Raw genomic sequence first — 57671 nt, 5'->3', positions numbered from 1 at the left:
AACGGACAAACGCAAGGTACATGCCCATCTGACAAATGAGGCAATCGAAATATTGAAGAATGCGCCCATTCCTTTGCAGGACCATTTCACCCGTCAGTTCGAAACCTTGCAGGATTGGGAAAAAACCATGATTATTTCCGCCCTGCAACGGCTGGCGCAAATGATGGACGCCCAGGATATCGATGCCTCCCCGGTATTGGATGTCGGCATGCTGGACAGACAAAGCAGTTCTGCGGACGATAACGGACCGCTCAGCAAAGAAAGCTGACTATTCGTTCGACATCCTACCGTGAAGTATTTTTTCACTTTTATCAACAGCATTTGACGATCCGCAAGCAACGTGCCTAACAACAGTTTCTTATTCAAGCAAGAGCCATGCTGGAAGCCAAACCACCCTGGTCTGCGCCACGCCCTGCCCCAAGCCGTCGGCTCCTGGGTTTACGAAGCCGGCTCGCTGACCAAACGATTACGCGGTTTTTACGGCGACAGTTTCGCAGTAAAAATTTTGTTCCACCAGTGGCGCCCCGCTTTTTTAAGCGAGTGCAAACAATTACACCTGCCCCATCAGCAATATGGGCTGGTTCGTGAAGTTCTGCTGCATGCCGACGGCAAGCCGCTGATCCTGGCCCGCACCATTCTGCCGACAAACACCATCAAAATCGCCAAGCGTAACTTGTCCCACTTAGGCACACGCCCGCTGGGCGAGGTTATTTTTTCCTATCCCGACCTGGAACGACGGCAACTCGATATCTGCAGCATCAAACCGAATGATTGGAGTAGCGACATTCGCCAACTGGTGAAGATCGAAGAAACGATTTGGGGACGCCGGACGATTTATGCCATTAAAAAGCAACCGTTGGTGGTCAGCGAATTTTTTCTGCGGGGCGCGTTGGAGGCTATGTGAGGTAGTCGAACGGGATTAAGCGAAATGCCCTTGCCAACCGGCGCCGGAAAAACAATCGATCCACCCCCACAACTCAAGCATTCACACGAAAAATATTGTTCCGGCTAAGGCTTATAAAGTATAAGTAGCTGGGGCAGGCTCATCTTTTTTGAGCAGTAACGGCATTATCCCAGAATGGCAGGTTTCCATGATCAAGCTGTATCAATTCCGGTTTTCACATTATTGCGAGAAAGTTCGCTGGGCGCTTGACTACAAAAACATACCTTACACGCCGGTCAACCTATTGCCTGGACTTCATGCCAGGGTGACGCGCAAACTTGCCGCACAGACCTCATTACCGATCATCACGGACGGAACCACTGTCGTTCAAGACTCGAGCAAGATCATCACCTACCTGGACCAAAAATATCCGGCTCATGCACTAACGCCAGAAGAAGCCAAGGAAGCCGAAACCGCCTTGGCCTGGGAAAAGTATTTTGACCAGGAAATCGGCGTCCCACTTAGGTTATGGTTTTATTACCACACACTCCCCGACCGCGACCGCACCTTGCGATTCATGCTGAATGGCGCGCCGTGGATCGGTCGCCTGCTATTCCCGTTTATCTTTCCCAGGGTTCGAACCGCAATGAAAAAGCTGATGGGTATCAATGCCAAATCGGCCAAACAGGCCGAAACGCGCTTCCTGGCTGCATTGGACGAGCTTGACCACGCGTTGCAAGCACGTCGTTTTCTGGTCGGGGATCAATTCTCGAGGGCCGACCTAACGGCCTGCGCTTTATTGTCACCCTACTGCGCGCCCGGCCTGTCAACCGAGGACGCTTCCGTAACATTTTCTAGCAAAGTATTTAAACTCAGGGAACAACATAGCTCCAGGATCTTCTTCGAGTGGGTACAGGAAAACTATAAAACATATCGTCACCCACAACGAAAGGGTAATTAAAAGCATAGTCTTTCGCCTAGTATTATAAAATTGCTAATTGGAATTAGCTTGATGACTGCTCTCAATCTTGAAAACATGCCACTTGAACAATCACCCATCGACTCCATGGATAAAGCATTCGATTTACTGAAAATGCAGTATGAGTCGCTCCGCGAGGAAATCATGGAGAAGATGAAACTGTCGCATCAATTGGGTTATTACAAGCTGATTGCGCTTGGCGCAATGCTTGGCGTGGTCATCGCGAAAGGCGTGAACGCGCAATACCTAGACACCTTATTCCTCGCGGTCATGCTTTTACCCGTCGTATTCGACGCGGCCCTTTACTTTAATGGCAAAGCCATCATAAGGGTTGGCGCATACATTAGAACCCATATCGAGCCCGGTTTTAGGAAATGCGTAACACTCCCCGCGGACTTCATGCTTTGGGAGGAATATATCCACGCCGGCACTTCTTGCCCGAATAAACTTCATCGACTGTGGTGGAATTTATTCGAAGCCGTTCAACCCACTATCACGATTGCACTGCAGACCATTGTTCTCAGCCACTTGCTGGCCGGTGGATCGATAGCCATTATCGCACTGGGCTGTTTAGCGATCGCCTTTGAGATATTTCTGTTAATTCAAGCGATTGTGAGGAAATGATCGACGATCTCCAGGTTCAACATACTGGAGACTGGCCGCTTAAACGATCTTAAATCTCCCTACCAACTCCTTCAATTGCACCGCTATCGCCGATAGTGAAGACGCCGTTTCCATCGTTTGCTCGGACTGAGCGATATTGTCCAGGTTCAGGTCGTTGATATTGACGATATTGCGATTAATGTCCTCGGCTACCGCCGATTGCTGCTCGGCCGCAGTCGATATTTGCAGATTCATGTCTTTCATGACCGAAATAGCCGCATGAATGGCGTCGAGCGCATTGCTGGCCATTTCCGAACCTATCACGCTTTCTTGCGCCTGTTCCTGGCCCTGCTCCATTGCCGACACGGCGCTGAGCGCGGTATTTTGCAGGCGATCCACGATCTCTTGGATTTCCTGGGTGGATTCCTGCGAACGTTGCGCCAGCTTTCTCACCTCATCGGCAACGACGGCAAAGCCGCGCCCCTGTTCTCCGGCGCGGGCTGCCTCGATAGCCGCATTCAGAGCCAACAGATTGGTCTGTTCGGCAATCTCGCGAATAACCCCCAAAACCATGCCAATGTTTTCGCTTTCCTTATTCAAATCGCCGATAATGTTTGCCGTCTCCGTTACTTCGCCGGCCAGCACTTCAATACCTACTTTATTCTTCTTTACGGATTCCCAGCCCTTTTGCACCTCCTGATCCGCCGAGGCGGATGCCGAGGCGGCAGAGGCCGCATAACGAGCAACTTCTTGCGCCGTCGCCGTCATTTCGGTCATGGCCGAGGCGACTTGCTCGGTTTCAGAACGTTGATTATTCACCCCACTATTGGCGGTTTCTACCGCTTGGCTCAGCTGCTCCGATGCGCTGCCTAGCTCCCTTGCGGAATCCTCGATCTGGGCGACCATCTGCTGCAGCATCGCCATCATCCGGTTAAAGGCTAGGGCCATGGCGGCGATTTCCTTTGGGGCGGATTCATCGGCCCTTACCGTGACATCCCGCTCCCTACTGGCCTGCGCCATAAGGTCCGCAAGCCGCTGGATCGGCTTTAGGATGCCCGGCATGATAAAGAGGATTAAACCGAGCAAGGCGCACATTAATACCAAACCGAACAGTAACGCACTGATGCCAAAGCGGGTGATGTTCGAGGCGATTTGTTGGCTGGCCGTCTCACGCAATTGCTCGAGCAATTGTTCGCTCCGATGAATGGTTTGGCGCATATCGCCCAGCACACCGGCATCCCTATGCAGGCCCATGTCGACATGCGCATTTACCAATGCCTTAAAATCATTTTCATAGCGCTGCATTGCCTGGGTAATGCCCTGTTTTTCTCTCTGCTCCAGGGATGCCAAGGCCAGGTCCTGGCGGAAAGCCGCCATGTCTTTATTGAATTTATCGAGATAAGACAGATCGTACCGAAGCATGAAATCTTTTTCCCGCCGGCGCAGCATCAGCATATCCACGGCCAGTTTTAGCTGATTCAGATGATTGATACGCTCCTCCGCCTGGTGCACAGCATCGCGTAATTTCCCATACAACCCGGAATGATGGTCCTTACCGATGCGCAGTTGCAACTCCACTAAAGCCAGGAAGCTGCGCCGATAAGCTTCCAATACACTTTCCAACTCGTGAACGGATGCCGCATCGATAGCGTTTCGTTTCAGTATGCTACCGAGCTTGTCTGTGTTGTCGCGGGTTTCTTGATAGTTCTTTTTGAATTTAGTGACATAACTTGGATCTTTGCGGACAATGAAATCCTTTTCATTGCGGCGCAACATCAGCATGCCCGACTTAATATCGCTAACCAAAATCTGAGAATCCTTCAATTGCTCCAGATGGCGAAACGCATATTGTTGCAATCCGATTTGGCTGAGCATTCCAATCGCGGCTAATCCAACGACTAACCCCACTCTCCATTTAATGGACACATTCCTCATTAATTTATTACTCCTTAGATTCAAGATTGTCGACTTGTGCTTCAAATGACACAAAACACTTCGTTCGACTCTCCCCTGCCAAGCCAGATTATGCGACGCGGCCCATAAGCCGAAATAATGGTCATATCGCTTGCAGCGGCATCGACTCATTATTCGAGCGGTCGCTGAAAATCCTTACCCTTCCCTGAAATGAAACCGGGAGACAAACAATGACCAAGGCATATTAATGCTTATTTGCCAGGAACAGTATCTGTGAAATTTTAGACACCGGTGCAACTCGTTGCGTGAGTACCGGCCTCTATGGAATGCCGCCGAGACGGCTTAATTCGTTCGCTGACGGACCAGTTCAGGAAGCGTGGACCACCGAGGATCACCCGCCACATGATAAGTGCAACCATTCGCCTTGCCGACTTCAATGAGTACGCTTGCCCCAAAATGCCGGCTAACGCACGCCGTTAATGACCGACAAGCGTCGAATACCAAGTATAGTGGACTTATCCGTAACTACTAGTGGCAATATTCACTCGACGGCGCCACGCACCGCCTCGTAGACACAGGAATAGTCCTCCCGCTCATGTTTGGCCTGCGCCCTGCCGTATAATTGCCGCAACACATCGAGCAACCGGGTATCGAGTTCCTTCGCCTGGTCCTTGAACAGATCGATATCCTTGATCAGATGTTCGGTGGGAAAATTGGGGTTCTGGTAGTTGCGTTCCAGCATTTTCGCCAATTTCTTGTCGAAAGTCGGCGCATAAAGCGCACTCTCGCGCAAGATCGCCATGAAGGCCTCGACATCGACACCGTATTCCTCGGCGAACGCCAGACTGGTGGAGAACGCCACCGTCAACGACGCAATCAATTGGTTCAACGCCAGCTTCATCGCCGACGCCTGCCCCACCTCGCCGACCCGGCGCGGTTCGTTTCCCAAACAACATAAAATCGGTCGAACCCTGGCGAACAACGCTTCGGAGCCGCCGGCCATGATGATCAAACGACCCGACTTGGCCTCAGGAATGCTACCCAACACCGGCGCTTCCAGATAAGCGCCGCCGGCTTTATCAATCCGTTCCGCCAAGCGCATATTTTCGCCCGGACCGATGGTCGCCATTTGCACCAGGGTCTTGCCGGCCATGTCGACTCCCTCCACCACCGTCTCGGTCGCCCGGCCGTCGCTCAGCATGGTTATGACGAAATCGGCCCCCGTCACCGCCTCGGCTGCCGTCGCCGCGATATGGACGCCTTGCTCTGCAAGCGTGGCTACTTTGCTTTGCGTCCGGTTCCATACGCGCAGCGGATAACCTGCCTCCAACAACCGGGCCGCCATCGGCGCACCCATCAAGCCTGCGCCCAACCAGGCAATCGTCGCTTTTGTCTGTGTCATCTTTCTTTCCTATGCTATCGATAGATTGTAAGGTTTTTGTTGGGCACGCTATCGCTTTGCCCAACCTACTTTCGTCTCTTCATTTCCCGGCCAAAAACGTGCGCTTGGCAACCAGTATTGCCAACATCGGCATGGCGAAACTGATCAGCATGACGCAAAACAACAAGCTTCCCAACTCGCTATAGTCGGCCGGCACCTGCACCGCCCCTGTTGCCGAATCTTTGACCTCTCTGGCAACCAAAAAGACCTGGTTGAGCCCCTTGGTAATCAATTGCGACAACGACAAGGCCAAATTGACGAAAGCCGCCATCACGGCGAAATAGGTCGCCTTGAGTTTTTCCGGCGCCGAATTGGCGATCCAGGCCAGCATCGGAATCATCGAGACTTGCCCCAGTGGGGATTCCAGCGCGGTATCGAACAAGGCGATAAAGCGCGCGTCGACCACGCCGCCGGTATGCGCCGCGGTCCATTCATGCAAACCGTAGTACAAGCCCACGTTCGGCAGGTACAGCACGGTCAGGGCGACGGTCAATGCCGCGATGATGTAAGTAATCGGCCGTTCGGCCATGAAGCGGCGAAACAGAAACATGCCAAGCAGGGTAAACGTGCTGGTCAGCAAGGAAAGTTTGGAGATGAATTGCTGGTCGAAGCCCAGCTCGTCGATCATCCACCACGTTTCGCCGGCGCCGGTAGTCGGCGCGGCCCGGAACGCGAAGATGACGAAAGCGATGCCGTACAATTGCAGCCTGGCCGGCCGCTCCAAGTCGCGGGTCAACAGCCAGATCAGGAACACGACGATACCCAAGGAGCCGGCAAAGACGATTTCTTCGTTGTTGGGTACGTCGCTCAAGCCCATGACGGCGGCGAACAGCGCGAAAGCGATACCGCCGCCTAAAATCCACCAATTGACTTCCGTCCGCTCCTGCTCCGGGCGCCTTTGAATGCGTTGGATATCCTCGAACTCGTAACCTTGGGCGGCAAGTCGGCAGGCTTCCTGATGCCTTAAATAAACCGACAACAGCACGCCGGCGACCGAAATCAGCGGAATCAGCAAGGCCCAGTGATAAATGGACAAATAAATCCGCGCTTTTTGCGCGGCATCCATCTCCGCCACGCCGCTAAAGAATTGAACATTGGCCGCCGCCACCAGCATGGAACCGCCGATGATCGCCACCCGCCCCAAGGTCTGCATGGTCGTGTGCGCCAGCAGGATTTTTTCCTTGGCGAGCGCGTTGCCGTGCTCGTCGTAGCGCGGCACCGCTTCCACGGTCATCGCGTCGGCCACGGTATCCTGGATGACATAACCGACCGGCGCCAACAGCGTCGCCAGGACATACCAGTTTTCCGCCGACATGATAGTGGCCATATAATCGGGGTCGTCCAGCAAGTTGATCATGATCAACAAACTGGCGGCGATCAGCGCGGCGCCCAGATAAACCAAACGGTTTTTATAGTCCCACAATAAATCGACCAAATGGCCGACCGGCATTTTCAGCGTCCAGGGCAACATGGCCCAGAAACCCAGCGCCGCTAGAAACTGCGCCGACAAGCCCAGATATTCCTTAACGAAAAATGTGCCGACGATGCCGGTCAATCCGGAGATACCGGCCGCCAGATAAACCATCAGCGGCGGCAAATAACTCAAGCGCACCTGCCGGCCCAGATCGTAAACGTTGCGGTCCAGCCACTCTCGCCATTGCCGCGCCAGGCTGGGAACGGTTGTTTTATGAATTTCGCCTGCGTCTTTTTGTCCGGACACCATCGACCTCCGTTAATCCTGATTTCGGTTCGGGAAAGATCAAGTAAGATTGCACAGATAATAACGCAATCAGGTTAAATTGCATGAGCAAAATCGGAGAGCGTTTTGTTGCCACGCTGTCGCTACAGTTACGTATGCACAGATTGGTTCGCTTAACAAGCCTTTCGCGCCGGAAGAGCCGCCAGTTTTTCCTACGGCGGAATCCGGTTAACCGCTTCCACCTTACTCAGGTCCGCCATCGATTGACATTATTTGCCCGAAGCGCGAGCGGCGCTCGGGTGTTGAATGAATCGGTTAACCACCGATTTTTGGCCGGCGCGGATATTTCAGCCAACACCTGTGAAGAGAAATAATGGGAGCAAAATCGAGGCGACCAATGGCTTTAAAAACATGCTTTTTTCAGCAGAGATTGTTTTACTTATTGACACCGGCGGGCTAATGGGTGAAACCTTAACCAATAAAAATTTTAACGACGACTCAAGATCTTTATGAACAGCCCAACTCGACCCAATCTGAACCCCCTGGCCAATCTGCACAAAGACTTGCCTGCCGGCCTGGCCGTTTTTCTGGTCGCCTTGCCGCTTTGCCTGGGCATCGCCCTCGCTTCAGGCGCTCCCTTGATCTCCGGCGTCATCGCCGGCATCGTCGGCGGTATCGTGGTCGGTTTTATCAGCAACTCTTCATTAGGCGTCAGCGGTCCAGCAGCGGGTTTAACGGTCTTGGTGTTAACCGGCATCGAACAACTGGGACTTTCAACCTTTTTGCTCGCCGTCATTTTTGCCGGCTTAGTGCAAATCATGCTGAGTTTCCTGCGCGCCGGCATCATCGCCTACTACTTTCCCTCCGCCGTGATCAGCGGCATGCTGTTCGGCATCGGCTTGATTATCATTCTAAAACAAATTCCGCACGCCCTGGGCTACGACAAAGACTATGAAGGCGACATCGGTTTTGCCCAGAGCGATGGTTTCAACACGCTTAGCGAACTGAGCCATATACTTAACATGATTTCGCCCACCGCCATCGCCATCTCGCTGGGCGCGCTGGCCATTTTGCTGTTGTGGGAAACGGATTGGGTCAAACAAACGCGGCTGGGGAAACTCGTGCCCGGCTCTCTGATTGCCGTGATCGGCGGTGCCGTCGCCAATCAGATCCTTCTTATTGCGGCGCCCGATCTGGCATTGCTAAGCAACCATTTGGTCACGATCCCGGTCATGGAAAGCCACCTCGATCTTTTTTCCCAGCTGACATTTCCGGATTTTTCGCAATTTGCCAATCCATCCATCTATTCCACCGGTTTCATCATAGCGATCGTCGCTAGCTTGGAAACCCTGCTCTGTACCGAAGCCACCGACAAGCTCGATCCCCACAAGCGTTCGACCAATACCAACCGGGAATTGTTAGCGCAAGGCATCGGCAATGCGGCTTCCGGACTGTTGGGCGGCATGCCGATCACCCAGGTGATCGTACGAAGTTCCGCCAATGTCCAAGCCAACGGCCAAACCAAAACCTCCACCATCTTCCACGGACTTTTATTGTTGATCTCGATATTGGCGATTCCGGCACTGCTTAACACGATCCCCCTGGCGACCCTGGCCGCCATTCTGCTGGTTGTCGGTTTCAAACTCGCCCACCCGACAAGGGTGAAAAAGATGTATACGAGCGGCATCTTTCATTTTATTCCGTTTATCGCCACGGCCGCCGGGCTGGTATTGACCGACTTGCTGACCGGTATCGCCATCGGTAACGGCATCGCGGTCTTCTCCATCCTGATGGAGAACTATCGCATGGGCATGTATTTCCAGCGCACGCAAAAAGGCAATACCAGCATTCTGCACCTGGCCGAGCATGTCTCTTTCTTAAACAAGGCCAACTTATTGCAGGTATTGCATCGTCAGCCCTCCAACACGGAACTGATCATCAACGCGCTGGGGGCCAAGTTTATCGATTATGACGTGCGCGAAATCATCAATAATTTCAAAATCGAAGCAAAAGACCGCAATATCGATTTCAAATTCATCGAAATGCCGACCGCCTTCCCCATCCGTTCCAAGAACATTCAGGAAACGATGACGCCGGCCGAGGCGCTCGAAATTTTGAAAGAAGGAAACAAACGTTTCGTCAATAATCTGCACTCCCATCATGATCTGTTAGCACAGGTTAACGTTACCAGCTCAGGCCAATATCCGTTTGCGATCGTGCTGTCCTGTATCGATTCGCGAACGTCGGCGGAATTGATTTTCGATCAGGGCTTGGGCGACATTTTCAGCGTACGCGTCGCCGGCAACGTCATCAATGAGGATATTCTCGGTTGCATGGAATACGCTTGCAGCGTCACCGGTTCCAAGCTCATCATCGTGCTAGGCCATACCCATTGCGGCGCCGTGCGCGGGGCCTGCTCCGGCATCGAGTTGGAGAACTTGACCGGCCTATTGGCGAAGATCAAACCGGCCGTCAACCATGTCCACCAACATCATGCCGAGCTGTCGGATGATTCCTTTATCGACAAGGTGGCCAGGCAAAATGTACAACTGTCCATGCAACAAATTCTCGATAAAAGCCAGACTCTTAAAACACTGTTACAGCAAAACAAAATCGACATCGTCGGCGGCATGTACGATATAGAAAGCGGCGAGGTTGAGTTCTGTTCGACGGAAACCAATTTCAATGGCGAACATGTCGACCGTATGGTCGTGGAAGGGCCGTAGCATGTACCGAACAACGTTAAGCGCATCTATCGCGAACGATGCGCCTCCTAACGTCGGCGGTACATCCTACGGTCCTCAATGAAGGCCAACATCATCAGAACCATTAAAGCTTTCACCATTCCATTCATGCGATGGTTTCCAGAGCACTCTCATATAGGTATCATGACTATTAGAACGCAACCACCCAAATTGAATGAACCCAAAAAACAAGCGGACGCTCTTCCAATCGCCTGATTTTATTTTAACGAGGTTATCTAGCAATTGCCTGGACGCCGTTTGCGGACATGCAATGTAGATCGAGATTATTTTGTTATTGGTATTTGACAGCCAAATTTTACGAGACACATACTCCTTTATCTGAGGCAACAATCGCAGGTGCCAACCGTCGTTCCATTTTACTTCACCTACAACACATTCTATCTGATTGAACCCCAAATAATCCGGCGCGTTTCCCACCCTGCCAGTATAAACCCAGGTCGTATTTGCAGTTTGAAAAAAGTAGTCGGGATTGAGCGAAACAATCGGATGTATATCGTCTACTTCTCGCAATTTGCAAAGATCAGCTAGCTTTTGAGTGCCACCGACATCTGTAATGCCCTCCCCATATCCTTTAAATACTGATTTATGCCAAAAAATATTAGAAGGAAATACAGAAATTGGTATGAACTTTACAGGGTTTCGAAGTTGTATTCTCCACATGTGCCTATTCTGATTTATTTGAACACCGATTCTGACCAAGTTGAACAGTCCCGTAGATGTGCTGAACAGCGTGAAGCGCATCTATCGCGAACTATGCGCCTTCTTACGTCGGCACATTTTACGGCCCTAATCAATTTAACAATCACTCCATAATTCTGGATAATAAACAGGAGAAATACACCTGTTATTTTCCATTGGAGGTTCAACAATATAGTCTTGAACTTTTTTAAGAAGGTCATCTAAAAATTTACCATTTGAAAAATCCTTTTCTGTAGCTACATAGCCATCTATAACCATTAATCTTAAGTATAAAAATTTATCCTTTGTAATGGTTAATTCTATAGGTGCGTAGCAATTGGGCTCATCATTAGCATATGCAGATATCTTAGACCAAGTATCTGCTGGGATTTTTCCGTCCATCCACTTAGGTGGTATTTTAGCTGTTGCCCATTCTGGAATGTCCTTTTTTACTTTTTGATACCCTAAATCATAAATACCTGAATCAGTGACTTCAATTATTGGTTGGGAAATTAATTCTTGAGTTTTCCAAAATTCGGAGATTTTATAACGCTATCAATAAAGTCGAGTTTAACTGAGGATTATTGAAACTTTTTTTCGTAGGTTTTGAGAAAATAATAGGGGTATGGCGTTTTTTGGGCAAAGAGAGATTAAACGCGGTGTTGCCACGCTGATGGTTTGAAGCTGAAAACGTTGAAGGGTTAACCGGCGGCGAGTTTTGTGTAGGTCGATTCAAACGCGATAAAGCCGGGGCAAGCGTTGGAAAAGCGCAGTTTTAACCGGCGACCGGTACGGATCAAACGGGCGGCCAGATACATGAGTTCTTGAATGACGGTTCTGATGCGGCGTCGTTTGGCCGGATGCCGAATGGGGCTTTGTTGCCCCAGTAAGCCGATCAGGCCGATCCAGCGCAAGATATTGTAGCTGTAGGCGCTCAGGGTCATGATGACATCGTTGGTGGCGAATTTGCCCGAAGGCAAGCGTTCGATGTCCAGATCCGTTTTAAACTCGCTGTGAAATTGCTCGGCGGTGGCATGATCACGATACAGTTGAACGATCAATGTGTCGTCATATTCGGTAGAAGCTAGGCTTGTCCACCAGCCTTCCATCTCGATCTCAGGGAACAGCAGGAGTTGTCCCTTAGCCGTTGTTGTTCGTTCGGTGATTTGCACTTGTGCCCTGTGGGTATGACGCGACGACAGGAATAGGTTTGGCCGTTTCGGGTGTGTTCCTCCGTGACACTAAATAAGGCCACCCGTTTGCCTTCACGTGGTGTGTCCCATTGTCCGTGTTGCTCGGCGTAGGCTAGCCAAGCATCGGCATTCTGTTTACGGGGATTCCATTTGATGATGAACTCGGCTTGCTCGTCTTCCTGTAAGACAATTCGGTTGTCGAGAGCGTCATGCCCGCTATCCAGGCGAACAAGTAACGGCAAGGGTGTCAGACGCTTGGCTGCAGTCAGTCCGCGCTCCAAGGAATAGAGGAATTCGTATTGGCAATGTTGCTTGCCTTCGCGCAGTTCGTTGCCAAGACACCAGCCTTCTTGGCCCAAATAAAGCGCGATGGGGGCATAGCCGTCGAATCCTTTATAGGTCCGGGAGACGCCTTCCTTGCGCGTTTTTTCGTTGTTCATCGGATAAACATCGATATCCAGCGCCACATGACCAGTGGCTAACGGCGTTACCGGGACTTGCGCGTGGGCCAGAAAATCGATGTTGCTCTGATAAACGAGCGGCAATAGTGCCTCGGCGTGTTCGTCCAACCGTTGTCTAAGGCGAGCGCTGGAGGGGACTTGTTGAATCGACAGCGCGGTTTTGAAATAGTCGTCGTCGCGGTAATTCTCAATCGCTTCGAAATCGCTCTTGCCCAGGCAAAGCGACCCGATCATGCTTTTGATAATATCGGCATGAGCGATACCGTGGCGCAATGGAATACCCTTATCCAGCACTTGATTGAGTTGGCCATACTGATTCAAACATAAGCCCACTAAGGCTAATCCGGAATGGCTGGTATAAAATTCAGTTTCTGACTGCTCCAGGATAAATCGTTTCATGATTCACTGAGTGGGTGAATGAAGAAATAACGACATTATCCCAGATTAAGCTTGTTAAATCATTAGGATAGAAGAGATTATCACTTCTTAAGTCACGGATTCAGGAAATACTAAGACTTATTGTTTTAACTCTTTCATAGTTATGGATTTTTTTTGGAGTTGAATTATTAATATTTAATGTATTTAATATCCAATTTAACTCATCTTCGTTTGAAAATTTAAATTTAACTTTATAACTATCACCTTCATTTGCATGACCAGACCTTGCTCCTAAGCATAATCGAATATGTTTGAGGTTTTTAGCCCATCTAGCTACATCTTTTTTTGAACAACATCCAACTAAACAACCACCCGCTCAAGCGGGTGGGTTCCAATAACGGACTGAAAGTCCGGATACGCGTCGACTAAACGACGCGTCTTAGTCGGGCTCCATCTTGAAATTATCGTTTGGATTAGGTTCAAAGTGATGCTCCAAATATTGCTTTATCATCTCATCAGTCATTTGCCCCACTGTGGCGCAAAAATAACCGCGGGCTCAAAAATGTCGACCCCAATATCGCTTTTTCAAGTGCGGGAACTCTTCGAACAGATAGCTCGAAGTTCGTCCCTTGATTCGCCTCATGATTTCGCTTGGGGCCATAGTCGGCGGCGCACTCACCAAAATGTGCACATGATCTTTGCTCACGACACCTTTGATAATCCGTATCTCAAAGGCTTCGCATGTCTGCCGCACCAAGTCTCTCACTCGTTCGGCTATTTCATCCTTCAGCACTTTATAACGATACTTCGTAACCCAAACAAAATGATACTCAATTTGGTAAACCGTATGGCTGCCGTATCTATAGTCCATCGCCACCTCCTTGGGCAAATTATCGCAGCTAAAGCTGACCGGCTAAAGCCGGTGGTTTAAACCTTATGATGGATAATAAAGGTGGCAGAGGTGGTTCAAAGGTTTTTTTATTATCTGACATGTTTTAATTAGATTTGTATTAACTAAACAACCACCCGCTCAAGCGGGTGGGTTCCAATAACGGACTGAAAGTCCGGATACGCGTCGACTAAACGACGCGTCTTAGTCGGGCTCCATCTTGAAATTATCGTTTGGATTAGGTTCAAAGTGATGCTCCAAATATTGCTTTATCATCTCATCAGTCATTTGCCCCACTGTGGCGCAAAAATAACCGCGGGCTCAAAAATGTCGACCCCAATATCGCTTTTTCAAGTGCGGGAACTCTTCGAACAGATAGCTCGAAGTTCGTCCCTTGATTCGCCTCATGATTTCGCTTGGGGCCATAGTCGGCGGCGCACTCACCAAAATGTGCACATGATCTTTGCTCACGACACCTTTGATAATCCGTATCTCAAAGGCTTCGCATGTCTGCCGCACCAAGTCTCTCACTCGTTCGGCTATTTCATCCTTCAGCACTTTATAACGATACTTCGTAACCCAAACAAAATGATACTCAATTTGGTAAACCGTATGGCTGCCGTATCTATAGTCCATCGCCACCTCCTTGGGCAAATTATCGCAGCTAAAGCTGACCGGCTAAAGCCGGTGGTTTAAACCTTATGATGGATAATTATCGCAGCTAAAGCTGACCGGCTAAAGCCGGTGGTTTAAACCTTATGATGGATAATTAAAAAGGCTCAGCATAATGCCGCAAATAACTGGACGCGAAAAGGGCCGTAGGATGTTCTTAACAAAGTGAAGCGCATCTATCACGAAAGATGCGCCTCCTAACGCCTGCACATTCTACGGCCCTGACTTAAAATTGTCATTTTATCTTGCTACGCTCTGTAATTGATTCTAAGACTTCGATATTAGATGGTAAATTTTTAGTATGTTTCTATCTAAATGAATGGAGGAAAATAAAATGATCAGTTGCCCATTTTGTAAAAGCGAGATAGCAGCAAAAGACAATATTTGCTCGACTTGTAACGCGAAAAAAGGTTATCTAAAGATATACGACTTAATATTCGGAAAAAATTTATTGATTTTTTGGGGACTAATTTTGCCCTTTCTTTTAATTTTGTTTGCGCTTTCCGCACAAAATTTATTTGGTATTTACGCGAGTATAGTTTTAACTCTACCAATGTTATTTGCAATTTGGAATTTTATTCTAGGCGCCAGATGATTTAAGGGCCGTAGGATGTGCTGAACAACGTGAAGCGCATCGATCGCGAACGATGCGCCTCCTAACGTCGGCACATCCTACGGCCCAAGTTATTCACCAGACCCGCATATCCTATACACTAGACTTGATCATCAAGGCACTCATGCACAGGAACCCTTAAAGTTCTAAACGGGATAACATGAATATTTATCATGATAACCAGATCCGACTAACTCCCATATCGAATGCCTTTTATCAAAAATTCATTCCCGCTCTTTCTTCCGCTCGGCAACATTTTGCAAATATTGGCGGCGGGTGTCGTTGTCGACCAGGGTCCAGCTGGTGATTTCTTCTAGGCTGCGGTAGCAGCCCAGGCAGATGTCTTGTTCGTTCAGGCAGCATTGGCCTATGCAGGGGGATTCGATGGTTTCCAATTCGGGTAGGTCATTCATGGTTTTTCTTCACTTTCGTTCAATAATTCTATCCAATGCGCCACTCTAGTGGATGTGCCGGCCTGTAAATGATTGAGACAGCCGATGTTGGCCGTGGCGATCAGCTCCGGCTGGCCGGCCTGTAAATGTTGTAATTTCTGGCCGCGTAAGCTATTCGACAATTCGGGTTGCAGCAGCGAATAAACGCCGGCCGAACCGCAGCATAAATGGGCGTCCTGTACCGGCGTCAACTGAAACCCGATGCGTTGCAGAATCGCTTCGACCGCGCCGTTCAATTGTTGTCCGTGCTGCAGCGTGCACGGCGACTGGAAGGCTATTTTACGAGGCTGCACGCCGAATCGCGGCAAATCCTCTTCGGCCAGCATTTCGGCTATGTCCTTGCACAATCCGGCAAAGCGCTGCGCTTTATCCTTGTAATCCGCGTCGTTTTGCAGCAACACGCCGTATTCCTTCAGCGTCACGCCGCAGCCGCTAGCGGTCATGACGATGGCTTCGGCCCCTTGCTCGATAGACGGCCAACAGGCGTCGATATTGCGCCGGGCCATGGCCCTGGCCTGCTTGTGCGCGGACAGATGATAAGGCAACGCGCCACAACACCCGCTGTCCTCGATCCGCAGCAAGGAAATCCCCAGTCTGTCCAATACATTGGCCGTAGCCGCATCGATGGATGGGGCCAGCTCGGCTTGCACGCACCCCGGCATGATCAACATCTTGCGCGGATGGTTTGCGGCCGGCCAGGCATAAGCCTTCGCTGGCGGCGAAATCTTATGCCGCAACGACAGCGGCAGCAGCGGTCTCGCCAACCGAAGCATGCGCATCAGCGGGCCAAAACGACTTCGATAAGGCAGGATCTGGCGCAAGGCGAAACGCCGCAGCCGGTCGAACACAGAGCGCTCCACCTTTTCCTCGACAATCTCCCTCCCCAGGTCCAACAGGCGGCCGTATTTGACGCCCGAAGGGCAAGTGGTTTCGCAGGAGCGGCAACTCAGGCAACGGTCCAAATGCGTTTGCGTCAGGCGGCTGACGGCTTCGCCTTCCAATGCTTGTTTCAGCAGATAGATGCGCCCGCGCGGGCCGTCCCGTTCGTCGCCCAGCAATTGGTAGGTCGGACAGGTGGCGTTGCAAAAACCGCAATGCACGCAGTTGCGCAATATGCCGTCGAGTTCCGCGTGTTCCGGGCGTTGTTTGACGAAATCGGCCAGATTGGTTTGCATTACCAGTCCCGGTACATGCGTTGGGGATTGAAGATGCCATGCGGGTCGAAGGCTTGCTTCAGATTGCGCTGCAACTGCTGCAGCTTGCCGCTCAAGGGCTGAAACACATGGCCGCTTCTGTCGCCGTTTCGGAACAACGTGGCGTGTCCGTCGACGGCGGCGGCCGCGGCGAAAATCGGGGCCGCTGGTTCATCGCTTTTCAGCCAGCGCAGGGCGCCGCCCCAGTCCCAATAACATTCCCCTGACAATTCAAGCTGCGCCGTGGCCGGCGCCAGCGACAACCGCCATAACGGCCGGTCGGAGCGAAAAAACGGTAACCGTTGTTCGTTCAATCGTCGCCAATAGTGGCCGGCATCGGCCAAGGCATCGCCGCCGATTTTCTGCGCCGCCGAACTCACCGCCTTCTCCGCGCCGGACAACCGCACGAACAGGCGTTCGCCGTCATAACTAAGGCCGGACAGCGGCAAGGGACGCAGCGCCAATTGCTGCATGGCTGCCATCGCCCCGGCTTCCTCGAGCTCCAATGCGCAGGTCATATCCTGCTCGGGCAAGGGCAGCACTTTCAGGGAAACCTGCAGCAACACGCCCAGCGTTCCCAACGCGCCGGTCATCAGCCGGGATACGTCGTAGCCGGCGACATTCTTCATGACCTCGCCGCCGAACGACAGGATTTCTCCCTGCCCATCGACGATCTGGCAACCCAGCACGAAGTCCCTGGCAGAACCGGCAAATGGCCGCCGGCTGCCGGACAGGCCGCAAGCGATGGTACCGCCCAATGTGGCGCTATCAGAAAATCCTGGCGGCTCGAAGGCCAGCATTTGTTTCCGTTCCGCCAAGACTTGGTTGATTTCGCTTAACGGCGTGCCGGCCCGCGCGGTAATGACCAATTCGGAGGGGTGGTAATTGACGATTCCGCGATGGCCGCTGACATCGAGTTTTAGGCCTTGAGGCTCTCTGCCGTAAAAGGCCTTGCTGTTGCCGGCGACGATAGCGAGCGGCGTTCGCCCGGCAACGGCGTCCTTCACCGCCTGTTGAATTTGCCGTGATTGGTCGCTCGCTTGCATCAGGACAACGGCGTAACCCTGGCGATGATGCCGAATTTGGGATGATCCAGATAATGAATTTCGTTCAATTTGATGCGGCGTTTTTCATCGAGGCGATAATACAACGAGCCGGTCGGGTTGTACTCCATATCCGCGATCAAATACAAATAATGGCCGCGCTGGATGCGAATGAAGCCGTTCAAACTGCCGGAGGGGTTTTGCAATTGCACCGCCGTGCCGATGCTGTCGGCGGGAACTTCCTGGGTCCAGGCGACATGCAGCAACGGCCGGTAGCCCGCGGTTCGCCTTAATTTGGCGGAAATGCCGTTCAAGGAAATATATTGCGGATCGACCTGAGGATAATTGTTTAGATCGGCGAGCCGGCGCGGCCAGTCGATTTCGCTTTCCAGCTGATCTAACACTTCGCTGGTCGGCTGGTCCTGGGCGAACACCACCACTTCGATTTTAAAGGCTTTGCTGTCGGCCAAACCCGCCGCGCTGAACACGGCCAGCCATAACCCTATCAACCCCGTGAAAAAATATTTTTCCATTACGCTGCCTCCGGTGTCAGCTTTTCCAATAATCGGGTCAGAAAATCCAGCTTGTCTTCCAACTTCTCGAACGTATGGGTAAATCTTAGCTTATCGGCGCCGTCGAATTTGTAAAGCTGGGATTGGGTTTGAATCAGCTCGATCAACGCCGCGGTATCGATATTGGGGTCCGTGTTGAAGATCACCCTACCGCCGGTCGCGAAGGCCTCCAACTTGCGGATGCCCAATTCGGCCGCCTGCTGCTTCAACTCGGTGACGCTGAACAGTGCCTTGACCGGTTCCGGCAACAGGCCGAAACGGTCGATCATTTCCACTTTCAGCACGCGCAAATCGTCCGACGTTTCGGCGCTGGCGATGCGTTTGTACAATACCAGGCGGGCATGAATGTCGGGCAGATAATCTTCCGGGATCAACGCGGCCGTCTGCAAATCGACTTCCGGGCCGATATCCAACGGCGCGTCCAGTTCCGGCTGCTTGCCCGACTTCAATGCCTCGACCGCCCGTTCCAGCAATTCGGTATAGAGGGTAAAACCGATTTCCTGGATTTGCCCGCTTTGGTCTTCGCCCAGCAATTCGCCGGCGCCGCGAATTTCCATGTCGTGAGAGGACAGCATGAAGCCTGCGCCCAGCTCGCCGGAAGTCTCCAGCGCTTCCAAACGCTTCATCGCATCCTTGCTCATCAAGGATTTCGGCGGCACGATGAAATAGGCGTAGGCGCGATGATGGGAGCGCCCAACCCGGCCGCGCAATTGATGCAATTGCGCCAGGCCGAGTTTATCGGCCCGATTGATGATGATGGTGTTGGCGCTGGGGATATCGATGCCGCTCTCGATGATGGTGGTGCTGATCAGCAGATTGAAGCGCTGATGGTAAAAGTCGAGCATGATCTGCTCCAGCTCACGCTCCGGCATCTGGCCATGTGCGATCCGGGCGCGTGCCTCGGGCACCAGGCGATTCAGCTCGCGCTCCATTTTCTCCATGCTCTTGACGTCGTTGTGCAGGAAGAATACCTGGCCGCCGCGCTTGATTTCACGTTGGCAGGCCTCTTGTATCTGCACGTCGATCCATTCGCTGATGAAGGTCTTGATGGCATGGCGATTGGGTGGCGGCGTCGCGATGATGGAGATATCGCGCAATCCCGACATCGCCATGTTCAAGGTCCTCGGTATCGGCGTCGCCGTCAACGTCAGCAGATCCAGTTCGTAGCGCAGTTTCTTGAAATGTTCCTTCTGGCGAACACCGAAGCGGTGTTCCTCGTCGATGATCACAAGGCCCAGCGACTTGTATTGGATTTCCTTGGACAGTAACTTGTGGGTGCCGACGACGATGTCGACCTTGCCATCGGCCAGGTCCTCGCCAATCGTCTTTTGTTGCTTGGGCGTATTGAAGCGCGACATCACCTCGATGCGAACCGGCCAATCGGCGAAGCGGTCGCGGAAATTCTGAAAGTGTTGCTGCGCCAGCAACGTGGTCGGCACCAGCACCGCCACCTGCTTGCCGCTTTGCACGGCGATGAAGGCCGCCCGCATCGCCACTTCGGTCTTGCCGAAACCGACATCGCCGCAAACGACACGGTCCATTGGCTGCGGCGCATGCATGTCGGCCAGAATCGCCTCGATCGCCGATTGCTGGTCCGGCGTTTCCTCGAACGGGAAGGCGCCGGCAAAGGCATTATAGTCATCGTTATCGATGACGAACTGATGCCCTTGGCGGGCAGCCCGTTTGGCGTGGATGTCCAACAATTCCGCCGCGACATCGCGCGCCCGCTCCATGGCTTTTTTCTTGGCCTTGCTCCACTGATCGGTGCCCAACCGGTGCAGCGGCGCGTTTTCGGCGCTGACGCCGCTGTAGCGGCCGATCAATTGCAAGGACGAAACCGGCACATAAAGCTTATCCTGGTTCGCGTATTCCAGGGTCAGGAATTCGGCCTCGATGCCGCCCACCGTCAGGGTCTGCAAGCCCAGATAACGGCCGACGCCATGCTCCTGGTGCACCACCGGCGAACCGATGGTCAGCTCGTTCAGGTTGTTGAAGACATTCTCCAGCTCCTTGGCCGCCGACTGCCGCCTGCGCCGCCGTTGCTGGACCTTTTCGCCGCTCAGCTGACTTTCGGTGATGATGGCGATGGCCGGGTCTTCCAGCAGCAAGCCATGATCCATCGGCGCGACCAGAATGGCCAAACGCTGCTCGCCGCCGAGAAAATCCTGCCAATCCTCGACCTGTTTGACGCCGAGCTTGTATCGTTTCAGTTTTTCGATCAACCCTTCCCGATGTCCCGCCGTCTCGGCGACGAACAGTACACGTCCGGAAAATCCTTCGACAAACTGGCGCAAGCGCTGGGCCGGCTCTTTCAGCCGCGTATCGATGGCCAGTTCGGGCAGCGGTTGGCAACGATAATCGCAAGCCTGCTCCGCCTTGGCGTCGATCACCACGCGGCCGAACGACTGCGTTCGTTGTTGCAATTCCTCGGCGGACAAAAACAATGCCGGCGGTTCCAGCAAGGGGCGGTGGGCGTCGTATTTACGCTGTTGAAAACGATCTTCCGCTTCATCGTAAAAAGTTGCCGCCGCCTCGTCGAAAGAGGCCGGCAGAACCAGCACCGTGTTATCCGGCAAATAATCGAACAACGTTTCCGTCGTTTCGACGAACAGCGGCAAGTAATATTCGATGCCGCCCGGCGCGACGCCCTTGCTGACATCCTGATAAATGGGGTTTTTTTCCGAGACTTCCGGAAAATGGGCGCGAAACGACTGGCGAAAATGCTTGATCGCGGCATCGGTGAACGGAAACTCGCGCGCCGGAAACAACTCCACCTTGTCGATTTTCTCAAGCGAGCGCTGCGTTTCCGGGTCGAACGTGCGAATCGATTCGATGTCCTCGTCGAACAGTTCGATACGGAAAGGCCGTTTGCTTCCCATCGGAAACAAATCGACGATCGAACCGCGCACGGCGAATTCGGCATGCTGGTAGACTTGCGAAACGCATTGGTAGCCGACCGCTTCCAGCTTGGCGCGGTTCAACTCCAGATTAAACGTCCCGCCGACCTCGATAGCGAAACTGTTGGCGAGCACATGATCGCGCGGGGCCAAGCGGTGCATCAACGTCGATACCGAGACCACCAGCGCCCCGCGCCGCACTTCCGGCAGTAAGGCCAAAGTCCTCAACCGTTCGGAAATAATCTCCGGCAACGGCGAGAAAACATCATAGGGAAGAGTTTCCCAGTCCGGAAAATGCAGGATGGGAAATTCGTAATTAAGAAAGAAATCCAGCTCATGTTCCAGGCGCAGTGCTGTCTGGCTATCCGGCGTGACGATGACGAACAGGCGCCGTTGCTGTTTAATCGCCGAGGCCAACGCCAACGAATCGCCGCAACCGGCCAAACCGCTCCAATACAACGGCGTTTCGGCTTGTTGCGGCAATTCGGGAGAAAACAGATTGGTTTCGGACATGATTCTTGGCGCTTATTCAAAATCCTTTAATTATATACCGAGCGCCACGGTATTTCATGGCGCTATTCCTGATGTTCGTCCAACCAATCGGCCAAACGGAGCAAGGCCCAACCGCGCAGGGCGAGTTCCACGCTAAGACAAAACGACAATACCGCGCTGGAAGGCTCGCCCGGCCATTGCACCCAAATCAACAGCCCCAAGACCAGGGAAACCCCACCGCCGATCATGGTTTGCTTGGTGGTCGCGAAATGGCCGGCATAAGCGCCTATGACCCTGAACAGGCCCTTCACCATTAAAAACACGGCGATCAAAATACTCAATTTATAAGCCGGGTAATTAAGGCTGAAAAATAACACCATACCGACCACGCTATCGAGAATGGCAAACTGCAGATTGACGAAAAAGCGCGTGGTTTTCCGCGAGATATACGTATCCAGGGATTCGACAACCCCGGTTAACAGAATGACGAAGGAGGCCACCGGCAACCAAGCATTCTTATACGACAACATGCCGACATTGGGTGCGATAATCGAGCCTAATGCAATCAACACCCCGACCCCCAGCAAGATATAGCCGCGCAGTCTAATCAAGTTCTTTTGCGGCAAAAACTGAGTCAATTCCTGTTGTTCTTCTAGTTCTTTCATGACCCACCTCTCTGATACTATTTTGATTTTGTTACAAATTAGTGACAGTCTCACTTAAACATAAAGCGATGCCGGAGTCCATCTTTTAGGATACGGTAAATTTTAACTTCCCGATTTTTTCTATCCTCATCGTTTCCATGTTCTGGCGTCGCTCCGCAGGAGCATGAGAACCAGAGGAAGAGATGCCGGCGTCTACGCCTCGGCAACAAAAAAGGTCACCGCATTCGGATTATCAATACAGAAACATGGCATCGCCGTAACTGAAGAAGCGATATTTTTCCTCTACGGCATGACGATACGCGTTCATGATGGGCTCGTAACCGGCAAACGCCGCCACCAGCACCAGTAAGGTGGACTCCGGCAGGTGAAAATTGGTCAACATGGCATCGACCGTACGGAAACGGTAACCCGGCGTGATGAACAAGTCGGTATCCCCGAAACCGGCTTGCAATTCGCCGTTGCGCGAGGCCGACTCCAGGGCCCTGACCGCGGTCGTGCCGATGGCGACGACCCGGCCGCCCTGCTGCCGGGTCCTTTGCACCGCGACCACGGTGTCTTCGGACACGGAATAATACTCCTTATGCATGACGTGCTCGGATAGGTTTTCCACCCTGACCGGCTGAAAGGTGCCACTGCCGACATGCAGCGTGACATAAGTGCTAGCGATCCCTTTTTGCGCCAAGGCATCCAACATGTCTTGATCGAAATGCAGGCCGGCGGTCGGCGCGGCGACCGCTCCCGCTTCCCGGGCAAAAACGGTCTGATAGCGGCTCAGGTCCTCTTCATCATCGGCGCGGGTGATATAGGGAGGCAACGGCATGTGGCCGATGCGATCGAGTAGACTGGACAAGGTTTCATCCGTGTCGAAGTGCAGGCAAAACAAATCTCCTTCCCTGCCGGTCACGCGGCAGGCAATATCGCCGTCCAGTTCGATCACCGCGCCGGCCTTGGGCGACTTGCTGGCGCGCATATGAGCGATGGCACTGTGGTCGTCGAGCACCCGCTCGATCAGGATTTCCACCTTCCCGCCGGTTGTTTTACGGCCGAACAAACGGGCCGGAATGACCTTGGTATTATTGAAGACCAATAAATCCTTGGCATCGATCAAGCCGGCAAAATCGTTGAACATCCGGTCGTCCAGTTCGCCGTTATTTTTGTTTAGACACAACAGTCGACTGGCGCTACGTTCCGGCAAAGGTTTTTGTGCAATCAGTTCTTCGGGTAATGGATAGTAAAAATCGCTCTTTTTCATGTGGCCGCAAGGATTGGAATTATTTGTTGTTCAACAGGCGGGTAATTTTAGCCAATAATTGTTCGCCGTCGTCGTAATAAGTGACCCCGAAACGGGTCCGATAGAGTTTGCCGAATTGCTTGAGCAGGCTGGAAAATTGCTCGCGGGAAGTTCGCTCGTCCCGCAGCTGTTGCAACAGCATGGTTTCTGGATCTTCGAGACATTGGTGAAAACGGCGCTCGAAGCCTTCCAACAAGGCCCGATGAAGCCGGCGCGCTTTTTCCTCGCTGGTCGAGGCATCCGCGAACCACTCCGCGATAGCGCTGTCCATGCTCTTGATTGGCTTGAGATATTTTTTTTCAAACATGGCTTCCAGCGTGTTGATCAATTCGCGCATGTCGTCTTCCGGATAATCGCGGCGTTGCAGCCAAGCGATGATATCGGCCAACTGCAGCTCGGATTCCGCTTTGCGTTTTCCGACTGTCGATAACGCGGAAGCCACGACCTGCTCCTGCCGCCGCGTTTTTTGTTGCGCTGCCGCCGAGAGTTTCTGCCAGTAATGGCTGAAATAAGGCAGGTTCTTCGCATTCAGGAATTGCCTTTTGACGATGTCCGCCAAAGCGAAAAAACAACAACTCACGGAACTATCGGGCGCGCCGGTCACGACCGGCACCTGGCGTCCAACCGCTTCAGGCAAGGCTCGGTCATCGGCCAGATATCCCAAATAATGGATATCGACGCGGAGATATTTGGCCACCGCGCCCTGAAAACGCTTGAAGATTTTCTGGCTGGTTTTGTAATCGTCGACCCGGTTGACCAAGGCGAACAGATTACGTTTGCCGCCCCGTAGCGTCAACATTTTCAGCAAGGCGAAGGCATCGGTCAGCGACGTCGGCTCCGGCGTGATAACGACGACCCGATATTGGGCCGAAGCGACGAAATCGAGCACACCGCTGTCGATCCCGGCGGCGGTATCGATCAAAATAAAATCGAACTCCTGCTCCAGTTTTTGTAATGCCCGCACCAAAAGCAGCCGTTTTTCCTCGCCCAGTTCGATGCAATGCTGCACGCCGGATGCGGCCGGGATGACATGCAGGCCGCCCTCGACCCGGACCATGATATCCGTCAGTGCGCGCTCGCCGTTCAACACATGCTCGAGCGTGTATTGCGGCTGAATGCCCAACAGAATATTGACATTGGCCAGTCCGGTGTCGGCGTCGAACAGACACACCTTGGCGCCGCGCGCGACCAACGCCAAACCCAGATTGGTCGCGGCGTTGGTCTTGCCGACGCCGCCCTTGCCGCTGGTTATCGCAATGACCGAGGCCACAGGCCCTTACCCGTCAACCAGCCATTGCCGGCGATAATCTTGATAATCATAGTGTTTCAATCGCTGGAAGTTTTTCCCGTCCCAGTTGTAAATATCAGGCAGATTATAGCCGTTGAAACGATGGGCCTTGATCAAACTATAGGCGCCGCAGTGCTTGAAGACGATGCGGTCGCCGACCTCGGGCTTGCTAGCGAATCCGTATTCGCCGAACAAATCGCCCGCCAAGCAGGTCGACCCGGCCAATATCACAGGAACATCGCCGCAAGGTTGCCGCAACAATTCTGGCTGATATTGATATTCGAAAACCTCCGGGTTGTGATTGACCGACGTATCGAGGATCGCCACCGTTTTTCCGCCGCTGTCGAAACGATCGACGACGGTGCTCACCAGATAACCGGCCTGTTTGACCACGTCATTGCCCGGTTCGACATAGACATCGATCGCGTAATCTCGACGTAAGCCCTGCACTAGCTCGACAAATGCTCCGCGTTGTTCAATTTGGCTGAACAGATAACCGCCCCCCAGATTCAACCATTTCAAGTTCCTCATCTTGTTTAACAATCGATGGCGGATGATTTCGACCGTTCGCGACATGGGCGTGAAATCTGGGCAGGAAAACACGGTATGAAAATGCAATCCTTCCAACTGCTCGATGCCATCCACACTGTCCAAGGTATCGATATCGACCCCCAGTTTCGAGTGCAATCGGCAAGGATCGTAACGTTGATCGTAGACGAACGGTACTTTCGGATTAAGGCGCAATCCCGGCGAAAAAACCTCGCCCAATCCCGCCATGGCCCGCCATTGACTGGTTGAATTGAAACTGACATGCGAGCACAATTCGCTCAATTCGGGGAATTCATCCTTTCTGAGTCCTGGCGTCGTCAAATGCACGCTGCCATGGTCTGCGATACACTCACGCGCCAACCTTGCCTCGAACAGCGAACTGACGGATATGCCGTCGCTGACATCGATTGCCAGCTCGAGTATCGATTGCAAAGGCAGCGCCTTCATCGAATACAAAACCTTGCAACCGCTTTCCTCGCGCAGCAGCGCCAACGACTGCAAGCGCCGGCGGACATCGGTTTCGTCGATGACGAAGGCCGGCGTCGTCGCAATTTTTTCACCAAATAATTGCCGTTCCATCACCCCCTGTCGCCTCGATAGATTGTTAGTTCGGTTATCACTTTATTCATAGCCACATCATGCCGATCCATTTCCACCCTGTCCACTAATTGAGACTCATAACACACACCCGCCAAAACCGTATCGGGCCGCACTTCGGCCAGTAGACGGTCATAATAACCGGCGCCATTACCGAGCCGACCGCCGCGGCGATCGAAAGCCACTCCCGGCACCATGATTAGGTCCAATTGTTCAGCTGCCACCTTTTTTCCCGGCTCCAACCATCTTTGCCTTGGCGGCTCCAGGATTCCCCAGGTTCCCGGTTCCAGTTCGTTGAGATTTTGCAATCGCCATAACCCGAGCCGTTTATTCCCTTGTTCGTCAACCGTGCAATACGGAATCACGCAACGTTTGTCCGATTCAAGCGCGGCTTGCAGAGCCTCCAGCGTTCTCACCTCCGAGCGGCAGTGCAGATACCACATGACGGTCTCGGCGTTAAGATACTCCGGCATTTGCATAAACCGTCGACAGATGATCCGACTGGCCGTCTTCTTATCGGTTTGCGCCCGCCGGGCCGCATAACCTTGACGACGTTGTTCCTGCTTCAGAGTCATGACATCCCCTTTCGTCTTTCGTCTTTCGTCTTTCGTCTTTCGTCTTTCGTCTTTCGTCTTTCGTCTTTCGTCTTTCGTCTTTCGTCTTTCGTCTTTCGCCCGGCATTATACCCCGGCGCGCAAAATCCAGCGGTTTAAGCCTGTTAACGGCCTGTTTTTTCTTTTATACTTAGCCGCTGAATAGATTTTAGAGGTAAACATGGAAAAACCATTCATTTTGCATATGCTGACAACAGCAAAAAACTTGAGCCCGTTCGATGTCAACATGGCGATGGACGCGGGCTGGCTGCATGCTGTCCCTTATATCAATGTCGAACCCAGTGAAGTTCGCGGCCTGGTTCAGGACGCCATCTTCTCCCGCAGCCCGAAAGGCTTGATCCGGACCGGTATTTTCATCGGCGGCCGTGAAACCAAGCAGGCCATGGACATGCTGAAGATCGCCAAGAATTCGATGGTTCCTCCTTTCGAAGTTTCCGTGTTTGCCGACCCCAGCGGTGCTTTTACAACAGCTGCCGGCATGGTCGCGGCTGTTGAAAAAGAACTAGCTGAAAAATTCAATACGACCCTGGAAGGCAAGAATATCCTGGCCCTGGGCGGCACCGGCCCGGTCGGACAAGCGGCCGCGGTCATATCGGCACAAGCCGGCGCCAATGTTCGCATCATCGGCCGTCAGTTGGAAAAAGCCGAAAGAGTCGCCGAACTGTGCAATGAAGAATTTGGCGATGGAAAAATCAATATTACCGCCGGCGCCGATGCCGATAAAGCGGAATACATCAAAACGGCCGATGTGGTATTCGCCACCGGTGCTGCTGGCATCGAGCTGTTGAGCGCGGAACTAATTGCTTCGGCTCCGCAATTGAAAGTAGCAGCCGACGTCAACGCAGTCCCGCCAGCTGGTATTGCGGGTGTCGACGCCTTCGACAACGGTAAAGCGATTGCCGGCTCCCAAAGCGGCGCTGTCGGAATTGGCGCCCTGGCTATCGGCAATATCAAATATCAGGCGCAAAGCCGCTTGCTGAAGAAAATGCTGGAATCCGACAAGCCATTATATCTGCATTTCGAACACGCATTTGAAGTCGCCCGTGAATTTATTAAAGAAACTGCTTAAAGGTTTTTGCCCCCATCATCCGAAAGGAGACGCCAGAATGGAAAAACGCAGTATTCTCCACATGCTCGACCCGATGCCTAATAACAGTCCATTCGATGTGAATATGGCACTGGATGCCGGTTTCGACGTGTTGATGCCTTATTCCAATGTCAAGCTGGAAAGCGTGCCTGGCTTGACTCAAGACGCCATCTTTTCGCGCGGCCCCGCCGGCGTCAAGAAAACCGCATTATTCATCGGCGGCCGCGACATGGGGTTGGCCATCGATATGCTGAAATCGGCCCGGCAGGCCATGGTGCCTCCTTTTGAAATTTCCGTTTTTGCCGACCCCAGCGGCGCCTTTACCACGGCCGCCGCCCTCGTCGCGTGCGTGGAAAGGGAATTGAAACAAAAACACGGAAAGGAATTGAAGGAATGTAAGGCGCTGGTGTTCGGCGGCACTGGTCCGGTCGGCATCGCCACCGGCGTCATCGCATCGCTGGCCGGCGCCGAGACTACATTAGTGGACCATTTGTCGGTCGAGACCGCTAATGACGCCGCCAAGGAATACAATCGCCGTTTCAAGGCCTCGTTACAAGGCGCTGTCGCCGGATCCGATGCTGAAAAAGCGGCGTTGATCGCCGATGCCGACATCATTTTCTGCACCGCCAAGGCCGGCATTCAGGTTTTGAATGCCGGAGTGCTGGCGCAGGCCAAGCAACTGAAAGTGGCCGGCGATGTTAACGCCGTTCCGCCTTTGGGTATCGACGGAATCAAATTGAAGGACTTCGGCGCTCCATTGATTCATGCCACTCAATCGAAAGGAGCTGTCGGTGTGGGTTCTTTGGCCGTCGGCGACATCAAATACCGTCTGCAAAACGTCCTGTTGAAATCGATGTTGGAAACAGACAAACCATTATATCTCGATTTCCGCGACGCGTTCAGCAAAGCGCAAACATTGGTGTAAACCAACGACCCGCTTCCGCCGCAAATAATTGCGGCGGGGCCAATCAAACCGATTCCAGCAAATTGAATTTGACCGCCAAGCGCGTCAACTCGACATCATTCTTGACTTTCAACTTGTCATACAGGCGGTAGCGATAGGTATTGACCGTTTTATCGCTGATCACGAGAATATCCGACATTTCCTGAATGCTTTTCCCTTGCAAAATCAAGTTAACGACTTGAGACTCCCTTTGCGACAATTTGGCGAAAGGTGACGGCTCTTGCTCCTCCAAGCCCTGGAAGGCAAGGTTGTTCGCCACTTCCGAGCACAAATAGCGTTTGCCGGACATGACGACATGAATGGCGTTGACCATTTCGCTGACCGGCGAGCCTTTGGAAATAAATCCCTTCGCCCCCATTTTCAATAACCGTTGCGGAACCGGCCCGTCATTACATACCGATAACGCCACGACCCTGGCTTCGGGGTGGCGCTGCAATATCCTTCGGCAAGCCTCCACGCCGCCGATACCCGGCATCTGGATATCCATCATGACAATATCCGGCAAATGTTTTTCAACGGCTTCCACAGCCTCTTCGCCGGTACCGCATACCGCAACCACCGAAATATCTTCCTCCTGATTGAGTAATGCCTCAACTCCAGTCCTAACTAATTCGTGATCATCAACAAGCAAAACTTTAATCATAAAATCCACTTTGAGATAAGTTTAATATTCTGATCAGATGGAGCAAATAAATTGACTACGCTTCCATCCCATGGATCCCCTGCATGGCAAATCAAGTATTTACCGATTTCTTTACGGATTTATCCATATTACTCTTGAAACCTAATCATAGCCTATTTTCGTGCAAAAGTTATGCTATGATTTTTTCATGAAAAATCGTAACTGGCTGTTTGCCTCCTTGAACCAACAACCGGCGCTAAATTATTCGACGGTACTGGGCTTATTGTTAAGCCTGGCCCTACTCTTTTTCATTATTTACTTTGCCGCCAATGACCCCGACACCTTCATCAACTGGCCAGGTCTAACGATTGTCCTTGTTGGAACCATCGCCGCCGCCTTGCTCAGCTATCCGCTACACGATGTCAAACGCGCCATCAAATCGATCAAGCTGGTATTTTTATACGAAAGCCTGAATCCGCAACGGGAAGCCGATGAAATCGCCGCCGTCGCCAGGATGTGGTTCAACCGCGACACCATCGCGATAGAGAATGTCATCGATTCCATCAACAATCCTTACTTAAAAACCAGTTTCCAATTAATCGTCGACAACACTCCGCTCGACGATATCCTGGCCTTGTTGAAATGGCGCATTTCGCGCCTGCGCGCCAAGGAAAGAGCAGAATCCAGCATTTTCCACAGCATGGCCGCCTTTGCCCCCGCCTTCGGCATGCTGGGAACCTTGGTCGGCCTGATCAACATGTTGCAAATCATCGAAATCAAGGACATCAGTTCACTCACCGCCAACATGGCGATTGCCCTGACCACGACCTTTTACGGTTTGATGCTAGCCAACCTGGTATTCAACCCCATCGCCATCAAACTGGAACGCCGAACGGAACAGCGCATCATGATCATGAGTATGATCATGGAAGGCATTACCTTGATCGCCGAACGCCGCGCCCCGTCTTTCGTTCGTGAAACCCTCAGTTCCTTCATCGCCCATTATGACGATGAATTGAAGGAAAATACCAAAAGATAACCAAACCATGCCCCGGCCATCCTTTTCCCGCCTCGAATCATCGCAGAGCATCGACGAATTGCTTAGCCTGAGCGACAGACGCCATCCACCGAATTGGTTGCTGACCTATATCGATGTCTTCGTCTTGGTCGTGATGCTGGTGGTCACGCTGGTTGCCCTGAGCAGTTTCGAGCCGGTCCCGAGTCAGGCACGCGACGCCCTTGCGACCGTGACTGCCCCCGCCCCTCCCGAGGCGGCCGCCTCCGCAAAGGCCGAAAGGGAAACAACGCCCGAGCAAGCGCCAGTCGAACCAGCCGCGCCCGAGTCCGAAACGGCTGCGCCGGAAACCGAAGATTCCACCGCCGAAATCGAACCCGTTGCACCGATTCCCGTCGAGCCGGCAGAAAACGCAGCCATAGAGGTAGCGCCATCCGTTGTCGAACCGGTAGAAGAACCCGCAGTCACCGAGGAACGGGCGCTACCGAGTCAGGAAGTAACGGAATCCGTCGAACAAATGCAACCGACAGAGCCCCCGCCTGAACAAGCAAGCCAACAGCAATTGCAACAACAGCTGGAACAGTTAGGGCTGAACAACAGCATCAACATGACCGTCACTCAGGGTTACGCCCAACTGGAAATACAAGACAATATTCTCTACCAATCATCGGAAGCAGCCCTGACCGAATCGGGCCGCGCCGTCTTGAGCAAATTGACTCCGCTGCTGAAACAAGCTAAGGGATTGATTTATATAGAGGGGCATACCGATAACCGTCCGATAAAGACGGCCCAATTTCCCTCCAATTGGGAACTGGGGGCGGCCAGGGCCACCAGCGTGCTGCATTTTCTGGCCTCGCAGCAAATCGACGCCGCGCGCATGCGAGCGGTCACCTATGCCGATACCAAACCGGTGGCCGACAACGCCAGCGAACAAGGCCGGCAAAAAAACCGCCGCGTCAATATCGTGATCAAGGTATCCGACGAGGACGAGAACGAATAGTTGGACGAAGCCGCTAACGCGGAGAAAAGCGGCAGTAGCCGGTAATTTATAAAATGTAATCTCACGCCCTCTTTTAAGAGGGATTATTCCATGACGAATCATGAGGTTACGCGACAATGACAACATCATTCGAACCCCATTTCAAGCAAAACTATCAAAGCCATCTGAAACACCTCAAACTTAAAGGGTTGCAGCCCAAGACGATCGAGGCCTATGCCCGTGCGATTCGACGTATCGGCCAGTATTTCAACGAAGACATCAATGCGTTGACCGAACAGCAACTGACCGATTATTTCACCGATTTGCTGGAGTCGCATTCTTGGAGTGCGGTCAAGTTGGACCTGTACGGTCTCAAGTTTTATTACACCCATGTACTGCGCAAGCCTTGGGTCGCGCCGCAGTTGGTCAAGCCGCCGAAGGCGCAACGTTTGCCGGATATCGTCACTGTCGACGAGGCGCGGTGTATCTTCCAGTCCACGCGTATTCTCAGTTACCGGGTGTTCTTTTTCACGCTCTACAGTCTAGGTTTGCGCCTCGGCGAGGGATTGCGTCTTGAGGTTGGGGATATCGATGCCGGTCGCCAACGCGTGCATATCCGAGATGCCAAGGGCAATAAGGATAGACTGGTGCCGTTGCCGGCTGCCACCCTGGATTTGCTACGCCGCTTCTGGCAAGTTCACCGGCATCCGGTCATGTTGTTTCCCAATCGCCATGGCGGTTTGAAGGGCGCGCAGCGCGCGCAGAGCCCTTTGGATCGCGGTGGCGTGCAAAAGGCTCTGCGCCAAGTCGCGCAAGACTGCGGTTTAAAAAAAAGATTACCCCGCACTGTCTGCGGCATAGCTATGCCACACATTTGATTGAAGCGGGCGTCGATCTACTGGAAGTGCAGAAAATCCTCGGTCACCACAGTATCCTCACCACTGCCCGCTATACTCACCTGACCGACGGCACGAATCAAAATACCGGCCAGTTGATTAATGCCTTAATGAATGGCTTCGACATCGACTGGGGGGCGGTCAAATGATCTTGCTTTCCGCCATCATCCAAACCTTCGAAGCCGAGTTTCTGGTCGCTTACCAGGGTCGCTTGTCACCCAGTCAGCGTCAGGCGCTGGCCGCGATGAAACACTGCCGCACGTCGCAAGGCCCTGTGATGTTGGCGCAATGCGATGATTGCGATCGGCAACGCTTGGTGCCGCATTCCTGCGGCCATCGCAGCTGCCCGCATTGCCAGTCGCACGAATCGCAACAATGGCTGGAAAGGCAGTTGCAGAAGCAGGTGCCGGCCGAATATTTTTTGCTGACGTTTACTTTGCCCAAAGAACTCAGGCCGTTGGCCTGGCAACAGCAACGTACGTTGTATGATCTGCTGATCCGCTGTAGTTGGGATACCGTCAACACCTTCACCCGCAACGATCAACAGCTTCAGGGCAATGCCGGTGCTATTGCTGTGTTGCATACCCATTCCCGCCGATTGGATTACCATCCGCATGTACACTTGGTGATGCCGGCGGCCGCCATCGATCCTGATAAACGACTGTGGCGCACCAAACAGGGTAAAAAGGGCCGGAAAGGCTATTTGTTCAATCACAAGGCAGTGGCCAAAGTGTTTCGGGCCAAATTGCTTGAAGCGATCTCGCAGGCCGGTTTGACATTGCCTGACTACTATCCGCAACAATGGGTCGTTGACGTCAAGTCGGTCGGACGCGGCGATAAAGCCTTGGTTTATCTGGGACGTTATCTCTATAAGGGCGTTATCCAGGAAAAGGACATTATTGCCTGCCGAGATGGCCAAGTAACCTTCCGTTACCAGGACAGCAAAACCAAAAAGTGGCAGACTCGAACACTACCCGGCGTGAAGTTTCTGTGGCTGATGCTCCGCCATGTTCTGCCCAAAGGCTTTAGGCGGACTCGCAACTTCGGCTTTTTGCACCCCAACAGCAAACGGCTGATTCGTCTGCTGCAAGTCTTGCTCGGCGTCAATCCCAATCGTGCTATCGCTTGGCTCAGGCCCCGCCCGAAACTCCAATGCCCATGTTGTGGTGGAACCCTGCAGATTATCAAAACGCGCATTCTCGGTTCTTCGGCTGTCATGGCATTGAATTCGACCAAAGCGTAGAGGCAAAACCGGTTATGTAAGCGGCATTTCTCACTGACCCAAACCGATCATCGGGCATTTTAGCACCGAGGCTTTCGTTCGGTCTGAATTCAGGGCAAAATGCCGCTAAAATCCGAAATTCCGGGTGTGATGATCAGCATCACGCCCATTTCAGCCCGTTTATCGACGTCAACGCTTGAAATGGGCCAACACATCCCCCAATCCTTCGAAAAGCTATTTTCTTATATAACGCTCCCTCCGAATACCGGGCTTGTCCAACAAACGGTTCAGATTGTGGCTCGCTCCGCGATTACAATCTAACCTTATTCGTTAGGACTCAATTATCCCGATGATACACGTTCATCCGCCGGATAACGTTAAACCAGCTTTTCGCGAGTGAACCCGTCGGGGGTCCAGCAGAGGATTTCGGCCGACTTTTTCCTCCAATCGGCCAGGACGAAGCGTTGCGCCCGCTGGCCATCGATCAGAAATTCATGCACCGCTGGCCGGTGGGTATGGCCGTGAATCAAGCGATTGCAGCCGTGATGCCGCATCGCTTCGACGACCGTCTGTTGATTGACGTCCATGATCTCCTGCGATTTCTTGCGCTTGTGAAAATGGCTGCGGAAGCGATACCAGCGCGCCGCCAGCAATCTCAGCAACAACGGCTTGGACAATACATTGCCGATCCATTCGGGGGTGCGCGACTTGGCCCGAAATGCCTGATAGGCGATATCATCCGTGCATAACAAGTCGCCATGAGTTAGCAAGGTCTTGCTGCCGAATAAATCGATGACATGATAATCCTCCAACAGAACGACCCCGGTTTCCTCGGCAAAGCGCTGGCCCAAGAGAAAATCCCGGTTTCCCAGCTGTAAAAAAACCCGCGTTCCGTTGGCGCTCAAGTGTTGCAGCCGCCGTTTAATCGCTTTGTTCGGCGGTGTGTTGTCATCGTCGCCAATCCAGGCGTCGAACAGATCGCCGAGAATGTAAAGCGCCTTGGCCCGACCGGCTCGGTGCTCGAGAAACGAGAGGAAGCGGCGGGTGATTTCCTTTTTTTCCAGCGAGATATGTAAATCGGAGATGAAGATGATTTCCTGTTGCAAGGGCGTCGCTATCATCGAGGCGAAAGAGCAGCATCGCAGCCGCCCTTCCGCGGGTTAAACTGTTCGTGCTTCAAAGTTTTTCTTGAGCTCCTCTCATCCGGCCTTCTCCCGGAAGACGAAGATATTGAGGGGCCGAATTTTGAAGAACGCTGCCTATGGGTGGAGACCTTATTCCAGCACGACGGCCTTTTCGATCACGATATTGGTTTTCGGCACATCTTGGTGCATGCCATTGTTTCCGGTCGGCACGCCGGCCATTTCATCGACCACATCCATACCTTCGACCACTTCACCGAATACCGCGTAGCCCCAGCCGTTTGGCGTTGGGCTGGTGTAGTTCAAAAAGCTGTTGTCTTTGTAATTGATGAAGAACTGGGCGGTGGCCGAATCCGGGTCGGGCGTACGCGCCATGGCAATGGTCCCGCGCTCGTTTTTCAAGCCGTTGTCCGCTTCATTTTTAATGGCGGCACGGGTTTCCTTCTGTTGGAAATCGGTATCGAAGCCGCCGCCTTGCGCCATGAAACCGGGAATGACGCGATGGAATATGGTGCCGTCGTAAAATCCGTCGCGAACATAGGCCAAAAAGTTTTCCGAGGAAATCGGCGCTTTTTCGGCATTCAACTCGATGACAATGTCACCCATCGTGGTGGTTAGTTTTACTTTTGTTTGACTATCCGACATTTTATTTTCCGTAGCGAATGAAAGAGTTGGTAAGATAAGTAGCATCAGGGAAAAAAGGATCCTGGTCATAGTTTTTCCTAGTTACGATGCAAAAGAACGATTCTATTGGTTTTTTCCTTGAAAGAGAAGTCAAAAACTTGGTAAATTGCTCGGTTTTTTACCGTTTTGGCTAAATCCATCAAAATTTTGTCGCGACCATGCTGAAAATTTATAACACCTTAACTCGAAGCAAAGAAACCTTTACTCCCAGAGTGCCCGGCAAAGTGGGTATGTATGTTTGCGGCATGACGGTTTACGATTATTGCCATATCGGCCACGCCCGCGTCATGGTCGTTTTCGACACGGTGGCGCGCTATTTCAGATATTTAGGTTACGACCTGACCTATGTTCGCAATGTCACCGACATCGACGATAAAATCATCCAACGGGCCAACGAGAATGGCGAGGATTTCAGCCGATTAACCGAACGTTTCATCGATGCGATGCATGAGGACGAACGCGCACTGTCGGTATTGCCGCCGGACATCGAGCCGAAAGCCACGCAATCGATGGACAGCATCATCGCCATGATCGAAAAACTGATCGCTAACGACCTCGCCTATGTCGGCAGCAACGGCGACGTGTTTTATTCGGTCGCCAAATTCGACAACTACGGCCGTCTGTCCGGCAAGAATATCGCGGAATTGCAGGCCGGCGAACGCGTCGAGGTGGATTCGGCCAAACGCGACCCATTGGACTTCGCTTTGTGGAAAATGGCCAAGCCCGGCGAACCATATTGGGAGTCGCCGTGGGGCAACGGCCGGCCCGGTTGGCATATCGAATGTTCCGCGATGTCGACCTGCTGCCTGGGCAACCATTTCGACATTCACGGCGGCGGCATGGATCTGCAGTTTCCGCACCATGAAAACGAAATCGCCCAATCCGAGGGAGCGACCGGCGAGAAATTCGTCAACTTGTGGATGCATAACGGTTTCGTGCGGGTCAACGAGGAAAAAATGTCCAAATCGTTGGGCAATTTTTTTACTGTTCGCGAGGTATTGAAACAGTACCGTCCGGAAATCATCCGTTTCTTTATTCTCACCAGCCATTATCGCAGCCCGCTGAACTATTCCGATGAACACCTGGACGAGGCCAATGCGGCATTGACCCGCCTGTATACGGCATTGCGCGGCATAGAAAGCGCCGACGGCAAAATCGACAAGGCCTATAAGGCCGATTTCGAGCAAGCCATGAACGACGACTTCAACACGCCGGAAGCGATAGCCGTGTTGTTCGACCTCGCCCGCGAACTGAACAAATCGAAAGACGATCCGGAAAGAGTCCGAAACCTGGCTTTCACCTTAAAGTCGCTAGGTTCCATCCTGGGGATTTTGCAGGAGGCCCCCGATACATTCCTGCAAGGCGGCAGCCATGAAGCCGGCTTGACGGAAGACGAAATCAAGTCCCTGATCGAGGAACGCGCCACAGCCAAGCAAAACAAGGACTGGAGCCAGGCAGACCAAATCCGCGACCAGCTAAAAGCTCAAGGCATCGTGCTTGAGGATGCGCCTGGAGGTAAAACCACTTGGCGCCGGGAAAGTTAATTTCAACTATTGGATAATTCGACCATGAGCGAAATCAAAGATCAATCGATAGCCCTTTTTCTCGATGCCTTGGCCAGCAAGGCGGCAACGCCTGGCGGCGGCAGCGCCGCGGCCGTGATGGGCGCGCAATCGGCCGCCTTGACCGGCATGGTCTGTAACCTGACCATTGGCAAGCCGAAATATGCCGAAGTGGAAAACGAAATGCGCTCGCTATTGGCAAAATCGGAAGCGCTACGCGCCAAACTTACCGACATGATCAAGGCAGACGTCGATGTCTTCAATAAATTGATGGCCTGCTACGGCCTGCCAAAAGACAGCGAAGAGGAAAAAACCACCAGAAGCGCGCGGATTCAAGCCGTTCTGAAGGAAGCGACGGACGTGCCGTTGGAATGCGCCAAAGCGTGCGCAGAAGCCATCGAACTGAGCCGCATTGCCGCCGACAAGGGCAATCTCGGAGTCATCAGCGACGCCGGCGTAGCGGTCATGGCCGGCTATGCAGCCCTGAAAAGCGCCGCCCTGAATGTCTATATCAATGCCGGCAGCATGAAAGATCGGGAATTCGCCGATGCCAAAATTACGGAGCTGGAAAAAATCCTCAACGGTGCCGACATTGCCAGCGAAGAAATATATCAACTGGTGAAGGCAAAACTTTAAGTCACGCAGACCGCGGCTCATCCCAACAGATTCTCGCGCCGATCATCATAGCCGCGAGAATCCTGGTTATACTTATCGCACTTCAATTTTCGGCAATATCTAAAGAGGCGCCGGGGTGTTCGGCAAAGGCTTTGCCAGCATGAATGCTGGCATAGAGCCTAAATGGACTTATTCACGGCGTCCTTTGACAGGCATCTCGGCGCCAAATTTTGAGCTACGATTAGGGATAATCACGTTGCCTGGCTAACCATCGTTTATTCTTGGGGTTAAAAGTCTCTAGCTGATACCACTGTCGCGATCGTTTTTGGTCTATATTTATTGTGTCGAGAGACTCCTGTTCGGCAATGAAAGAGATGTCATCAAGGCGCCAGACTAAATTTTGAACCATAACGGCTTCTCAGACCGAACAATTACCGCCTGCAAACCGAAATGAAAGACAACGCGACCAGAATCAACGTACAAGAACTGCGCATCGGCATGTTCGTCTGCGAATTGGATATTCCTTGGGAACAGTCTCCTTTTAGCGCATATAAGCAAGGCTTTATCATTCATTCGCGCGAACAAATCGCACAGCTGCGTAATTGTTGTACCTATGTTTCGATCGATGTGCAAAAGCAGAAACAGCAATACGGCGCCATTCCTACCCGCATAACGAAGGAATCCGACCGCGTTGCTTTTTACAAGGCGTTTTCACAAGCTTCCGACACCTACCGTTCGACCAATAACTTGGTCAAAAATGTCATGGACGACTTGCGGTTCGGCAATCAACTTAACACACGGGTAGCCAAGGAAGCGGTTTCCGATTGCGTCAATAAAGTGTTGGACAATTCCGACACGATGCAATTGTTAACCCAGTTGAAATGCATGGACGAATACACGACTCAGCACAGTCTGAATGTGTGTATCTTATCGATTCTGTTAGGCAAGCAGCTTAAACTATCCGAGGACAAGTTAAATAAACTGGGAATGTGCGGCCTGCTGCATGACATGGGAAAATCCAAAATCCCCTTGGCAATCCTCAATAAGGAAAGCGCACTAAACGCTGGGGAAATGGAAGTCATGAAAAGCCATGCACAATTAGGCCGGGATATCCTGCTTAACACACCAGGAGTCGAGCAGGATGCAATTGAAGTGGCTTATTCCCATCATGAACGCCTCAACGGCAGCGGTTATCCCAGAGGCTTGGTCAGCACCGAGCTTACCGCTTTTACCCGAATCGTTTCGATTGTCGATACTTATGACGCCGTCACCAGCGACAGGGTTTATCAAAAAGGCAAGCTTCATTTGGACGCCATCGAAATCTTGATCAAAGGACGCGGAACACATTTCGATAGCAAACTGGTCATGCAATTTATCGAATGTATCGGCATTTATCCGGTCGGCTGCCCGGTCGAAATGACGAACGGCGAGATCGCCTTGGTCATCGAAAGCAATCCGCACCAAAAAACCAAACCTAAAGTCCTGTTATTGCTGGATGAACAGAAACAACCCGTGATGCCAAAACTGATCGATCTGGCTTCCCCTGGGGCACTGGACCAGCACGGCAAGCCATATAAATTGTTCAAAGTGATTAAACATGACGCCTACGACCTGAATTTACTCGAGTACCATGAGGAAGGCATACTGGTTCAACATCTTTCGGCCTGAATCGAGATCCGAAAATAAGTAATTGCCGGGTCATTCAATCCATATACGGCCTTGGCCAGCCAGTTTGTCCGTTATGGTGACATTGAACGCCCAACCTTTGCAACGCTCCTTCAGGGTGGAACCATATCAAGATGCAAAACCAAAACGACGGTTAAATCACAATGGCTAAAATCAATACCAAAGACCTGGTTCCAGGCATGGTCTTGGCGAAAGATGCCGAACATGCCAACGGTCGTGTTCTCTTGAAGGCCGGAGCCCAACTCAACGAGAACCACATTAAAGTTTTTAAGACCTGGGGAATCAATAACGTCGAAATTACAACCGGCGAGGATAACTCCGTCCAACCCAAGCAGGATTATTCAGCCGATGAGATCAAACGGGCCCTCGATAAATCCCGGGTAAAATTTCAACACTGCGATATGAAACAGCCATTGATCAATGAATTGTTTCGTATCAGCGCCAAAAACAACCTGAAAAACCGGGGGACAAACAATCGATGAATTGGACTCCCGAAAAACTGGCCGACAAGGTTCTGACGATCACTTCATTGCCTACTATTTATTTAAAACTGGTTGAAACAGCCAATAACCCGGCCAGTTCCAATCAAGATTTTGTCACCATTATCAGCGAGGATGTCGGTCTTTCTGTCAGACTACTGAAATTGGTCAATAGCGCTTTTTTCGGTTACCCTTCCAAGATCGATTCGCTCAACCGGGCGGTGACGGTCGTCGGAATAAAGCAGTTGCAGGATCTCGCACTAGCGACATCTATTTTCGAAATGTTCCAAAATATTCCCAATGCCTACGTCTCAATGGAGTCTTTTTGGAAACACAGTATCGCTTGCGGCGTGGTGGCTCGAATCCTGGCTAATTATCGCCGCGACTTCAATATCGAACGGGCTTTCGTTTCGGGACTACTACACGATATCGGAAGCCTGATCATGTTCATGCTGATGCCCGAGGAGATCAATACCGTTTTTGCAACAGCCCGGTCACAACAGCAATTAGTTTATCGCACGGAAAAACAAATCTTGGGTTTCACCCATGCCCATGTTGGCAGCCAACTGCTTAAACGGTGGAAACTGCCCGAGCAAATCATTTATGCGGTCAACTACCATCATACTCCTAACACGGCCGACAGATTCAAGGTCGATGTTGCCCTTATCCATGTTGCCGATTTAATCATTACGGCCCTCGATTGCAACAGTAGCGGAGAACATTTAGTACCACCACTGAATAATGCGGCCTGGAAAGAACTGGGACTTTCCGTTTCGATTCTCGATGCGTTGTTAAGCGATTTTGAGCAACAATTTCAAGACGCCGTCGGCATTATCACCGCTAAAACCGATCATTGAAACACTAAGAGATCGAATGAAGACACCATCGGCTTACAATGCCCCCCCTGCCGAGCCAACAGACAAGCAGAAAATGGGCATCGACCATATTTTGCGGGAATGCAGTGAACAACTCAATGAACTGTTTACGTTCGAAGCCATGGCATTTTTCTTGATCGACGAGCAAGACCACAGTTTTAATTTAAGCTATTGCGAACCATCCAGCCTTGCCGCTCTTATCCAGGACGAAGTCGATCATCTTATCGAACAAGGCATTTTTGCCTGGGCCCTGAGCCAGACAAAGGCTGTCTTCGAATCCAGCCAAAATCACAAAACGCTCCTGCTGCACCCGTTATCGACACGTTCTCGTATTAGGGGCATGTTCGTCGCAGTCGTCGACCCTTTTCACGCTATCGAACAAGGCGATGCATTGAACCTGCTTAACGTCATTCTCCTCAGCACCACTAATATGTTGGAAAATTTCGAGCTGTATCGCTGCATACGCGCGCATAACAAACAGCTGGAAGAAATTATCGAACAACGAACGGCCGAACTGGAAAAGGCCCGAAATGACGCGGAGCAAGCCAACCAGGCCAAGAGCCAATTTCTGGCCAATATCAGCCATGAAATCAGGACACCACTGACCGCTATTCTGGGTTATGCCGACCTTATTCGTTACGGCCAGCTGTCCGACACAGAACAAGATAAAGCCGTTAAGGATATTCTGGAGTCTTCGAACCACCTTTCTGGAATAATCAAAGATATCCTGGACATCTCCAAAATCGAAGCCGGAAAGCTCGAACTGGAAATGCTTGCCACCGACCCGTTTCATTTATTGAATGAAATCGGCGCCATTATTCATGGAAAAGCCAAGGAAAAGGGATTGGACTTTAAAATTTATTACCGCTTTCCATTACCGCAAACACTGACAACAGACCCGACGCGGCTAAAACAAATATTATTGAATTTATGCTACAACGCCGTCAAATTCAGCGAGCGTGGCGAAATCACGATCACCATCCGCCATTCCATTGATGATCTCCAAACCCAATTTATCGTGACCGACAATGGTATTGGCATACCCTTGCAAGAACAGGCCAAACTTTTTCAAAAATTCGTGCAAGCGGATACTTCGACAACCCGTCATTACGGCGGTTCGGGCTTGGGACTCGCCATCTCCAAACAACTGGCGGAAATGTTGGGCGGAACGATTAGCATGCACAGCGTTCCGGGAAAAGGCAGTCAGTTTACGCTGACCCTGAAGTCTCATGCGTTGGATGATGCCTTGATATACAATCTCGAGCAATTACCCAAACAGGAAAAGGAGACCAACCCCTGGACCAGTTCGGAAAGACTGATGGGAAGTGTCTTGCTGGTAGAAGATAACCTCAACAATCAACAATTGATTTCCCTGTTCCTGACTAAGGCCGGGATTTCCGTCGAAATTGTCGATAATGGCAATAATGCCGTGGAAAAAGCCCTGCAAAATAATTACGACCTGATTCTGATGGATATGCAGATGCCCGGCATGGGAGGGCTGGAAGCAACCCAATTACTGCGCAACGTGGGCTATGGTGGCGCTATTATCGCTCTCACCGCAAATGCGACCGTAACCATCAAACAGCAATGCCACGACGCTGGCTTCGACGATTTTTTGAGCAAACCGATTGAACTGGATGCATTTTTCACCACGCTCAACCGTTTCTTGAAAACGCCGCCATCGATAAATAATGAGATCAATCTTAATGACCCGGATTTTCAGGCAATTTTGCAGGAATTTTTACGCGCCCTCCCCGCTACAATCGCAACCATGGAACGCGAATATCGAGGCCAAAACTGGCAAGAGCTAAAATCCCAGTCCCATCAATTGAAAGGAATCGCCGGCGGATATGGCCACCCCGATTTGGGGAAAATCGCCGCCTCGATCGAATCCGATCTCGAACAAGAAAATTTCCAACAAATAGCCTCGAAATTAACCGACTTACAAGAATATTCAACAAAGATAACAAATGAATTCAATTTCGGCATTGATCGTGGATGACAATATGGCCGCGCGGAAACTGCTCAGATCCGTGTTAATGGGGCTGGGCCGGCGAATTATTACCTTTGAAGCAGGCGGCGGCCATGATGCCATTCGTCAAATCAATTTGGGGCTTTATGACATTATTTTTCTGGACGTCGAAATGCCCGATATGAACGGCTTCGAGGTCATGAAGGAAATTTTAGTGGAAATTCCGGACCAATTCGTCGTCATCGTCAGTGCGAATGCCACTATAGACAATGTCAAAACCACGGTCGCACTAGGCGGCAAAGGCTTTATCGCTAAGCCCTATACCATTGCGAAGGTAAAAGGCGTTGTCGACAAATATTTGCAAACGAGAGGCTGAACTGGCGATTAAAGGGTTAAATCGGCCATACAGGAGATTTATCTGGTGGAAACACGAAAGGCGACAAAATTAGGTATTCGATCTGGCACTGGAACGCTTTCTTAAATTCCGAATAAGACTTCGATTCTGTCGAAAGCACGATTGATCATGTCGTCCGAAACACAATAAGCCATCCTGACGTGATGTTCTCCGGAAGGACCGAAAGCACTGCCCGGCGTAACGGTAACCTTGGCCTCGTTTAACAAACGTAGCGAGAACTCATAGGAATCTCGATGTTGGGCCACAATTTTGGGGAACACGTAATACGCCCCTTCCGGCTTGTTGTATGTAAAAACCTGAGGCATTACATCGAGGCGTTCACAGATCAATTCCCGGCGCTTAGCTAATATCGCTTCGAATTCGAGCAGATGTAACGGTTTGCCGCGCAAGGCCACGATGCCGGCAACCTGGGATATCCTCGGTGTACAGATCATGTTCAGGTCGTGAACCTTAACGGCCTCTTTTTTTAAAGGTTCCGGCAAAATCATATAACCGAGACGCCAACCGCTCATCGCATAGGCTTTAGAGAAGGTAAAGCAATAGACGATGTGGTCGGTCAATTCTTTTTCGGCAGCCAGGTTGAAATATTTAGCGCGCTGATCATAGGTGAAATGACAATACGGATCGTCGATCAGAATCATTAGGCCTTTTTGTTTTGCAATGCGGCCGATCCCGAGCAGTTCGCTTTTACTGAAAATTTTTCCGGTCGGATTGGACGGCGACACAATCACGATCGCCTTAGTTTTATCGGTGATCAAGCTTGGCAATGTTGCCAAATTCAAACGCCAGCCGTCTTCTTCATTCAGCGGCCAATACACGGGCTTGCCGCCGCATTGTTTAATTTGCTGAATATGCGAGGCGAAACAAGGATCGGTCAAAATGATTTCGTCGCCGGGATCGGTTAGGACATGAAAAATCGTACTGAGTCCCTGCATGTTTCCAGCCGTGATCATGACATTCCGGTCCGGGTCGACCGAGACCGCGTTTTCCAATTCGTGCTTTTCGGCGACCAGCCGACGCAGTTCCGGTAAACCGTCCGGCAAGGCGTATTTGCCGATATCGATATCGTGTTGTAGGCCTTCGATAACACCCTGCCTGATGTATTCCGGCGTTCTAAATGAGGGCAGCCCCCAAGCCAGGGAGGCCGCGTCTTCGACCTTGGCGCTTAACATCGCCATTTCTTTGATGGCGGAGATCTTAATTCCTGCGGTGTTTTCAGAAACCAGGTTGTCCAATCGATGGAATGTGTTCATGATCGTAATTTTTTGGGGTTAAGCATAACAAAAAAGCTGAAGAGATCTATCCTCTGTTAAATCGGTAATCTTCATTCCTCAGTTCATTATGGCTCATTAAAACAATTTACTGTTAGAGTCGAAACCGATGTAATTTAAAAAGCTAGCTGACAATTAACATTCAGATTGGGCCAGCTATTTCTTCCTCGTCTTGATTGCCAACCTGATACAACAGAAATTACTATAATCCACTAGCGTGGCTGATCGTAAAGAGGATCGTGAATGAGACGCCCTTACCCGAAAAGACAACCCTAAGCGGTGATGAATACGATGTCACCTAAGTGCCACCCTCCATTAAGAAAATATTCACTCACCGCCGTGATGTGTTTGTTGCTATGGTGGGTTATTGCGCTACCGATTTATTCGACCGAGCGTCCACTCAAAAAAGCCACCCTGATGCCGCTGTGGGAGCCGCAGGCGCAGTTCGCCGGCTATTACGTGGCGTTCGACAAAGGCCTCTATGCCAAGCACGGCATCGATTTAACGATTCTCCGGGCCGGTCCCGGCCATTCTCCCGTCGACGCGCTGAAGAAAGGCGCCGCCGACTTTGCCATTTTGTGGTTGACTTCCGCCCTGCGGCATCGTGCCGCCGGGATTCCGCTTGTCAACCTGGCTCAAACCAATCAGCGCTCGTCGATGCTGCTGATTGCGAAAAAGACATCCGGAATCGACACCATTGCCGACATGGACGGCAAAAAGGTAGGCTTATGGGAAGGAGACGTCTCCATTCCGCCTCGCGCCTTGTTCGCCAGACACCACATCAAGATTCACGCGGTGCGTCAGTCGCATACCGTCAATCTGTTTCTGCGCGGAGGCATCGACGTGACATCCGCGATGTGGTTCAACGAGTACCATACGATTATCAATTCCGGCATCGATCCCGAGGAATTAAACGTCTTTTTCCTCAGAGACCGGGGCATGAATCTTCTGGAAGACGGCATCTACGCGCTGCAAAACACCGTTTCCCACGACCCGGAGCTGGCGGCGGCATTCGTCGAAGCCTCGTTGCAAGGCTGGCGCTACGCCTTCGCTCACCCCGACGAAGCGCTGGATATCGTCATCAACTACATGCATGAGGCTCATTTACCCGCCAACCGTGTTCACCAGCGATGGATGCTGGAACGGATGCGGGACCTGATGATGCCCGCCGACACACAGACTAAACTCGGCGAATTGCGGGAGCAGGATTACGTGGCCGTAGGCCGGACCATGCAAGAACAGGGTCTAATCGACGACTATCCGGATTACAACGACTTTGCCTGGAGAGCCGATGGCGAGGAAAAGTAGCATTGTCGTCCGGCTCGTTCTGGTCATCACGCTGTTCAGCAGCGTGATTTTTTCTGTGACGCTCGGCTATAACTATTACCAGTCGCGTTCCCTTTTGCAAAACGAACTGGAAAGCAATGCGCGCAACCTCGCCATGTCGATAGTCTATCGGATAGAGACTCTGCTGACGGCGGTTGCCAAGGTGCCTCAAACGTCGCGCGTTCCCTTGAAATCGTCAACTTGAAGGAACGACAGCTTCTGTCTCTGATCGAAACCACCGTCGCAGACAATCCCGAGATATACGGCTCGGCCGTCGCCTTCGAGCCCTATGCCTTCAGCTCCGATGAGCGTCTCTATGCGCCCTATTATTACCGGAAGAACGGGATAATTGCCTTTGAACGGTTGGAAGTTTCCTACCAGCACTTGCCTTACCTGTATTGGGACTGGTATCAAATTCCGCGTGAGCTGGGCGAACTCGAATGGAGCGAACCCTATTTCGACGAAGGCGCCGGCAACATTCTGATGTCGACCTGTTCGGTGCCGTTTTATAAGCACGGCGATGGCGAAAAGCGACTTCAGGGTATTGTGACCGCGGACATTTCTCTCGAAGCTCTGACCGAATACATCAGCTCGGTCAAAATCCTTAGGACCGGTTATGCGGCCCTGTTTTCCCGCAACGGCATGGTGCTGGCCCACCCGTTGCAGGAGGCCATCATGAACGAAACTTTTTTCAGCATTGCGGAGGAACGCCACGACCCTTCGCTGCGGGAACTCGGCAAGAAAATGGTCAGGGGCGAATCCGGTTTCGTCCATTACACCAGCTTGGTCGGCATCAACGGCTGGATGTATTACACGCCGATCCCTTCTACCGGCTGGTCGTTGGCCGTCGTCTTTCCCGAAACAGAACTACTGGAAAATGTCCGCAAAATGAGCATGACCATGGCGACGATGGGGGGCGTCGGCATCTTACTGCTAATTCTGGCGGTCATTTCCATTGCCAAGGCGATCATCAAACCATTGCAAAGATTGACTGCGGCGACCGATGAAATCGCGACAGGAAACTTCGACGTGGCCTTGCCAATGCCGCAAACGAACGACGAAGTGAGCGTTTTGACCCACGATTTCCAGGTCATGGAACAGTCTTTGAAGGAGTACATCAAAAATCTGACCGAAACTACCGCGGCGAAGGAACGCATTCAGAGCGAGCTCAAGGTCGCGACCGATATTCAGGCAAGCCTGCTGCCTCGCATCTTTCCGCCCTTCCCCGAACATCCCGAATTTGAAATCTACGCATCGATGGTTCCCGCCAAAGAAGTCGGCGGCGATTTCTACGACTTCTTTTTCATCGACGAGAACAATCTCTGCTTCCTGATTGCCGACGTTTCCGACAAGGGCGTTCCCGCGGCCTTGTATATGATGGTGGCAAAAACCCTGCTGAAGACCGAAGGCCAGCGGCTGAAGGAGCCGGCCAAGATCCTCTCTTCCGTCAACACCATACTCGCGGCGGACAACGAAAGCTGCATGTTCACGACGGTATTCTGCGCTATCCTCGACATAACCAGCGGACACGTTCGCTTCTCAAATGCCGGCCATAACCCGCCGCTGATTATCGATTCGCGGCGCGCGCGATACCTGAAGCCGAAGCCGGGCTTGATGCTGGGGGCGATGGACGATACCGTCTTCGTGACCGAGCACCTCCAATTGGAACAGGAAGGCATCCTGTTTCTCTATACCGATGGCGTGACCGAGGCAAAAAATCCATCGGAAGAACTTTTTGGCGAACAGCGCTTGCTGACTGCGTTGCAATCCGCCCCTGATACAAACGTGACGAACATGGTCCATAACATCGGTTTGGAAGTGGCGCGTCATGCCGACGGGGCTTCCCAGTCGGACGACATCACGATGTTGGCGCTAAAAATGTCTAAGAAACGGCCGGCCACTATGGGCAAGGAGAAAAGATGAAAAAGGCAATACCCATCTTGCTGTTCTTGCTGGCAACCGTTGCGTTTGTCAGCGGCTGCAGAAAAAACGACATCGTCATCACCCGTCTCGATGATGCCAAACAGGCAAGCATCGGGGTCATGACCGGGTCGACCGGTGAAGCCATCACGCTCGCCAGGTTTCCACAGGCTCAGGTCAAAAGTTTCGACGATATCATGGACGCCGTCGCCGCGCTGAAATCCGGCCAATTGGATGCCATCGTCACGGCATTTCCCGCCGCGCTTCAGGTGTCGAAAAAGAACCCGGAATTCACCGTGCTGTCCGAACCACTCGACCACGAAAATACCGCGATCGCTGTCAGAAAAGGCAATGACGAGTTGCTCGCGACATTGAACCGGATCATCACCGAACTGAAAAATGACGGCACCCTGGCCTCGATGAAAAAGCGTTGGTTCAAACCGGATTTAAGCCCTTATGAAGAATTGAACATCACCCTCCCGAGTGAGGGGACGCCGCTCAAAATAGGGGTCAGCGCGACACGGGAACCGTTCAGTTTTGTCGACAAAAACGGCAGGGTCAGCGGTCATGACGGCGAGTTCGCCCGAATTATCGGCGCCAAACTTCACCGGCCGGTCGAATTTTACAACATGAAATTCATGGCGCTGATCCCCGCCCTGCAATCCGGCAAGGTCGATATCATCGTCACCGGCATGACGGCGACCAAGGAACGCAGTCAATTCGTCGATTTTACCCAGCCGTATTACGCCAATGCGCAGGTGATGCTGGTTAAACGAGCGCCCTCGACCGGCTCCGCCGGCGACCCGGAAAAACTGATCATGCAAACGCTAAAACTTTCCTCGGTCGCGGACCTGGAAAACAAGCGCATCGGCGTGCTGCTGGGTTCGGCGCACGACACCTATGCGACGAAACACTACCCCGATGCGACGATTCTGCAATACAAGTCGCCGGCGGATGTCGCGTTGGCGGTCAAGACCGGCAAGGTAGACGTCGCTTTGTACGATGCCGAACCGCTACGCGAAATCATGCGTGATGACGATAGTTTCGCGCTGTTGGGCGGCTCTCTATTCGACTTCGATGTAGCCGCCGGTTTCAAGAAAGATAATCAACAGCTCAGGAATCGTTTCAATGAATTTCTGGCGCAAATCAAGCAAAACGGCATCTACGCCGACATGCTGCGGCGTTGGATGGAAAGACGCGATATCCAATTGCCCGTCATCGCAAACAGCCAAAACAACGGCGTTCTGGTCGTCGGCGTCAGTGACGCGGGGATGCCTTTTGTCGCGCTTCGAGACAACCAATGGGTGGGCTTCGATATCGAATTGTCGGAGCGATTCGCGGCCTATCTCGGCAAAAAAATCAAATTCGATAATATGGATTTCGGCAGCTTGATCGCCGCGGTGTCCACCAGCAAGGCCGACATCATTATCAGCTCTATCTATGTCACCGAGGAAAGAAAGAAACAGATCGACTTCTCCAATCCCTACTTCAAGATGGGCACGCGGGTTTTCGCGCTGAAGAAAAACGTCGTCACCGACAAACTCATGACGGTCGCCGATTTAAGCGACAAGCGTATCGGTGTGCTGCTGGGGTCGGTCTATGATACCTATGCGACCGAACATTATCCGAACGCCCAGATTCTGCAGTACAAATCGCCGTCCGACCTGGTATTGGCGGTCCGATCCGGTAAGATCGATGCCGGCATTTACAACCGGGCGAACTTGATTCAGATCTTGCGCGAAGACCAGGAATTAGCCTTATTGGGCGAGCCGGTGCTGTCCATTCCGGTCGGCATGGGTTTCAACCAAAACAACGACGTCTTGCGCGAACAATTCAACGCCTTCCTGAAACAAATTCAAGCGAACGGCGTGTTGAATGATGTCGTGGATCGCTGGATCGAACAAGGTAACAGCATAATGCCCGAGATCGCCAATGCGGGTAGCAATGGCGTGCTGATAGTCGGCATCGTCAGCGATAAGGGACTGCCTTTCGCCGTCATTCAAAACAACGAACTGATCGGTTTCGATATCGAATTGGCCGAGCGCTTCGGAGCCTATATCGGTAAAAAAGTCAAATACGCCGACATGGAATTCGGCAACCTGATCGCCGCCGTCTCAGCCGGCAAGATCGACATGATCGACAGCACGCTGATGATCACCGACGAACGCAAGACCCGGATCGATTTTTCCGAGCCTTACTTCGAATTGAAGGCCAGCGTCTTCGCGTTGAAAAAAAATCTGGCGGCCTACGACAGCCCATCCGATAGCACGACGGCATCCTCATCCTTCCTTACCCGCATCGCCAACAGTTTTTACAGCAACATCATCCATGAGCAACGCTACTTATTGATCTGGGACGGACTGAAGACCACCGTCGTCATTTCGATCTTTGCGACGCTGTTCGGGACGCTGACCGGCGCCTTGGTCTGTTTCATGAGGATGTCGAAACGCCCGGTTTTGAACTTGCCCGCCAAAATCTATATCAACCTCCTGCGCGGCATGCCGGTACTGGTGCTGTTGATGCTGATCTTCTATGTCGTGTTCGCGTCGGTCAATATCAGTCCGGTGCTGGTCGCCATCATCGCCTTCGGCCTGAATTTCGGCGCCTATGTTTCGGAAATGTTCCGCACCGGCATCGAAAGCATCGACAAGGGCCAGACCGAAGCCGGTATCGCGATGGGCTTCACGAAGCTACAAACCTTTATCTTCATCGTGCTGCCGCAGGCCGTGCAGCGCATCTTGCCGGTGTACAAGGGCGAATTCATTTCCTTGGTCAAGATGACGTCTATCGTCGGCTACATCGCGGTGCAGGATTTGACCAAGGCCAGCGATATCATCCGCGCCCGCACCTTCGACGCCTTTTTTCCGTTGATCATGGTGGCGATTCTGTACTTCGTGATCGCCTGGGTGCTGATGCTGTCATTGGAATACCTGGAACGAATTACCGATCCGAAATACAAACGGCGTAAAGGAGCCCAGTCATGATCAAAATCGACCATCTGTCCAAGAAATTCGGCGACCTGGTCGTGCTGAAGGACATTACCACCGAAATAAAAACCGGGGAAGTCGTCTCGATCATCGGACCTTCCGGCACCGGCAAGAGCACCCTGCTGCGCTGCCTGAACCTGCTCGAACTTCCGAGCGGCGGCTCTATCCGAATAAACGGCGTGGATATTCTGGATAAGAAGACCAATGTCGCCGAAATACGCCAAAAGATGAACATGGTATTTCAATCATTCAATCTGTTTTCCCACCTGTCGGTGCTGGAAAACCTCACCATCGCACCGATCAGGCTTAAAGGCATCGGCGAGCAAAACGCCAAGATCAAGGCGCTTGAATTGTTGCGTTTGGTGGGGCTGGCGGAAAAGGCCGGCAGTTATCCGGATGAACTTTCCGGCGGCCAGCAACAACGCGTGGCCATTGCTCGTTGTCTCGCCATGGACCCGGAAATCATTCTGTTCGACGAGCCGACGTCGGCGCTGGACCCGACCATGGTCAGGGAGGTGCTCTCGGTCATCCGCCGCCTCGCCAAGGAAGGCATGACGATGGCGATCGTCACCCATGAAATGGATTTCGCCCGCGATGTATCGAACCGAATATTGTATATGGACGAGGGGATCATCTACGAAGAGGGGCCCCCGGAACAGCTTTTCGAGAATCCGCTCAAGGAAAAGACCCGGGCTTTCATCAACCGGGTGCGCAGCTACACCTGCCGCATCAATTCTCCAGATTACGATTTGTATGCGATGAATGCGGAAATCGAGGCCTTTTGTGAAAAGCAGATCCTGCCCAAGAAAACCCGATACAATTTGCTGCTATTGGTCGAGGAATTACTGCAAATCTATAACCCTTATCTGCGCACGATCGTTCTGGATATGACCATCGCCTATTCGGAAAAGAACGAACGCCTCGAAATCATCTGCGAAAGTAACGGAGAGGAAGGCAATCCGCTCGAAAGTCCGAGTATAAGCGATGACCTGGGCTTGATGATTATTAAGAATTTGACCGAAAGCATCGAATATCGGTGGATCGACGGCAAAAACCGATTACAATTGCTGCTTAAGGCCTAACGATCATGGCGCTTGATCGTTCCCTCTCCCCGGCCCTCTCCCAGAGGAGGCTGTCGTAAAAGCCCCCCAACCAGCTACATACGGTAAAATAACCCTGTCCAAACCTATTAGAAATAGATCAATGGCAGCCGAAGCGAACATTAGACCCGTCAAGACATTGTATAGCGCCAAGCAATATTCGCTATTCGATGAATGCGAGGTTGAACCGTTACCTGAGTTGATCGCTCAATCGATCTCAAGCGAACCGATGGCCCGTTTTGAAGCGCCCGACCCGCGCGGCTTATCGATCAACGGTAAACCGCTCGGCGAACATCTGGAGCACGCCGGCTTAACCATCCCGTTGAAATTGCGCCCCTTCTTGCAATCGCTATCCTTCGCCGAGTTCGAAGCCCGTTATCGGCCCGGCGGGCGTCCGCCGTATGCGCCATGTGCGATGGTGGGGATCATTCTCTACGGCCTGTTACAAGGCATCAGCAGCCTGCGCGACTTGGAGCGTTTAGCTCGAGCCGATGTGGGGTGTTGGTGGCTAAGTGGCGGTATCATGCCGGATCACTCCGTCATTGGCCGTTTCGTCCATCAGCATGCCGACTCATTGACGACCGAATTTTTCGATCAACTAACGCGTCGTACTTTGAAAGTCACCGGCTCCGGCACGACGGCGTTGGCGGGTGACGGTACCGTGATCGAAGCCATGTCCTCCCGGTTTCGATTGATGAAGGAAGAAGCGCTCAACCAAGCCTTGGCGCAAGCGAAGGAAGCCGCGCAAGCCAACCCAAACGATGCGGCTGCGACTAAGCGTATGAACGGTCTGGAACAAGCCCAAGCCGAGCTAAAGTCTCGCCAGCAAAAACAAGCCGCCAAAGGCAAAGATCCGGCCAAGACCCAAGTACAAAGCAACGAGCCGGAGGCGGTATTACAGCCGCAAAAGAACTCCAAAGACTTTCGCAGCAGTTATAAACCGTCGGTATTGGCGAACGACAATCGAGTGATCGTGGCTTGCGACGTTCATCCTTCCAGTGAAACCGAGGTGGTGCCGGGCTTACTGGATCGCGCCCAAGCCCTGGGAGGCGTCGAAACAGCTCTGTTCGATGCTGGCTATTTCAGCAATGGCGTCTTGGATACTGCTGAGCAACACAACATCGAATTGCTTTGTCCGGAAGGCCAAAGTGAAGGAGACGATTGGAACAAACAATCCAACAAACAAATCCCCAAAAGCCGCTTTATTTATCAGGCCGACGACGACACTTATCGCTGTCCGGGGCAACAACGCTTGACTCGCCGTCACACCTGCAAAGGCGGTAAAAGTGGCCATGCTTATACCGTCTACGCCTGCGATGCCTGTTCAGACTGTCCGCTGAAATCCCAATGCACGCGTAGCGAAAGCGGTCGCACCCTCAAACGCTATGACAGCGATACCCAAAAAGAAGCCCTGCGCCTGAAAATGGCCCAGCCCGAACCTCGGCAACGCTATCGGCAGCGGCAGGCCATGGTGGAGCCAGTCTTCAGTCAGCTACGCGGTCGCCAAGGCTTGAATCGCTTTCGCCGTAAAGGTTTGGCGGGTGTCAAAGTAGAGTTCGCCTTGCACGCCATGGCTTACAATCTGAGCCGCGCCTTAGTGGCAGCTCTTTTTCGTGCTTTATATCATTGGCTTAGCCGGTTTATGAGCTCGTTTGACCGAATGGTCGACATTTGGCTGAGTTACACTACTGACTTGCCAACTTCGCCGACCGTGGAAAATACGGCCGGTTTCCAGTGGTAAATCAAAGAAATTGGGGTTTTACGACGCCCTCCAGAGGACGAGGGGGATTAAGGCCCGCGTCGCGACTTTCATAGTAAATACGCATAAAGAACAACGTCCATGGATTTGCAGACCACCATAGAAAATAACGCCACCATCGTAACGATCAGTGGCAGGCTAGATGCGGTAACCGCCCCGGAGTATGAAAAAAGAATCCGGGAAATGATTGCCGGCGGCACTAACGACTTTGTCGTGGACTTTGCACAACTCGATTACATCAGCAGCGCTGGACTTCGGGCTCTGCTGTTGATGGCCAAGCTGCTGAAGGAGAAAAACGGCAATGTCTGCTTTGCCAACGTCAACGGCAACGTCCGCTCGGTCTTCGAGATGTCAGGCTTCGCGTCCCTGTTCAAGATGGAAAACTCCGTCGCCGAAGCGCTGGCGACACTCACCTAATTCACGGTCTTTTTGCGCTTTATTCCTTATTTTGATGAGATAAGCGCTTACGCAGCACGATCATATTTCCAGTACCGTCATAATAGGCATGGACATCGTCCATAATTTTCTTAACCAAGTGCACGCCGAGGCCGCCGATCGGGCGATCGTTAATATCCTGGTCCAACTTGGGTTCCGGGACTTGTACGAACGGGTCAAATTGAGGCGCGTCGTCTTCGAGAACGATCTCCAACCATTCCGCCGTACTGTTTATTTGCACGTGAATTAACCGGTCCGAGGCACCGCCTAGACCGTAATTGATTGTGTTGGTAATCAATTCTTCCAGGCACAAGTTGACGGAGAACGCCAGATCGCTGTCGGTCAGTACGTTGTCGACGGTATCGGCCAGCGTCTCGATTTCTTCGAGTCGCGTTGATATTTGGCAATCCACCAACACTTTCTTGTTGGACGCGTCAAGACGAGACCCCTTCGATTTAACTTTGTTATTTTGATTAGGTTTGTTGGTTTTCACGCTATCGATACCCGCAACAACGACTATGGTTCTTGAAAACCTTACGGATTACCCGCCTCTTGTGACTGGCCAAGTTGAACCGGGCTTAGCATATTGATGTTATTGCACAACGAATCATGTCGCTACAATAAATTATGAATCTTGGCGTAATACATTTATTTTCGCGTATCAGACACCAACAATTTCGTCCGAACCGACGACACGCCCCCTATATCCGAATGTGTAGCACGACGATAGGAGCGTGGCGTTTGACGGTCAAGTTGACCCGTTGGTTATGGTTTTGTACCATCAAATACCCATATTTGATATTGGAGGCACCCTGACATGCCCAAAAACACCAGTATGACCCTTGGTGACCACTTTGATGGTTTTATAGCCCAACAAATAGCAGAGGGACGCTATGCCTCTGCCAGCGAAGTTGTACGTGCAGGCCTTAGAATGCTTGAAGACTACGAACACAAGATTGCCACTCTCCGACGCTTGCTTGAAGAGGGCGAAAACAGTGGCACAGCTGAGTACAGCTATGAAGGCCTCATGAACGATCTGGATGATGAGTTTGGTTAATGGGTACATTTCAACTTACCAACCAAGCCAAATCTGACCTAAAGTCCATTGCTGCATACACCCAAAGGAAATGGGGCAAAGAACAACGACGAATTTACTTGAAACAATTTGACGATGCTTTCCATTTGCTTGCTGATACCCCAGATATTGGCATTGCTTGTGACTACATAAAAATAGGCTACCGAAAACTTCCTGTTACTGGCCACATCGTTTTTTACCGAACTCTCTCAGAAAACAAAATTGAAATTGTTCGAGCTCTCCATAAAAGAATGGATGCGATACCTCACCTAAATGAGCCATAACGCCAGCCGTAACCAGTGCGTTTGTAGTGAGCGCAGCGAACGAAAAATGCGCCCGAGTTTACGGCATTGTTAGCTTTCACTGTCCACTTGTGGTTTCTAGACCACCTTCTTTGAATTTGTTTGCTGCGGCAATTATTAAGCTTTGGACTATCGCAGGTGACGTCAATCCTATTTGAAATGCCAATACAGGACTTATTTTGTCGCCGTTTGCTAAGTATATTATTACAACTGCCGAGCCAAGTATTGGAAGTGAGACAAGCAAAAAGACAAAGTACAAGAAATATCGACCGTTCGAGAATTTATTTTCTGGCTTCCGAGAAAAATGCTCGGCCATTTTCATTCCAAAAAGAACTACTCCACCAAAAAAGGCGATAAAAATCAGAAGTTGATTCGAGCTAATTAGTTGCGTAATTGAAACCCCATCAGGAGAAGTCATCAAAACTCTCCTTTTTCGTAGCGAAATAATCGATAAACCTATCGAGTGTTGTGGCGGTTTTTTCAAATTTTTCTTTGGTGGTAATTAGTAATTTGCCATTTTTCGACTTACGCGGGTAAATCTTCACCGCACCGCGCAAATTCTGATCGTTACGCAACACTTCCACCACCTGCGGCTCTCTCAAATGTGTTGATGTTGCTATGCCTTTTATGGTTCGTGCGACATAGCGACGATCATTTAATGCCTCGAAGATTTTTGCACTCATTTCCGCGGACATAATTGGGCCTTTACGGGCAGCGCGTGTGCTTCGGTGTTTTTTTCTGCTCATTGACGCCTCAAATTCGTAATTTCAAAGCTAACGCCAAGCTCACCCGAGGAAAACCGCGTAGCGGTTTTTGGTCGGGTGGAATGCCGTGTTGGACGAAGCCGCTAACGCGGAGAAAAGCGGCAGTAGCCGGTAATTTATAAAATGTAATCTCACGCCCTCTTTTAAGAGGGATTATTCCATGACGAATCATGAGGTTACGCGACAATGACAACATCATTCGAACCCCATTTCAAGCAAAACTATCAAAGCCATCTGAAACACCTCAAACTTAAAGGGTTGCAGCCCAAGACGATCGAGGCCTATGCCCGTGCGATTCGACGTATCGGCCAGTATTTCAACGAAGACATCAATGCGTTGACCGAACAGCAACTGACCGATTATTTCACCGATTTGCTGGAGTCGCATTCTTGGAGTGCGGTCAAGTTGGACCTGTACGGTCTCAAGTTTTATTACACCCATGTACTGCGCAAGCCTTGGGTCGCGCCGCAGTTGGTCAAGCCGCCGAAGGCGCAACGTTTGCCGGATATCGTCACTGTCGACGAGGCGCGGTGTATCTTCCAGTCCACGCGTATTCTCAGTTACCGGGTGTTCTTTTTCACGCTCTACAGTCTAGGTTTGCGCCTCGGCGAGGGATTGCGTCTTGAGGTTGGGGATATCGATGCCGGTCGCCAACGCGTGCATATCCGAGATGCCAAGGGCAATAAGGATAGACTGGTGCCGTTGCCGGCTGCCACCCTGGATTTGCTACGCCGCTTCTGGCAAGTTCACCGGCATCCGGTCATGTTGTTTCCCAATCGCCATGGCGGTTTGAAGGGCGCGCAGCGCGCGCAGAGCCCTTTGGATCGCGGTGGCGTGCAAAAGGCTCTGCGCCAAGTCGCGCAAGACTGCGGTTTAAAAAAAAGATTACCCCGCACTGTCTGCGGCATAGCTATGCCACACATTTGATTGAAGCGGGCGTCGATCTACTGGAAGTGCAGAAAATCCTCGGTCACCACAGTATCCTCACCACTGCCCGCTATACTCACCTGACCGACGGCACGAATCAAAATACCGGCCAGTTGATTAATGCCTTAATGAATGGCTTCGACATCGACTGGGGGGCGGTCAAATGATCTTGCTTTCCGCCATCATCCAAACCTTCGAAGCCGAGTTTCTGGTCGCTTACCAGGGTCGCTTGTCACCCAGTCAGCGTCAGGCGCTGGCCGCGATGAAACACTGCCGCACGTCGCAAGGCCCTGTGATGTTGGCGCAATGCGATGATTGCGATCGGCAACGCTTGGTGCCGCATTCCTGCGGCCATCGCAGCTGCCCGCATTGCCAGTCGCACGAATCGCAACAATGGCTGGAAAGGCAGTTGCAGAAGCAGGTGCCGGCCGAATATTTTTTGCTGACGTTTACTTTGCCCAAAGAACTCAGGCCGTTGGCCTGGCAACAGCAACGTACGTTGTATGATCTGCTGATCCGCTGTAGTTGGGATACCGTCAACACCTTCACCCGCAACGATCAACAGCTTCAGGGCAATGCCGGTGCTATTGCTGTGTTGCATACCCATTCCCGCCGATTGGATTACCATCCGCATGTACACTTGGTGATGCCGGCGGCCGCCATCGATCCTGATAAACGACTGTGGCGCACCAAACAGGGTAAAAAGGGCCGGAAAGGCTATTTGTTCAATCACAAGGCAGTGGCCAAAGTGTTTCGGGCCAAATTGCTT

The 57671-nt window shown here is 51.9% G+C and carries 50 protein-coding genes and 5 pseudogenes (2 of these 55 only partly in view); 30 read left to right on the top strand and 25 right to left on the bottom strand.

Features of this window, described 5'->3' with window-relative positions; genetic code table 11:
• The 4 genes from EP25_RS0117820 to EP25_RS0117805 form a co-directional block, all read left to right on the top strand.
• Positions 1-268 carry the 3' portion of a MarR family winged helix-turn-helix transcriptional regulator gene (locus EP25_RS0117820; RefSeq protein WP_031435137.1) on the top strand. It extends 248 nt beyond the left edge of the window, so 268 of the gene's 516 nt are visible here — the last part of the coding sequence; its start codon lies beyond the left edge, outside the window; its stop codon occupies positions 266-268.
• Positions 269-340: 72 nt separating this feature from the next.
• The gene (locus tag EP25_RS0117815) at positions 341-904 is read left to right on the top strand and encodes a chorismate--pyruvate lyase family protein (protein ID WP_031435136.1); all 564 of its coding nucleotides are present in this window, start codon (positions 341-343) and stop codon (positions 902-904) included.
• 187 nt (positions 905-1091) lie between these two features.
• The gene (locus tag EP25_RS0117810) at positions 1092-1844 is read left to right on the top strand and encodes a glutathione S-transferase family protein (protein ID WP_051906838.1); all 753 of its coding nucleotides are present in this window, start codon (positions 1092-1094) and stop codon (positions 1842-1844) included.
• 51 nt (positions 1845-1895) lie between these two features.
• Positions 1896-2486, top strand: coding sequence for a hypothetical protein (locus tag EP25_RS0117805; protein ID WP_031435134.1), 591 nt, complete (start codon positions 1896-1898; stop codon positions 2484-2486).
• Positions 2487-2525: 39 nt separating this feature from the next.
• On the opposite strand, the gene EP25_RS0117800 is transcribed toward EP25_RS0117805, so the two are convergent.
• The 3 genes from EP25_RS0117800 to EP25_RS0117790 form a co-directional block, all read right to left on the bottom strand.
• Positions 2526-4340: a methyl-accepting chemotaxis protein gene (locus EP25_RS0117800; RefSeq protein ID WP_051906836.1), complete on the bottom strand. Its 1815-nt coding sequence runs from the start codon at positions 4338-4340 to the stop codon at positions 2526-2528.
• Between the two features lie 580 nt (positions 4341-4920).
• Complete coding sequence (locus tag EP25_RS0117795; protein ID WP_031435132.1) at positions 4921-5781, bottom strand: NAD(P)-dependent oxidoreductase; 861 nt, start codon at positions 5779-5781, stop codon at positions 4921-4923.
• 79 nt (positions 5782-5860) lie between these two features.
• Complete coding sequence (locus EP25_RS0117790; RefSeq protein WP_084191086.1) at positions 5861-7543, bottom strand: MFS transporter; 1683 nt, start codon at positions 7541-7543, stop codon at positions 5861-5863.
• A gap of 282 nt (positions 7544-7825) precedes the next feature.
• Here EP25_RS0117790 and EP25_RS0117785 point away from each other — a divergent pair, with 282 nt between their 5' ends.
• Complete coding sequence (locus EP25_RS0117785; RefSeq protein WP_031435130.1) at positions 7826-8032, top strand: hypothetical protein; 207 nt, start codon at positions 7826-7828, stop codon at positions 8030-8032.
• On the top strand, positions 8029-10245 hold the full coding sequence (locus EP25_RS0117780; protein WP_051906834.1) for a bifunctional SulP family inorganic anion transporter/carbonic anhydrase: 2217 nt from the start codon (positions 8029-8031) through the stop codon (positions 10243-10245). The genes EP25_RS0117785 and EP25_RS0117780 overlap by 4 nt, the downstream gene beginning before the upstream one ends.
• Positions 10246-10320: 75 nt before the next feature.
• Here EP25_RS0117780 and EP25_RS0117775 read toward each other — a convergent pair whose 3' ends face one another.
• The 15 genes and pseudogenes from EP25_RS0117775 to EP25_RS0117695 form a co-directional block, all read right to left on the bottom strand.
• Entirely contained in the window at positions 10321-10944 is a 624-nt protein-coding gene (locus EP25_RS0117775) for a hypothetical protein (RefSeq protein WP_152555678.1), read from the bottom strand.
• 135 nt (positions 10945-11079) lie between these two features.
• A complete protein-coding gene (locus EP25_RS23280; RefSeq protein ID WP_152555677.1) occupies positions 11080-11364 on the bottom strand; it encodes a hypothetical protein in 285 nt (94 codons plus the stop codon).
• 299 nt (positions 11365-11663) lie between these two features.
• Positions 11664-13015: pseudogene (locus EP25_RS22120) on the bottom strand (IS1380 family transposase).
• A 418-nt stretch (positions 13016-13433) separates the two neighbouring features.
• Positions 13434-13865, bottom strand: a pseudogene (gene tnpA / locus EP25_RS0117760) (IS200/IS605 family transposase).
• A 222-nt stretch (positions 13866-14087) separates the two neighbouring features.
• Positions 14088-14519: pseudogene (gene tnpA, locus EP25_RS0117750) on the bottom strand (IS200/IS605 family transposase).
• An 873-nt stretch (positions 14520-15392) separates the two neighbouring features.
• Positions 15393-15581: a DUF1289 domain-containing protein gene (locus EP25_RS0117740; protein WP_031435126.1), complete on the bottom strand. Its 189-nt coding sequence runs from the start codon at positions 15579-15581 to the stop codon at positions 15393-15395.
• Positions 15578-16795, bottom strand: a complete 1218-nt coding sequence (glcF, locus tag EP25_RS0117735; protein ID WP_031435125.1) for a glycolate oxidase subunit GlcF — start codon at positions 16793-16795, stop codon at positions 15578-15580. Before glcF ends, EP25_RS0117740 begins: the two co-directional genes overlap by 4 nt.
• Positions 16795-17859, bottom strand: a complete 1065-nt coding sequence (gene glcE, locus EP25_RS0117730) for a glycolate oxidase subunit GlcE (protein ID WP_031435124.1) — start codon at positions 17857-17859, stop codon at positions 16795-16797. The genes glcF and glcE overlap by 1 nt, the downstream gene beginning before the upstream one ends.
• Complete coding sequence (locus EP25_RS0117725; protein WP_031435123.1) at positions 17859-18389, bottom strand: CsiV family protein; 531 nt, start codon at positions 18387-18389, stop codon at positions 17859-17861. The genes glcE and EP25_RS0117725 overlap by 1 nt, the downstream gene beginning before the upstream one ends.
• Positions 18389-21838 carry a transcription-repair coupling factor gene (gene mfd, locus EP25_RS0117720; protein ID WP_031435122.1) on the bottom strand — a complete coding sequence of 1150 codons (3450 nt, stop codon included), beginning with the start codon at positions 21836-21838 and terminating at the stop codon, positions 18389-18391. Before mfd ends, EP25_RS0117725 begins: the two co-directional genes overlap by 1 nt.
• A 62-nt stretch (positions 21839-21900) precedes the next feature.
• Positions 21901-22482 (bottom strand): hypothetical protein, encoded by a 582-nt coding sequence (locus EP25_RS0117715; protein WP_031435121.1) that lies wholly within the window; start codon positions 22480-22482, stop codon positions 21901-21903.
• A gap of 232 nt (positions 22483-22714) precedes the next feature.
• Positions 22715-23734, bottom strand: coding sequence for a tRNA preQ1(34) S-adenosylmethionine ribosyltransferase-isomerase QueA (gene queA, locus EP25_RS0117710; protein ID WP_031435120.1), 1020 nt, complete (start codon positions 23732-23734; stop codon positions 22715-22717).
• Between the two features lie 19 nt (positions 23735-23753).
• Positions 23754-25043: a MinD/ParA family protein gene (locus tag EP25_RS22615; protein WP_051906832.1), complete on the bottom strand. Its 1290-nt coding sequence runs from the start codon at positions 25041-25043 to the stop codon at positions 23754-23756.
• A 6-nt stretch (positions 25044-25049) separates the two neighbouring features.
• A complete protein-coding gene (locus EP25_RS0117700) occupies positions 25050-26189 on the bottom strand; it encodes a type III PLP-dependent enzyme domain-containing protein (RefSeq protein WP_031435118.1) in 1140 nt (379 codons plus the stop codon).
• A complete protein-coding gene (locus EP25_RS0117695) occupies positions 26189-26782 on the bottom strand; it encodes a 5-formyltetrahydrofolate cyclo-ligase (RefSeq protein WP_031435117.1) in 594 nt (197 codons plus the stop codon). Before EP25_RS0117695 ends, EP25_RS0117700 begins: the two co-directional genes overlap by 1 nt.
• 199 nt (positions 26783-26981) lie before the next feature.
• On the opposite strand from EP25_RS0117695, the gene EP25_RS0117690 reads away from it, so the two are divergent.
• Together EP25_RS0117690 and EP25_RS0117685 are read left to right on the top strand one after the other, a co-directional pair.
• The gene (locus EP25_RS0117690) at positions 26982-27890 is read left to right on the top strand and encodes an NADP-dependent methylenetetrahydromethanopterin/methylenetetrahydrofolate dehydrogenase (RefSeq protein WP_031435116.1); all 909 of its coding nucleotides are present in this window, start codon (positions 26982-26984) and stop codon (positions 27888-27890) included.
• A 37-nt stretch (positions 27891-27927) separates the two neighbouring features.
• Positions 27928-28833, top strand: a complete 906-nt coding sequence (locus EP25_RS0117685) for an NAD(P)-dependent methylenetetrahydromethanopterin dehydrogenase (RefSeq protein WP_031435115.1) — start codon at positions 27928-27930, stop codon at positions 28831-28833.
• A gap of 43 nt (positions 28834-28876) precedes the next feature.
• On the opposite strand, the gene EP25_RS0117680 is transcribed toward EP25_RS0117685, so the two are convergent.
• On the bottom strand, positions 28877-29515 hold the full coding sequence (locus EP25_RS0117680) for a response regulator (RefSeq protein WP_031435114.1): 639 nt from the start codon (positions 29513-29515) through the stop codon (positions 28877-28879).
• A 187-nt stretch (positions 29516-29702) separates the two neighbouring features.
• Between EP25_RS0117680 and EP25_RS0117675 the strand changes: the two genes are divergently transcribed.
• The 4 genes and pseudogenes from EP25_RS0117675 to EP25_RS0117655 all read left to right on the top strand — a co-directional run bounded on the left by EP25_RS0117675 (position 29703) and on the right by EP25_RS0117655 (position 33627).
• Positions 29703-30533 (top strand): motility protein A, encoded by an 831-nt coding sequence (locus tag EP25_RS0117675; protein WP_051906829.1) that lies wholly within the window; start codon positions 29703-29705, stop codon positions 30531-30533.
• A 7-nt stretch (positions 30534-30540) separates the two neighbouring features.
• Positions 30541-31509: an OmpA/MotB family protein gene (locus tag EP25_RS22610; protein WP_051906827.1), complete on the top strand. Its 969-nt coding sequence runs from the start codon at positions 30541-30543 to the stop codon at positions 31507-31509.
• Between the two features lie 116 nt (positions 31510-31625).
• Positions 31626-32533 (top strand): annotated as a pseudogene (locus tag EP25_RS0117665) (tyrosine-type recombinase/integrase).
• Entirely contained in the window at positions 32530-33627 is a 1098-nt protein-coding gene (locus EP25_RS0117655; protein WP_036300033.1) for an IS91 family transposase, read from the top strand. The pseudogene EP25_RS0117665 and the gene EP25_RS0117655 overlap by 4 nt, the downstream one beginning before the upstream one ends.
• Positions 33628-33983: 356 nt before the next feature.
• Here the strand turns inward: EP25_RS0117655 and EP25_RS0117645 are convergent, their stop codons facing one another.
• On the bottom strand, positions 33984-34712 hold the full coding sequence (locus EP25_RS0117645) for a UDP-2,3-diacylglucosamine diphosphatase (RefSeq protein ID WP_031435111.1): 729 nt from the start codon (positions 34710-34712) through the stop codon (positions 33984-33986).
• A gap of 168 nt (positions 34713-34880) precedes the next feature.
• On the bottom strand, positions 34881-35393 hold the full coding sequence (locus EP25_RS0117640) for a peptidylprolyl isomerase (protein ID WP_235185944.1): 513 nt from the start codon (positions 35391-35393) through the stop codon (positions 34881-34883).
• Between the two features lie 197 nt (positions 35394-35590).
• Here EP25_RS0117640 and cysS point away from each other — a divergent pair, with 197 nt between their 5' ends.
• From cysS to EP25_RS22605, 7 genes are all read left to right on the top strand, one after another.
• Positions 35591-36976, top strand: a complete 1386-nt coding sequence (gene cysS, locus EP25_RS0117635) for a cysteine--tRNA ligase (RefSeq protein WP_031435109.1) — start codon at positions 35591-35593, stop codon at positions 36974-36976.
• A 24-nt stretch (positions 36977-37000) separates the two neighbouring features.
• Complete coding sequence (gene fchA / locus EP25_RS0117630) at positions 37001-37630, top strand: methenyltetrahydrofolate cyclohydrolase (protein WP_031435108.1); 630 nt, start codon at positions 37001-37003, stop codon at positions 37628-37630.
• Between the two features lie 429 nt (positions 37631-38059).
• Positions 38060-39277, top strand: coding sequence for an HD-GYP domain-containing protein (locus EP25_RS0117620; protein ID WP_051906825.1), 1218 nt, complete (start codon positions 38060-38062; stop codon positions 39275-39277).
• 161 nt (positions 39278-39438) lie between these two features.
• Entirely contained in the window at positions 39439-39777 is a 339-nt protein-coding gene (locus EP25_RS22115; RefSeq protein WP_036300733.1) for a hypothetical protein, read from the top strand.
• Complete coding sequence (locus EP25_RS0117610; RefSeq protein WP_031435106.1) at positions 39774-40631, top strand: HDOD domain-containing protein; 858 nt, start codon at positions 39774-39776, stop codon at positions 40629-40631. The genes EP25_RS22115 and EP25_RS0117610 overlap by 4 nt, the downstream gene beginning before the upstream one ends.
• A gap of 16 nt (positions 40632-40647) precedes the next feature.
• Positions 40648-42651, top strand: a complete 2004-nt coding sequence (locus EP25_RS0117605; RefSeq protein ID WP_084191085.1) for an ATP-binding protein — start codon at positions 40648-40650, stop codon at positions 42649-42651.
• Positions 42620-42997, top strand: a complete 378-nt coding sequence (locus EP25_RS22605) for a response regulator (RefSeq protein WP_051906821.1) — start codon at positions 42620-42622, stop codon at positions 42995-42997. Before EP25_RS0117605 ends, EP25_RS22605 begins: the two co-directional genes overlap by 32 nt.
• A 101-nt stretch (positions 42998-43098) precedes the next feature.
• Here the strand turns inward: EP25_RS22605 and EP25_RS0117595 are convergent, their stop codons facing one another.
• On the bottom strand, positions 43099-44289 hold the full coding sequence (locus EP25_RS0117595; protein WP_031435103.1) for a pyridoxal phosphate-dependent aminotransferase: 1191 nt from the start codon (positions 44287-44289) through the stop codon (positions 43099-43101).
• 360 nt (positions 44290-44649) lie between these two features.
• Here EP25_RS0117595 and EP25_RS0117590 point away from each other — a divergent pair, with 360 nt between their 5' ends.
• The 7 genes from EP25_RS0117590 to EP25_RS0117565 all read left to right on the top strand — a co-directional run bounded on the left by EP25_RS0117590 (position 44650) and on the right by EP25_RS0117565 (position 53816).
• Positions 44650-45615, top strand: coding sequence for an ABC transporter substrate-binding protein (locus EP25_RS0117590; protein ID WP_235185943.1), 966 nt, complete (start codon positions 44650-44652; stop codon positions 45613-45615).
• Positions 45599-45838, top strand: a complete 240-nt coding sequence (locus tag EP25_RS23960; RefSeq protein WP_235185942.1) for a hypothetical protein — start codon at positions 45599-45601, stop codon at positions 45836-45838. Before EP25_RS0117590 ends, EP25_RS23960 begins: the two co-directional genes overlap by 17 nt.
• The gene (locus tag EP25_RS22110) at positions 45835-47556 is read left to right on the top strand and encodes a SpoIIE family protein phosphatase (protein ID WP_235185941.1); all 1722 of its coding nucleotides are present in this window, start codon (positions 45835-45837) and stop codon (positions 47554-47556) included. Before EP25_RS23960 ends, EP25_RS22110 begins: the two co-directional genes overlap by 4 nt.
• Positions 47553-50537 (top strand): ABC transporter permease subunit, encoded by a 2985-nt coding sequence (locus EP25_RS0117580; RefSeq protein ID WP_031435101.1) that lies wholly within the window; start codon positions 47553-47555, stop codon positions 50535-50537. The genes EP25_RS22110 and EP25_RS0117580 overlap by 4 nt, the downstream gene beginning before the upstream one ends.
• Positions 50534-51622, top strand: a complete 1089-nt coding sequence (locus EP25_RS0117575) for an amino acid ABC transporter ATP-binding protein (protein WP_031435100.1) — start codon at positions 50534-50536, stop codon at positions 51620-51622. The genes EP25_RS0117580 and EP25_RS0117575 overlap by 4 nt, the downstream gene beginning before the upstream one ends.
• A gap of 121 nt (positions 51623-51743) precedes the next feature.
• The gene (locus tag EP25_RS0117570) at positions 51744-53381 is read left to right on the top strand and encodes an IS1182 family transposase (protein ID WP_051906820.1); all 1638 of its coding nucleotides are present in this window, start codon (positions 51744-51746) and stop codon (positions 53379-53381) included.
• Positions 53382-53480: 99 nt separating this feature from the next.
• The gene (locus EP25_RS0117565; RefSeq protein WP_031435098.1) at positions 53481-53816 is read left to right on the top strand and encodes an STAS domain-containing protein; all 336 of its coding nucleotides are present in this window, start codon (positions 53481-53483) and stop codon (positions 53814-53816) included.
• Positions 53817-53835: 19 nt separating this feature from the next.
• Here EP25_RS0117565 and EP25_RS0117560 read toward each other — a convergent pair whose 3' ends face one another.
• The gene (locus tag EP25_RS0117560) at positions 53836-54327 is read right to left on the bottom strand and encodes an ATP-binding protein (RefSeq protein WP_031435097.1); all 492 of its coding nucleotides are present in this window, start codon (positions 54325-54327) and stop codon (positions 53836-53838) included.
• A gap of 324 nt (positions 54328-54651) precedes the next feature.
• Here EP25_RS0117560 and EP25_RS0117555 point away from each other — a divergent pair, with 324 nt between their 5' ends.
• A complete protein-coding gene (locus tag EP25_RS0117555) occupies positions 54652-54891 on the top strand; it encodes a type II toxin-antitoxin system ParD family antitoxin (RefSeq protein WP_031435096.1) in 240 nt (79 codons plus the stop codon).
• Positions 54891-55193: a type II toxin-antitoxin system RelE/ParE family toxin gene (locus tag EP25_RS0117550; RefSeq protein ID WP_031435095.1), complete on the top strand. Its 303-nt coding sequence runs from the start codon at positions 54891-54893 to the stop codon at positions 55191-55193. Before EP25_RS0117555 ends, EP25_RS0117550 begins: the two co-directional genes overlap by 1 nt.
• A 76-nt stretch (positions 55194-55269) precedes the next feature.
• Here the strand turns inward: EP25_RS0117550 and EP25_RS0117545 are convergent, their stop codons facing one another.
• Together EP25_RS0117545 and EP25_RS0117540 are read right to left on the bottom strand one after the other, a co-directional pair.
• Positions 55270-55629, bottom strand: coding sequence for a hypothetical protein (locus EP25_RS0117545; protein ID WP_031435094.1), 360 nt, complete (start codon positions 55627-55629; stop codon positions 55270-55272).
• Positions 55616-55957 (bottom strand): hypothetical protein, encoded by a 342-nt coding sequence (locus EP25_RS0117540; protein WP_031435093.1) that lies wholly within the window; start codon positions 55955-55957, stop codon positions 55616-55618. Before EP25_RS0117540 ends, EP25_RS0117545 begins: the two co-directional genes overlap by 14 nt.
• 204 nt (positions 55958-56161) lie before the next feature.
• On the opposite strand from EP25_RS0117540, the pseudogene EP25_RS0117535 reads away from it, so the two are divergent.
• A pseudogene (locus EP25_RS0117535) lies at positions 56162-57069 on the top strand (tyrosine-type recombinase/integrase).
• Positions 57066-57671: the 5' portion of an IS91 family transposase gene (locus EP25_RS0117525; RefSeq protein ID WP_036300033.1), read on the top strand. It continues 492 nt past the right edge of the window; the window shows 606 of its 1098 coding nt (coding positions 1-606); it begins with the start codon at positions 57066-57068; its stop codon lies off the right edge, out of view. The pseudogene EP25_RS0117535 and the gene EP25_RS0117525 overlap by 4 nt, the downstream one beginning before the upstream one ends.

The organism is Methylomarinum vadi, from assembly GCF_000733935.1.
Taxonomy (GTDB): Bacteria; Pseudomonadota; Gammaproteobacteria; order Methylococcales; family Methylomonadaceae; genus Methylomarinum; species Methylomarinum vadi.
This window is presented reverse-complemented; position numbering and strand designations above follow the sequence as displayed.

Excerpts from the sequence above, each read along its gene's own strand:
- EP25_RS0117640 (WP_235185944.1), bottom strand. The coding sequence starts at position 35,393 with ATGTCGGATAGTCAAACAAAAGTAAAACTAACCACCACGATGGGTGAC.
- EP25_RS0117680 (WP_031435114.1), bottom strand. The coding sequence starts at position 29,515 with ATGATTAAAGTTTTGCTTGTTGATGATCACGAATTAGTTAGGACTGGA.
- EP25_RS0117620 (WP_051906825.1), top strand. The coding sequence starts at position 38,060 with ATGAAAGACAACGCGACCAGAATCAACGTACAAGAACTGCGCATCGGC.
- EP25_RS23280 (WP_152555677.1), bottom strand. The coding sequence starts at position 11,364 with ATGGACGGAAAAATCCCAGCAGATACTTGGTCTAAGATATCTGCATAT.
- fchA (WP_031435108.1), top strand. The coding sequence starts at position 37,001 with ATGAGCGAAATCAAAGATCAATCGATAGCCCTTTTTCTCGATGCCTTG.
- EP25_RS0117595 (WP_031435103.1), bottom strand. The coding sequence starts at position 44,289 with ATGAACACATTCCATCGATTGGACAACCTGGTTTCTGAAAACACCGCA.
- EP25_RS0117785 (WP_031435130.1), top strand. The coding sequence starts at position 7,826 with ATGAATCGGTTAACCACCGATTTTTGGCCGGCGCGGATATTTCAGCCA.
- EP25_RS0117715 (WP_031435121.1), bottom strand. The coding sequence starts at position 22,482 with ATGAAAGAACTAGAAGAACAACAGGAATTGACTCAGTTTTTGCCGCAA.
- EP25_RS23960 (WP_235185942.1), top strand. The coding sequence starts at position 45,599 with ATGGCGAGGAAAAGTAGCATTGTCGTCCGGCTCGTTCTGGTCATCACG.
- EP25_RS22610 (WP_051906827.1), top strand. The coding sequence starts at position 30,541 with ATGCCCCGGCCATCCTTTTCCCGCCTCGAATCATCGCAGAGCATCGAC.
- EP25_RS0117610 (WP_031435106.1), top strand. The coding sequence starts at position 39,774 with ATGAATTGGACTCCCGAAAAACTGGCCGACAAGGTTCTGACGATCACT.
- EP25_RS0117565 (WP_031435098.1), top strand. The coding sequence starts at position 53,481 with ATGGATTTGCAGACCACCATAGAAAATAACGCCACCATCGTAACGATC.
- glcF (WP_031435125.1), bottom strand. The coding sequence starts at position 16,795 with ATGCAAACCAATCTGGCCGATTTCGTCAAACAACGCCCGGAACACGCG.
- EP25_RS0117800 (WP_051906836.1), bottom strand. The coding sequence starts at position 4,340 with ATGCTCAGCCAAATCGGATTGCAACAATATGCGTTTCGCCATCTGGAG.
- queA (WP_031435120.1), bottom strand. The coding sequence starts at position 23,734 with ATGAAAAAGAGCGATTTTTACTATCCATTACCCGAAGAACTGATTGCA.
- glcE (WP_031435124.1), bottom strand. The coding sequence starts at position 17,859 with ATGCAAGCGAGCGACCAATCACGGCAAATTCAACAGGCGGTGAAGGAC.
- EP25_RS0117690 (WP_031435116.1), top strand. The coding sequence starts at position 26,982 with ATGGAAAAACCATTCATTTTGCATATGCTGACAACAGCAAAAAACTTG.
- EP25_RS0117725 (WP_031435123.1), bottom strand. The coding sequence starts at position 18,389 with ATGGAAAAATATTTTTTCACGGGGTTGATAGGGTTATGGCTGGCCGTG.
- EP25_RS0117810 (WP_051906838.1), top strand. The coding sequence starts at position 1,092 with ATGATCAAGCTGTATCAATTCCGGTTTTCACATTATTGCGAGAAAGTT.
- EP25_RS0117780 (WP_051906834.1), top strand. The coding sequence starts at position 8,029 with ATGAACAGCCCAACTCGACCCAATCTGAACCCCCTGGCCAATCTGCAC.
- EP25_RS22115 (WP_036300733.1), top strand. The coding sequence starts at position 39,439 with ATGGCTAAAATCAATACCAAAGACCTGGTTCCAGGCATGGTCTTGGCG.
- EP25_RS0117540 (WP_031435093.1), bottom strand. The coding sequence starts at position 55,957 with ATGAGCAGAAAAAAACACCGAAGCACACGCGCTGCCCGTAAAGGCCCA.
- EP25_RS0117675 (WP_051906829.1), top strand. The coding sequence starts at position 29,703 with ATGAAAAATCGTAACTGGCTGTTTGCCTCCTTGAACCAACAACCGGCG.
- EP25_RS0117570 (WP_051906820.1), top strand. The coding sequence starts at position 51,744 with ATGGCAGCCGAAGCGAACATTAGACCCGTCAAGACATTGTATAGCGCC.
- EP25_RS0117655 (WP_036300033.1), top strand. The coding sequence starts at position 32,530 with ATGATCTTGCTTTCCGCCATCATCCAAACCTTCGAAGCCGAGTTTCTG.
- EP25_RS0117790 (WP_084191086.1), bottom strand. The coding sequence starts at position 7,543 with ATGGTGTCCGGACAAAAAGACGCAGGCGAAATTCATAAAACAACCGTT.
- EP25_RS0117695 (WP_031435117.1), bottom strand. The coding sequence starts at position 26,782 with ATGACTCTGAAGCAGGAACAACGTCGTCAAGGTTATGCGGCCCGGCGG.
- EP25_RS22605 (WP_051906821.1), top strand. The coding sequence starts at position 42,620 with ATGAATTCAATTTCGGCATTGATCGTGGATGACAATATGGCCGCGCGG.
- EP25_RS0117605 (WP_084191085.1), top strand. The coding sequence starts at position 40,648 with ATGAAGACACCATCGGCTTACAATGCCCCCCCTGCCGAGCCAACAGAC.
- EP25_RS0117795 (WP_031435132.1), bottom strand. The coding sequence starts at position 5,781 with ATGACACAGACAAAAGCGACGATTGCCTGGTTGGGCGCAGGCTTGATG.
- EP25_RS0117575 (WP_031435100.1), top strand. The coding sequence starts at position 50,534 with ATGATCAAAATCGACCATCTGTCCAAGAAATTCGGCGACCTGGTCGTG.
- EP25_RS0117685 (WP_031435115.1), top strand. The coding sequence starts at position 27,928 with ATGGAAAAACGCAGTATTCTCCACATGCTCGACCCGATGCCTAATAAC.
- EP25_RS0117550 (WP_031435095.1), top strand. The coding sequence starts at position 54,891 with ATGGGTACATTTCAACTTACCAACCAAGCCAAATCTGACCTAAAGTCC.
- EP25_RS0117775 (WP_152555678.1), bottom strand. The coding sequence starts at position 10,944 with ATGTGGAGAATACAACTTCGAAACCCTGTAAAGTTCATACCAATTTCT.
- EP25_RS0117580 (WP_031435101.1), top strand. The coding sequence starts at position 47,553 with ATGAAAAAGGCAATACCCATCTTGCTGTTCTTGCTGGCAACCGTTGCG.
- EP25_RS0117700 (WP_031435118.1), bottom strand. The coding sequence starts at position 26,189 with ATGGAACGGCAATTATTTGGTGAAAAAATTGCGACGACGCCGGCCTTC.
- EP25_RS0117555 (WP_031435096.1), top strand. The coding sequence starts at position 54,652 with ATGCCCAAAAACACCAGTATGACCCTTGGTGACCACTTTGATGGTTTT.
- mfd (WP_031435122.1), bottom strand. The coding sequence starts at position 21,838 with ATGTCCGAAACCAATCTGTTTTCTCCCGAATTGCCGCAACAAGCCGAA.
- EP25_RS0117590 (WP_235185943.1), top strand. The coding sequence starts at position 44,650 with ATGTGTTTGTTGCTATGGTGGGTTATTGCGCTACCGATTTATTCGACC.
- EP25_RS0117545 (WP_031435094.1), bottom strand. The coding sequence starts at position 55,629 with ATGACTTCTCCTGATGGGGTTTCAATTACGCAACTAATTAGCTCGAAT.
- EP25_RS0117805 (WP_031435134.1), top strand. The coding sequence starts at position 1,896 with ATGACTGCTCTCAATCTTGAAAACATGCCACTTGAACAATCACCCATC.
- EP25_RS0117740 (WP_031435126.1), bottom strand. The coding sequence starts at position 15,581 with ATGAATGACCTACCCGAATTGGAAACCATCGAATCCCCCTGCATAGGC.
- cysS (WP_031435109.1), top strand. The coding sequence starts at position 35,591 with ATGCTGAAAATTTATAACACCTTAACTCGAAGCAAAGAAACCTTTACT.